Source organism: Caballeronia mineralivorans PML1(12), from assembly GCF_001028175.1.
Classification (GTDB): Bacteria; Pseudomonadota; Gammaproteobacteria; order Burkholderiales; family Burkholderiaceae; genus Caballeronia; species Caballeronia mineralivorans.
This window is the reverse complement of sequence record NZ_AEJF01000016.1, coordinates 1-53,190: the sequence shown is the minus strand read 5'-3', so window position 1 is coordinate 53,190 and position 53,190 is coordinate 1. Positions and strand designations below refer to the sequence as shown.

Annotated in this window: 52 protein-coding genes and 2 pseudogenes; 32 read left to right on the top strand and 22 right to left on the bottom strand. The window is 58.0% G+C overall.

Annotated features, from left to right (window positions below; genetic code table 11):
* Positions 1 to 875: 3-hydroxybutyrate oligomer hydrolase family protein (locus EOS_RS02750; protein WP_047845072.1), on the top strand; the 875-nt coding region annotated here is incomplete at its 5' end.
* Positions 876 to 933: 58 nt separating this feature from the next.
* Here EOS_RS02750 and EOS_RS02745 read toward each other — a convergent pair.
* The 7 genes from EOS_RS02745 to EOS_RS49120 form a co-directional block, all read right to left on the bottom strand.
* Complete coding sequence (locus EOS_RS02745; protein WP_047845071.1) at positions 934 to 1,746, bottom strand: DUF2242 domain-containing protein; 813 nt, start codon at positions 1,744 to 1,746, stop codon at positions 934 to 936.
* Positions 1,747 to 2,192: 446 nt separating this feature from the next.
* Positions 2,193 to 3,917 (bottom strand): phospholipase D-like domain-containing protein, encoded by a 1,725-nt coding sequence (locus EOS_RS02740; RefSeq protein ID WP_047845070.1) that lies wholly within the window; start codon positions 3,915 to 3,917, stop codon positions 2,193 to 2,195.
* Between the two features lie 44 nt (positions 3,918 to 3,961).
* Positions 3,962 to 5,755: an alpha-amylase family glycosyl hydrolase gene (locus EOS_RS02735; protein ID WP_047845069.1), complete on the bottom strand. Its 1,794-nt coding sequence runs from the start codon at positions 5,753 to 5,755 to the stop codon at positions 3,962 to 3,964.
* A 34-nt stretch (positions 5,756 to 5,789) separates the two neighbouring features.
* A complete protein-coding gene (locus EOS_RS02730) occupies positions 5,790 to 6,773 on the bottom strand; it encodes a hypothetical protein (RefSeq protein WP_152693067.1) in 984 nt (327 codons plus the stop codon).
* 646 nt (positions 6,774 to 7,419) lie between these two features.
* On the bottom strand, positions 7,420 to 7,923 hold the full coding sequence (locus EOS_RS02725) for an SRPBCC family protein (protein WP_047845067.1): 504 nt from the start codon (positions 7,921 to 7,923) through the stop codon (positions 7,420 to 7,422).
* Entirely contained in the window at positions 7,910 to 8,266 is a 357-nt protein-coding gene (locus tag EOS_RS02720) for an ArsR/SmtB family transcription factor (protein WP_047845066.1), read from the bottom strand. Before EOS_RS02720 ends, EOS_RS02725 begins: the two co-directional genes overlap by 14 nt.
* A gap of 229 nt (positions 8,267 to 8,495) precedes the next feature.
* Entirely contained in the window at positions 8,496 to 8,669 is a 174-nt protein-coding gene (locus EOS_RS49120) for a phosphotransferase-like protein (RefSeq protein WP_407639098.1), read from the bottom strand.
* Positions 8,670 to 8,720: 51 nt separating this feature from the next.
* Here EOS_RS49120 and EOS_RS02715 point away from each other — a divergent pair.
* Positions 8,721 to 8,972 (top strand): annotated as a pseudogene (locus EOS_RS02715) (glutathione binding-like protein); the annotation flags it as partial.
* 29 nt (positions 8,973 to 9,001) lie between these two features.
* On the opposite strand, the gene EOS_RS02710 reads toward EOS_RS02715, so the two are convergent.
* From EOS_RS02710 to EOS_RS02695, 4 genes are all read right to left on the bottom strand, one after another.
* Positions 9,002 to 9,325 (bottom strand): type II toxin-antitoxin system PemK/MazF family toxin, encoded by a 324-nt coding sequence (locus tag EOS_RS02710; protein ID WP_047845065.1) that lies wholly within the window; start codon positions 9,323 to 9,325, stop codon positions 9,002 to 9,004.
* Positions 9,322 to 9,537: an antitoxin MazE family protein gene (locus EOS_RS02705; protein ID WP_235442682.1), complete on the bottom strand. Its 216-nt coding sequence runs from the start codon at positions 9,535 to 9,537 to the stop codon at positions 9,322 to 9,324. Before EOS_RS02705 ends, EOS_RS02710 begins: the two co-directional genes overlap by 4 nt.
* Positions 9,538 to 9,620: 83 nt before the next feature.
* On the bottom strand, positions 9,621 to 10,082 hold the full coding sequence (locus EOS_RS02700) for a hypothetical protein (RefSeq protein WP_047845064.1): 462 nt from the start codon (positions 10,080 to 10,082) through the stop codon (positions 9,621 to 9,623).
* 87 nt (positions 10,083 to 10,169) lie between these two features.
* Complete coding sequence (locus tag EOS_RS02695) at positions 10,170 to 10,565, bottom strand: hypothetical protein (RefSeq protein ID WP_047845063.1); 396 nt, start codon at positions 10,563 to 10,565, stop codon at positions 10,170 to 10,172.
* Positions 10,566 to 10,752: 187 nt separating this feature from the next.
* On the opposite strand from EOS_RS02695, the gene EOS_RS02690 reads away from it, so the two are divergent.
* Positions 10,753 to 11,061 (top strand): helix-turn-helix domain-containing protein, encoded by a 309-nt coding sequence (locus EOS_RS02690; RefSeq protein WP_326972894.1) that lies wholly within the window; start codon positions 10,753 to 10,755, stop codon positions 11,059 to 11,061.
* Between the two features lie 153 nt (positions 11,062 to 11,214).
* Here the strand turns inward: EOS_RS02690 and EOS_RS46935 are convergent, their stop codons facing one another.
* Positions 11,215 to 11,364 (bottom strand): hypothetical protein, encoded by a 150-nt coding sequence (locus EOS_RS46935; protein WP_160312461.1) that lies wholly within the window; start codon positions 11,362 to 11,364, stop codon positions 11,215 to 11,217.
* 561 nt (positions 11,365 to 11,925) lie between these two features.
* Between EOS_RS46935 and EOS_RS02685 the strand changes: the two genes are divergently transcribed.
* A complete protein-coding gene (locus tag EOS_RS02685) occupies positions 11,926 to 13,935 on the top strand; it encodes an acyltransferase family protein (RefSeq protein WP_082163195.1) in 2,010 nt (669 codons plus the stop codon).
* A gap of 214 nt (positions 13,936 to 14,149) precedes the next feature.
* On the opposite strand, the gene EOS_RS02680 is transcribed toward EOS_RS02685, so the two are convergent.
* Positions 14,150 to 14,437 carry a DUF7669 domain-containing protein gene (locus EOS_RS02680; RefSeq protein WP_047845060.1) on the bottom strand — a complete coding sequence of 96 codons (288 nt, stop codon included), beginning with the start codon at positions 14,435 to 14,437 and terminating at the stop codon, positions 14,150 to 14,152.
* A 249-nt stretch (positions 14,438 to 14,686) separates the two neighbouring features.
* Here EOS_RS02680 and parS point away from each other — a divergent pair, with 249 nt between their 5' ends.
* The 4 genes from parS (at position 14,687) to groL (ending at position 18,251) form a co-directional block, all read left to right on the top strand.
* On the top strand, positions 14,687 to 15,217 hold the full coding sequence (parS, locus tag EOS_RS02675; protein WP_082163194.1) for a type II RES/Xre toxin-antitoxin system antitoxin: 531 nt from the start codon (positions 14,687 to 14,689) through the stop codon (positions 15,215 to 15,217).
* A complete protein-coding gene (locus tag EOS_RS02670; RefSeq protein ID WP_047845059.1) occupies positions 15,214 to 15,684 on the top strand; it encodes an RES family NAD+ phosphorylase in 471 nt (156 codons plus the stop codon). The genes parS and EOS_RS02670 overlap by 4 nt, the downstream gene beginning before the upstream one ends.
* Before the next feature lie 510 nt (positions 15,685 to 16,194).
* The gene (locus tag EOS_RS02665) at positions 16,195 to 16,485 is read left to right on the top strand and encodes a co-chaperone GroES (RefSeq protein ID WP_031362728.1); all 291 of its coding nucleotides are present in this window, start codon (positions 16,195 to 16,197) and stop codon (positions 16,483 to 16,485) included.
* A gap of 125 nt (positions 16,486 to 16,610) precedes the next feature.
* The gene (gene groL, locus EOS_RS02660; protein WP_047845058.1) at positions 16,611 to 18,251 is read left to right on the top strand and encodes a chaperonin GroEL; all 1,641 of its coding nucleotides are present in this window, start codon (positions 16,611 to 16,613) and stop codon (positions 18,249 to 18,251) included.
* 117 nt (positions 18,252 to 18,368) lie between these two features.
* Here groL and EOS_RS02655 read toward each other — a convergent pair whose 3' ends face one another.
* The 3 genes from EOS_RS02655 to thiD are packed head-to-tail and all read right to left on the bottom strand — an operon-like array spanning position 18,369 to position 20,503.
* A complete protein-coding gene (locus EOS_RS02655; protein ID WP_047845057.1) occupies positions 18,369 to 18,800 on the bottom strand; it encodes a hypothetical protein in 432 nt (143 codons plus the stop codon).
* Positions 18,793 to 19,608 carry a DUF72 domain-containing protein gene (locus EOS_RS02650; RefSeq protein WP_047845056.1) on the bottom strand — a complete coding sequence of 272 codons (816 nt, stop codon included), beginning with the start codon at positions 19,606 to 19,608 and terminating at the stop codon, positions 18,793 to 18,795. Before EOS_RS02650 ends, EOS_RS02655 begins: the two co-directional genes overlap by 8 nt.
* A 25-nt stretch (positions 19,609 to 19,633) precedes the next feature.
* Positions 19,634 to 20,503: a bifunctional hydroxymethylpyrimidine kinase/phosphomethylpyrimidine kinase gene (thiD, locus tag EOS_RS02645; protein ID WP_047845055.1), complete on the bottom strand. Its 870-nt coding sequence runs from the start codon at positions 20,501 to 20,503 to the stop codon at positions 19,634 to 19,636.
* A gap of 356 nt (positions 20,504 to 20,859) precedes the next feature.
* Here thiD and EOS_RS02640 point away from each other — a divergent pair, with 356 nt between their 5' ends.
* The gene (locus EOS_RS02640) at positions 20,860 to 21,030 is read left to right on the top strand and encodes a rubredoxin (RefSeq protein WP_025527884.1); all 171 of its coding nucleotides are present in this window, start codon (positions 20,860 to 20,862) and stop codon (positions 21,028 to 21,030) included.
* Between the two features lie 328 nt (positions 21,031 to 21,358).
* A complete protein-coding gene (locus tag EOS_RS02635; RefSeq protein ID WP_047845054.1) occupies positions 21,359 to 22,717 on the top strand; it encodes a hypothetical protein in 1,359 nt (452 codons plus the stop codon).
* A 4-nt stretch (positions 22,718 to 22,721) separates the two neighbouring features.
* Here EOS_RS02635 and EOS_RS44100 read toward each other — a convergent pair whose 3' ends face one another.
* Complete coding sequence (locus EOS_RS44100) at positions 22,722 to 22,919, bottom strand: deoxyribodipyrimidine photo-lyase (protein WP_075645275.1); 198 nt, start codon at positions 22,917 to 22,919, stop codon at positions 22,722 to 22,724.
* A 29-nt stretch (positions 22,920 to 22,948) separates the two neighbouring features.
* Between EOS_RS44100 and EOS_RS02630 the strand changes: the two genes are divergently transcribed.
* The 10 genes from EOS_RS02630 (at position 22,949) to rfbD (ending at position 31,402) form a co-directional block, all read left to right on the top strand.
* Positions 22,949 to 23,527 (top strand): YqgE/AlgH family protein, encoded by a 579-nt coding sequence (locus EOS_RS02630; RefSeq protein ID WP_047845053.1) that lies wholly within the window; start codon positions 22,949 to 22,951, stop codon positions 23,525 to 23,527.
* Positions 23,524 to 23,982: a Holliday junction resolvase RuvX gene (ruvX, locus tag EOS_RS02625; RefSeq protein WP_047845052.1), complete on the top strand. Its 459-nt coding sequence runs from the start codon at positions 23,524 to 23,526 to the stop codon at positions 23,980 to 23,982. Before EOS_RS02630 ends, ruvX begins: the two co-directional genes overlap by 4 nt.
* Positions 23,969 to 24,484, top strand: a complete 516-nt coding sequence (gene pyrR, locus EOS_RS02620; RefSeq protein ID WP_047845051.1) for a bifunctional pyr operon transcriptional regulator/uracil phosphoribosyltransferase PyrR — start codon at positions 23,969 to 23,971, stop codon at positions 24,482 to 24,484. Before ruvX ends, pyrR begins: the two co-directional genes overlap by 14 nt.
* Before the next feature lie 54 nt (positions 24,485 to 24,538).
* A complete protein-coding gene (locus EOS_RS02615; protein WP_047845050.1) occupies positions 24,539 to 25,570 on the top strand; it encodes an aspartate carbamoyltransferase catalytic subunit in 1,032 nt (343 codons plus the stop codon).
* Between the two features lie 16 nt (positions 25,571 to 25,586).
* Complete coding sequence (locus tag EOS_RS02610; RefSeq protein WP_047845049.1) at positions 25,587 to 26,864, top strand: dihydroorotase; 1,278 nt, start codon at positions 25,587 to 25,589, stop codon at positions 26,862 to 26,864.
* A gap of 12 nt (positions 26,865 to 26,876) precedes the next feature.
* On the top strand, positions 26,877 to 27,686 hold the full coding sequence (locus EOS_RS02605) for a lysophospholipid acyltransferase family protein (protein ID WP_047845048.1): 810 nt from the start codon (positions 26,877 to 26,879) through the stop codon (positions 27,684 to 27,686).
* A gap of 254 nt (positions 27,687 to 27,940) precedes the next feature.
* Complete coding sequence (gene rfbB, locus EOS_RS02600; RefSeq protein WP_047845047.1) at positions 27,941 to 29,020, top strand: dTDP-glucose 4,6-dehydratase; 1,080 nt, start codon at positions 27,941 to 27,943, stop codon at positions 29,018 to 29,020.
* An 18-nt stretch (positions 29,021 to 29,038) separates the two neighbouring features.
* Entirely contained in the window at positions 29,039 to 29,932 is an 894-nt protein-coding gene (gene rfbA / locus EOS_RS02595; RefSeq protein ID WP_047845046.1) for a glucose-1-phosphate thymidylyltransferase RfbA, read from the top strand.
* Positions 29,917 to 30,468 (top strand): dTDP-4-dehydrorhamnose 3,5-epimerase, encoded by a 552-nt coding sequence (gene rfbC / locus EOS_RS02590; protein ID WP_047845045.1) that lies wholly within the window; start codon positions 29,917 to 29,919, stop codon positions 30,466 to 30,468. The genes rfbA and rfbC overlap by 16 nt, the downstream gene beginning before the upstream one ends.
* A gap of 13 nt (positions 30,469 to 30,481) precedes the next feature.
* The gene (gene rfbD, locus EOS_RS02585; RefSeq protein ID WP_047845044.1) at positions 30,482 to 31,402 is read left to right on the top strand and encodes a dTDP-4-dehydrorhamnose reductase; all 921 of its coding nucleotides are present in this window, start codon (positions 30,482 to 30,484) and stop codon (positions 31,400 to 31,402) included.
* A 38-nt stretch (positions 31,403 to 31,440) separates the two neighbouring features.
* On the opposite strand, the gene EOS_RS02580 is transcribed toward rfbD, so the two are convergent.
* Positions 31,441 to 32,295 (bottom strand): symmetrical bis(5'-nucleosyl)-tetraphosphatase, encoded by an 855-nt coding sequence (locus EOS_RS02580; protein WP_047845043.1) that lies wholly within the window; start codon positions 32,293 to 32,295, stop codon positions 31,441 to 31,443.
* 748 nt (positions 32,296 to 33,043) lie between these two features.
* On the opposite strand from EOS_RS02580, the gene gmd reads away from it, so the two are divergent.
* From gmd to EOS_RS02540, 8 genes and pseudogenes are all read left to right on the top strand, one after another.
* Entirely contained in the window at positions 33,044 to 34,081 is a 1,038-nt protein-coding gene (gmd, locus tag EOS_RS02575; protein ID WP_047845042.1) for a GDP-mannose 4,6-dehydratase, read from the top strand.
* Between the two features lie 211 nt (positions 34,082 to 34,292).
* A complete protein-coding gene (locus EOS_RS43400; protein WP_053063734.1) occupies positions 34,293 to 35,714 on the top strand; it encodes a methyltransferase domain-containing protein in 1,422 nt (473 codons plus the stop codon).
* A 24-nt stretch (positions 35,715 to 35,738) separates the two neighbouring features.
* A complete protein-coding gene (locus EOS_RS02565; RefSeq protein WP_047845041.1) occupies positions 35,739 to 38,282 on the top strand; it encodes a glycosyltransferase family 4 protein in 2,544 nt (847 codons plus the stop codon).
* Between the two features lie 746 nt (positions 38,283 to 39,028).
* A complete protein-coding gene (locus tag EOS_RS02560) occupies positions 39,029 to 39,817 on the top strand; it encodes an ABC transporter permease (protein WP_053063733.1) in 789 nt (262 codons plus the stop codon).
* 1 nt (position 39,818) lies between these two features.
* Positions 39,819 to 40,535, top strand: a complete 717-nt coding sequence (locus EOS_RS02555) for an ABC transporter ATP-binding protein (RefSeq protein WP_047845040.1) — start codon at positions 39,819 to 39,821, stop codon at positions 40,533 to 40,535.
* 6 nt (positions 40,536 to 40,541) lie between these two features.
* Positions 40,542 to 41,741, top strand: coding sequence for a glycosyltransferase (locus EOS_RS02550; RefSeq protein WP_047845039.1), 1,200 nt, complete (start codon positions 40,542 to 40,544; stop codon positions 41,739 to 41,741).
* 94 nt (positions 41,742 to 41,835) lie between these two features.
* Positions 41,836 to 42,189, top strand: coding sequence for a hypothetical protein (locus EOS_RS02545; protein WP_152693066.1), 354 nt, complete (start codon positions 41,836 to 41,838; stop codon positions 42,187 to 42,189).
* A gap of 287 nt (positions 42,190 to 42,476) precedes the next feature.
* Positions 42,477 to 43,732, top strand: a pseudogene (locus EOS_RS02540) (IS5 family transposase); the annotation flags it as partial.
* A gap of 105 nt (positions 43,733 to 43,837) precedes the next feature.
* Here the strand turns inward: EOS_RS02540 and EOS_RS02535 are convergent.
* The 4 genes from EOS_RS02535 to EOS_RS46930 form a co-directional block, all read right to left on the bottom strand.
* The gene (locus tag EOS_RS02535; protein WP_152693065.1) at positions 43,838 to 45,517 is read right to left on the bottom strand and encodes a hypothetical protein; all 1,680 of its coding nucleotides are present in this window, start codon (positions 45,515 to 45,517) and stop codon (positions 43,838 to 43,840) included.
* A 146-nt stretch (positions 45,518 to 45,663) separates the two neighbouring features.
* Positions 45,664 to 46,770 carry a glycosyltransferase family 4 protein gene (locus EOS_RS02530; RefSeq protein ID WP_047845037.1) on the bottom strand — a complete coding sequence of 369 codons (1,107 nt, stop codon included), beginning with the start codon at positions 46,768 to 46,770 and terminating at the stop codon, positions 45,664 to 45,666.
* A gap of 93 nt (positions 46,771 to 46,863) precedes the next feature.
* On the bottom strand, positions 46,864 to 48,315 hold the full coding sequence (locus EOS_RS02525) for a mannose-1-phosphate guanylyltransferase/mannose-6-phosphate isomerase (RefSeq protein WP_047845036.1): 1,452 nt from the start codon (positions 48,313 to 48,315) through the stop codon (positions 46,864 to 46,866).
* Positions 48,316 to 48,667: 352 nt separating this feature from the next.
* Positions 48,668 to 48,835, bottom strand: a complete 168-nt coding sequence (locus tag EOS_RS46930) for a hypothetical protein (protein ID WP_160312460.1) — start codon at positions 48,833 to 48,835, stop codon at positions 48,668 to 48,670.
* Positions 48,836 to 48,837: 2 nt separating this feature from the next.
* On the opposite strand from EOS_RS46930, the gene EOS_RS02520 reads away from it, so the two are divergent.
* The 4 genes from EOS_RS02520 to EOS_RS02505 form a co-directional block, all read left to right on the top strand.
* Positions 48,838 to 50,022: a glycosyltransferase family 4 protein gene (locus EOS_RS02520; RefSeq protein ID WP_053063731.1), complete on the top strand. Its 1,185-nt coding sequence runs from the start codon at positions 48,838 to 48,840 to the stop codon at positions 50,020 to 50,022.
* Positions 50,019 to 50,957 carry a UDP-glucose 4-epimerase family protein gene (locus EOS_RS02515; RefSeq protein WP_047845035.1) on the top strand — a complete coding sequence of 313 codons (939 nt, stop codon included), beginning with the start codon at positions 50,019 to 50,021 and terminating at the stop codon, positions 50,955 to 50,957. Before EOS_RS02520 ends, EOS_RS02515 begins: the two co-directional genes overlap by 4 nt.
* A complete protein-coding gene (locus EOS_RS02510; protein WP_047845034.1) occupies positions 50,954 to 51,970 on the top strand; it encodes an MraY family glycosyltransferase in 1,017 nt (338 codons plus the stop codon). Before EOS_RS02515 ends, EOS_RS02510 begins: the two co-directional genes overlap by 4 nt.
* Positions 51,960 to 53,190 (top strand): polysaccharide biosynthesis protein (locus EOS_RS02505; protein ID WP_047845033.1); only part of this gene is annotated, 1,231 nt, incomplete at its 3' end. The genes EOS_RS02510 and EOS_RS02505, both read left to right, overlap by 11 nt.

The window sequence follows — 53,190 nt, the reverse complement described above, 5'->3', positions numbered from 1 at the left end:
GTGGCACGATTGCCGGAGTCGACGTGCCCAGCCAGGCCACCGATGCGCTCGCCAAGCTGCATCAGGCCGGTTATCAGACGGACTCTGACCTCTTGCAAGCGCCGATGTGGGATTCGCAGGCCGTGCCCGCGGTGGCCGTGACGTATGCAAACGCGTACACGCAGTCGAGCGTCGCCGATAACCTCTGTAGCTTCAGTTTCGGTACGACCAATGCCGTGACGGGTGCGGCTGGCGTAACGCCGCTGGCTTCGCCGATGCTGACCGTGTTCGGCAACGGCAATGGCGTGCCGCCCACGAACGGCATCAATCTTGTCTACAACGCCGGGACGTCGGGCGCGGCGGATCATCGCCTCGCTACCGCCGATGCCAGTTTCGCCGGTGCGTTTTGTCTGCGTGGTTTGTGGACGAACGGTGACGCGAGAATGGCGGCGAGTGTCGAGGCGATCCGCGTGAACGCGAATCTGCACGGGAAGCCGGCGATCATCGTGCAGGGGCGCTCGGACACGCTCGTGCCGATCAACCACGCGTCGCGCCCCTACGCCGCGATGAACAAGTTCGCCGAGGGCAATTCAAGCAATTTGTCGTTTTATGAAGTGACGAACGGCCAGCATTTCGATGCGTTCCTGGGCGTCGCGGGCTTCGATACGCGCTTCGTGCCGCTGCATTACTACAACCTGCAGGCGCTGAACCTGATGTGGGCGCATTTGAAGAATGGCGCGCCGTTGCCGCCGTCGCAGGTCGTGCACACGGTGCCGCGGGGCGGTACGGCGGGAGCGGCGCCGGCTTTGACGGTGGCCAATTTGCCGGCAATTTCCGCTTCGCCAGGGTCGAACGCGATCACGTTCGGGGGCGGTGGGGTGAATGTGCCGAACTGAGGGGTGATTCTGGGCGTCTAGAGGCTGGCCGTACCGGACGGCAGCCGTTTTCGAGCGCTTAAGGCGTGGTCGCCGATGCTGCTGCCGGCGCGGAAGCCGGCACTGCCGCAGTCACCGCGGCAGTCACCGCCGTGGCGCTGGCGGCTGAGACGGCACTCGCTGCTGTTGCGGCGCTGGCCGCGGAAGGCACTACGGCCCGGGCGGCTGAACTCGCAGCCGGCGTCTGCACCACGATCGGAATCGGCGTGAGCTCCGGCGAGTTCAGAATCAGCGATGGCGCCAGCGCCTGGCTGCTGACGTTCTCGCCGGGGATAGGCGAACTGCGCGGCACGGTGCGCAAATAATGTCCGACGAGGCTAAAAAAGCGGTCGTAGAACTTGCCTGCCGGCACGGTTTCGCTGGAAATTTTCACCATCGAGTCGCTGTTCGAGCGGATCGGCAGCGACAGCGAGCCGAGCACGCTTAATCCCACACTCGCCGATGTATCGCTTTTCTTCAGCGTGTACCCGTCCTGCACAGCGTTCACATACGCGATGCTCGTGTTGCTCGCGTTTTCGCCCGCCGTGCAGACCACATGAAACGACACCACCACGTGCGTATCCGGCGTTGGCTGGAAATTCTTCGTGGCATCGACGGTATCGGGCTGCGTCATGGTCGTCATGTAACCCTGGCTCAGCAACGCGCGGCGGGAGGCTTCGCAGGTTTCCTGGCTCGTGGCGTCGTAGTTGTGTGCGAACGGGCTCGTGCCGGTGGAGAACATTTCCGCCTGGTAGCTGGGCGTGGGCGCGGCCTTGCCGCCACACGCGGCGAGGATCAGCAGCGGCAGGGCGAGCGAGAGACGGGAAAGCGGGCGGACAAACGGGATATACATGACAGTCGGCAGGATGAAACAAAGGACATCGGCGGCCTAGATTGTAGTGTGCCGCGCGGGTGGACGTAAAAAACAAGAGATTATCGGGCGACCGGGAGGGAGCCTCGGGCAGCCGGTCTGGCCTCAAAACGGCTTCCCGATGGCTTCCCGGCGGCTTCCAAACTCCGCCGCCAGAGCCATCTAACGTTGAACCTGGGACGCCGACGCGGCCATTCGCGCGTCGGCCGCTCGCGTAAAGCCACTGTCAGTCAAGCCGTCTTGAAACGTCGCAAGAACCACCTATGTTCAAAATACTGTATATATACAGGTCGCGTAGGCGAGCATGGAACATTTGGTCCGTGTGCAAAGCGAGCAGGATCGCGCCACGTTGACATGGCTGCGCAAGCAGCCGGGCGACGTGGATGTCGACAATGACGAATCGATAATCCGCGAGAGGGGTTCTTGCCTTATTGGGAGAACAACTGCCGATCGCGAATTTTGTACTCCACCTCGTAGTCGTCCGCAAACCATGGCTTCACCCCGGGTGGTGGCGGTCTGGTGAGGACGAGTGGTGCGCCCTGGTCGTGTGCGTCATTGCTTTTCAGGCGGAAGTGATAATGGTCGAACAGGCTTAGCGCCTCCACCGCGTAGGAGGTCGTCGCTAGACGGTCGCGGATCAAGAGGAGGTTTTCACCGTTATTTCGATCCGCGACACCGGAAAAATTGAACGAGCCGACGTAGACGCGCGCGCTCGGCTTGTCGAAATCGATTACCACGAACTTGTGGTGCATCCGGGCGCCCGCGCCGGCCGTCGGCTCTTCAGAGAACGGTGGTGGGACATTTGCCGACAACGCTTCAGGATAGACGACGCCCGTATTGCCGTCGGGCACGGTCACATCGAGGCCGCCTACCTTTCTGTCCGAAATCCCGTAGACGAACCGTTCCTTGCTGTCGGTCACCGACGTGATCGCAGTCTTGATTGGGCCAGGGGTTTCGTAAAGGAACGCCAGCGAGTAGAGCAGAGATGAGGTTGTGCTGGCGATGTCGTTCGCGATCGGCTGCAGCACCGAGTTGGCGAGTGAGTGCGGCGAGAAAGTCACCTTCGCGTCGATGTTGGCGAGTTGCAGATCCTGCCACACGTCGTAGCCGGCGGCTTCGAACGTGCTCACGCTGTCCTCGCTCGTCCAATAGGCGTCGAACGCGTTCTGGAAGAAAGCGATCGCGGCCGCTCCCGTGACAGTGACAGTGTTGTTCGACTGCACAAAGAAGGCCCGCCAGCTGTAGTTGGTTGATCCGCAGATCGCCCTTTTTACGGTCGGGGCATCGACCACGATGAACTTGTTGTGCTGGAGCCCACCCAGCTTCTGACGCTTCACATTTGCCGCTCCAGCGGACGCGGCAATCCGTCGGGCGGCCTCGTTCTCAGCCGATCCCTCCTCGCCGTGAGTGCCGGAGTCGTCGATGATGATCTTCACCCGACCTTTAAGCTGCTCGATTCTTGACACCACCTCGGCCTCGTTCAGATCATAGGCGATCACGCACACCTTGGAGGCGCCGTCGGCGATCGCGGCATCAAGCAGAACAAGGATTGCCTTGCGCGCCTCGAAGCCCATCCAGTCGTAGGCCTCCTTCGCCTTTGGATTGGTCGACTCGAAATCGAGGCCATTGGCACCCGAAGTGGCCTTCGGTGGGATCAACGTCGCTATATCTGCCGCAGTCTTACCGTAGCGGTCGACGAAGGCTTGCGAGGAGATGAAGCCGCGCGTGAAGCCAATATCGAGCTGGCCTGGATATGTTTCGCTGGCGAGCACGATCGCCGCGGTTTGCGAGATTCCGTAGCTGAGCTCACCACTATCGCTCATGAATACCGGCGTGACGCGATAGGTGAACGAGCCCGCGAGGCTTGCGTTCTCAGGGAAATGTATCCAGCGGAATTTCTGGATCGGGCAGAGCTTCGTCGATAACAGCGTCTTGTCGGTAATCTTGCTCGCATCGGTAAAGGCCAAGCGGTTGCGGAGCGCGAAATAACGGTTCCCATTCGGCTCCATGAACTCGATCGCAAAGCCGACGAAATCATCGGGCGGCTGTCCGACGCGCCAGTTCATAGCCAGCAGGCACATGCTCTCGCCACGGTGCAATGTCAAAGTGATTGGCGTCTCCGCCACTTCACCGTAGACCTTAAAATCACTCATGTCTGTCTCCTTGTTTCCGGCCGTTTCCAGACAACTCGCACTTACTACCGGGAACCGAAAATCAATATCTCCATTGGACGAACGCTTACCCCAATGACCCGGGCCGGGCCATTCGACAGGCTTCCATCCACCTCGTGGATAACCGTCGCTCCGGTGGTCGTGGCGGTGACCTGCGCGGGGGCACCATCCTGGTTGCTAAAGAGCACGCGCAACGTCGCCCCTTGCGCATTCAAGCTGGAATCGATAATGACAAGCCCTTCAAAGCCCTGTTGCGTGTTTGCATTGACCACCACCACGACTTCTTCGTCATTCAGCACACGAGAGAATGAAAGGACACCGGGAGAAAACGGCGAGATGCTGAACTCCGAGCCATCACCGGAGATTGGACGAAAGTAGAAGCGGCCATATCGCAACGCTGCGTGGCCGTTTCTGACCTGGCCGGCCCGTTGGATACAGGCGAAGAACGGATTCGTGGTGTCGAAGGCCTGCGGTTTGCCCCATAGCGCCTCGCGCACGTGTTCGTTGCCACCCGCGCCGGACAGGCCTTGCTCGGTTCCGTAGTAGATGCAAGGGATTCCGGGAAGGGCAAGCAGGCAGGCAACGCCCATCGTCGTCTGGGCGTCGAAGCGATTCGGCTGAGCCGGGTCGACGAAGCGGAAGCGCGCGTCCTGATCGTGATTATCGAGGAAGGTCACGAAGAACCGCGTGGCGTCGCCGTGCGAGCTGACGACGTCTTGCTCGATCATCTTTCTGTAGTGGTACATGTCCACTACCTCGGTGGGCGCTGCACTGCCTTTCAGTACCCCCGGCAAATGATAGAAGAGCGGATAGTCCAGCGCCGCGTCCACACCGACCACGTCGCCCGCGCCGGCCGCCGACACGTTACGACCTATGTACTCGGAGATTTGCTGCTCGCTGCCCCAGATCTCGCCATACGTAAAGAAATTCTTCTTCCCGACGCTCAGCGCGAACTCGCGGATCGCGTTGCCGAATCGAAGCGCGAAATCGTGATCGAGATACTTGAGGGTGTCGATGCGAAATCCGTCGATATCGAATGCAGCGATCAGATACTGAAAGCAGCGGATCAGGACGTTGCCCAGATCGGCGTTCGCCGTGAGCATTTGCTTGAGGGCATAGAAGTCGCCGACGACATTCGAGCTGTCAGGCATGCATCCCTGTCGGCGAAAGAATGCGTTACGGCGCAATTCGTCGGGAAAGACGGCGGCATCGACGGGCGGATTCACGATGGCTTCTGCCACCGGCCAGTCGGTGCGGGCCTTACCTTGTTCGTCGCGCCATTCGATCGGATCGTAGGGCACGTTGCTGAATGGCGCCTGAGAGCCGCTCGAATAGGCGAAGACGTCGCCGGTATGGTTGAGCACGATATCGAAGATGACGTAGATGCCGGTTGCATGCGCGTCGTCCACGAAGTGGCGCAGTTCAGCGTCCGGGTTCGCCTTGTCCGACACGAACCGCGGGTCGATCTCGAGGAAATCCTGAATACCATAGCCGTGATAGGTGCCGGCGGCCGGGGCTCCGTCGAGGAACTGGCAATTCTTCAGTACCGGCGTCAGCCAGATCGCACCCACGCCCAGCGACTTCAGATAAGCGAGTTTCAACCGCACGCCTTCGATCGTTCCTCCCTGGAATCCACTGAACGGTTGGTCAAACGCGCTGGTCGGCGCAGCGTTGGGATTGTTGAAACGGTCGACCATCAGGAAATAAATCCAGCCATCGCGCCAGTCCGCCGGTGAAGACGTCAGGTCGTTGAGCGGAATTGCCTGGCGAGCCTTGTCGAGAACTGCACTGACTTCGGCGCCATTGATCGTTGTGGGCATGGCCTTCCCTCCGTGTTGCTCGATGCGAGCGGCGTCAGGACTGAAGTTTTCGGCTGAGCGACGCTACATGCATGGTGTAAGGCATCGCGGTGTTCGTGCTGTGCCAAGTGTCGACTAAATGCCCGGCCGCGTTGCCACCGGAGTTGATGATGCCGAGGAGATCGAACACACCAAGAAACTGCTCGTAGCTGCCGACTCCAGCGGATTCACTCACCGAGCATCCGAAGGTCACGACACTAAGTTTCGCAAGGATCGGCGCGGGCAGATCGAGAATGGCGTTGGCAATGACCAGAGCACCTTTGCTATGACCGAATACATGCATGGCGCGGTCAGAGGATTTGAGAATCGCATGAAGCACGTCAGATGAACCGCTTCCGCTTCTGAACACGGGGGCTCCCGTAGTGGCCTTTTTGTGGCCCGGCGTCGTGGCCAGCAACGCGCGGCCGATCGACGCGACTTGCGGTTGGGTGTTGGCCAGCACATCCTGCACGGGTTGTTTGATCCAGTAGCTGTACATCTCGAATCCGAACCAACCGCCCAGCGCCTGCTGAATTACGTCCGCCACGCCATATCCCGGCACAATGGCTGCAACCGGTTTTCCAAGCGCCGTAGACAGATTCCACGCGAACGCTGCGGAGCCCAGTGCGGAACTGCCTACGCCCGTGATGGAGATCGCTCCGATTTTCTTTGCAGCGTTGTCGTCCAGAAATTTGGCGACGCTCCTGAATGCTTTCACGTAAGGCCGCTCTGCGGCGTCGACCACCAGGATCGCCCCTTCGGGATTAGATAGCGCACTGAGATCAAGACGTTTGAGTAGCCGGGTCAAGCCCGACGGATCGAGGGGCGACTCGTCGACCTCGACATCCCATCCAAGCTTTGAAAGATCGGCGCGAAACGCATTCACATCGTAAAACAGGAAATCGAGCGTGGTGTTGGCGAGACGCAGGTATTGAACCATCGGCTCGACGTATCCCCGCGGAACCTCGAACAAGGCCGGTGAAAAGAACGTGGGCAACATGGCGATCCTCCAGGCGTGTCGCGAAGGGATCGACCGATTTAGCGCGCGCCGCTTTTCGCATGCAACGCCCTTCGATTCGAAACCGTGTGACATCCCACACAGATCGCCAAAATATCGAGTTGCCGAGGAGGCCCGCACCTGTTGGCGCGAGTTAAGCGCTTAGTTTTTTTCATCGGGGACGCTGCCGATCTGGCAATGGACGGATTGGTTAGGCGAGTTTTTGTCGTGACTGGGTGTGCGCAATGGATGAAATGATCGTCTCCCAACCTGGTGTGCGGCGAGACGGAACTGGCGCATGAGCACGAGCAATGGGGCTCGGGTTATCGATCTGCTGAAAAGTTGGAAGAATTTCGACAGCAATACCCCTACGGTTGACGTTCATCAAACGTTGAACTCCGCACGTCGCGGGTATCAGGCTTTGCGGCCGATCGATTCATTTAAGGTTCAACCCGCGGTCCACTTAATTTTGAACTATCCTGAGTTCGGTTCATTTAACTTTGAACTTTCCTGCCGGGCTGCAGGGGGTAGGCGGTGCCCGAATCGCAGTGTCAACGCAACTGTGAATGAACGTCTCTCATCGACCCGATCAAGGCCGAAGAATTGCGGCCCGAAAGAAGACTCCCATTCGCCGGCCGGAAGGCAACCCTCATGCTCGACGTAGGTATTGGGCAAGCTGATCGAAGGTGCCGCCGTAGCCCTGCTCAAGTGAGGGGCGCAAGTCCTCGAAGTATTTGCGTTCGGCCTCTACCTCGCCGAACGGCTCCGCGCGCAAGGTGACTATTGTTTGTCCGGCATGCTCGGCGAACGTCACTGAATTCTGGATTTCGAGCGGACAGATTTCGCTAAACGGTGCCCGCGCGATGCCGCACCGCTCGTTCGAAAAGGAGTTGAGCCACACCAAACGATCCAGCGCGGTAATGTCTCGATAATTGAAGCGTCCCCACATGGTAGGTGCGTTTTCAAAATTCATTGCGTAATGAAAAAACCCTCCCGTCCGGAACTCGAAGCGATGAATATCGATTGAACAACCTTGCGGTCCCCACCAGTGCTTAAGCTGATCGGCCACGCTCCACGCTTTCCATACGACAGCACGTGGTAGCTTGAACTGGCGCGTAATGACAAATGCGGCCTTGTCGTCATTTGAGAGCATTTTTCTTTCCTTTCTTTGGCAATGGTTGGGTTGACTGCAGAAACGTCTCGAGCCGATCGAAACTCTGTTCCCAGAGAGCGCGATACGCGTTGACCCATTGTGCGATGTCCTTCAGCCGAGATGTCTCCAAACGACACGGCCGCGTCTGCGCGGCCCGACCACGAGAAATGAGACCCGCCAACTCCAATACCTTCAGATGCTTGGAAATAGAAGGCTGCGTCATTTCAAACGGTTCGGCCAGTTCGGTAACGGTCGCTTCGCCGGACGCCAGCCGCGAGAGGATCGCACGACGCGTCGGGTCGGCGAGCGCGGCGAATGCTCGATTAAGTTCGTCAGAGCTCATCACATAGCCTAATTGTTATATAACCAATGATGAATATAATTCGGACGTGCCTGCGCGTCAATACGGTCGAGTGGCAGACACCGCTTCAAGAATGATATTTAGATGGACTGAAAGCTGTCGTTTGCCAACGGCAGCAAATGACCGAACCCAGGCAACCCGCAGGTTGTCGCGCCATTTGAAATGACCATTCCTGCGGCTGCCATGGCGCTGCAATCTGCCGTTCGACAAACTAGCGGATGAATCGGGCGCCTTCAACAGGACTGCAGGTCGATGTGTCGACGCTCATTGCATAAGGTCTCTTGTAGGCCGGGCGACCATATTGCGATCGCGCCATTCCCTCGGCGCCGTCAGGTCTTGCACGTTGGCGTTTCTCCAAAACTTCCAGCGGGCTCCAGACACCCACAACAGACGTCGGGCGTGGAGAAAGCGCGGCAATGCATTCATCGAGCGCAAGCGTATGCACTACTTCGATGCCATTCTAAAAAAACAGCCGTTCGTCACCGGTGAGGTCTTCTCGATGGCCGACATCACGGTCATAGGTGGTTTGATCTTTGCGGCGCTCGTGGAGCTGGCGGTGCCTGCGGAGTGCGAGGCTCTTCAAGCCTGGTACGCAAGGATGCAGGAGCGTCCCGGCGTAAAGAACGGGGTGACGATGTCAGAACTGCCGATCATTGATGTGTCTTGCTCGTGTGCTTCTCGGGTCTAGCGTCATTGCCGTAGTCTGAACAGTCCCGGTTAAGCTAAACCCAGAAACACGAGCATCGCGCGATTGAGGGAGACCATGATTTCGTCTTCGAGGTGGCCGATGATGCTGCCGATTTTCTCGCGGCGCACGGTGAACATCTTGTCGACGGCGATCTGCGACGGCGCGCGCAAGCCATTCTGTTCAGACGGGATTACTTTGATGCGGATCAACGGCGCGTTGACGATCTCACTTGACATCAGCAGCAAGGCCACACTTGGATGTTCGGTGAACAGGTCGGATTGCACGACAAGCGCCGGCCGAGCCTTGCCGAAGTCGCCCGGGGTAGCGACGGCGACGATGTCGCCCCGCTTCATCGCAGGTCGTCGATATCGGCGATCTGTTCGATGAAGTCGAGCAGATCCGCTTCAGCGTGACTTTCACGGATCACGCGTGACTGGCGCGCGCACTCCTCGGCAAAACCCGGACGACGCGTGTCAGGTACCCAGATCTGGATCGGCCGCAGACCGGCTGCGCGAAGGTTCTGGCGGTGGGCGCGAACGCGCTCAGACAATGTGGCTGCCATCATGCACTCCCGTTACATGTAACAAAGGATGCGGCGTTTCATGTCACACTTCAACCCTGTCGCTCGTTGCGCGGTTGAATGTGCCGTTACCACTTCGTCCGTTGGTCGTCGGTCTCGATTGACACGCACATAAGAGGGCTGCCGTGGGCGGCGGATCCGCTGGGCTCGAGCCGGACGAGAAAATCGAGATCCCGCTCCGCGAGCCGCGAGAACTGTTCCTGCACGGCCCCGAGTTTGATCAAACACTGGGCCTGCCAGTTCATCCCCACGACCAGCCAACTCGTCTGGCCGTTCCATTCGCTCAGAAGAATGGCTGCGGTGCTGGCATATTCCTCGGCGAACTTTTCGATTCGGCGCTCAATGATACGTACATCGTCACGCAGCATCGTTCCCGAGATGCGGAGTGAGACAGCGTGCGCCACCTCGTCATGCGTAAGGTGCACCGTTGCGATGCCGCCCAGATGCCGTGATACACGATTAAGTTGCTCAGCGTCCACGTCGTCTTGTACAGGCAGCGCGCCCGACAGGACGTAAGTCCTTGGTTCCATGATGAACCTCCACTGACTCTACTTCTCCAACCCCAAGGTCGCGTGCCATGGGCCTCACCACAACCTTGGCAGGCCGGATTCACTGCCTTACTGATCCGGTGTCCGGAACCTTTCCAGAAGCCAAGCCTGGCGTTGCAGAAATACCTCCAATTGCAGGTGCAGATCGCTTACTTCGGCCAGCAGTTCAACGTGGCAGGCGAGGCCGAACGGAACGAACGATGGTTCCCCGTATCGCAGGCGGCTGAAGATGGCACCGGCGCTTGCCCATTTCTGGGAAAATTGCTCCAGCGCATCTTCGACCGATTCCAGTTCGTCGTCCGAGAGTACGCCGCGAATACGAATCACAAGGGAATGGGTGATGGCATCGGTTGCGAAGTAGACGTCGGCAGGGTTCGCGAGACTTTCGGCGAACTGCTGGGCGTGACTGTGTCGGAATTCCTCTCGAACCGGCATGGCGCCGCGGATTTCGTAAGTGGCTGGCATGGGACCTCCCGCATCAAGGAACTGCTGTCTTTTGGGGTACAAGCAGCGCATCCTGCCGATGGCGCGATACCATCGTCAGCCATTAGATACGTTCACAGATTAGTTGTCGATAGGGAACATGTCAACAATAAGTTCACAAATGGATACCTTTTCGATTCGCCTGAAGCTGGAGCGGCGGCGTTTGGGGATGAACCAGACAGATTTCGCTACTGCTGGTGGCGTTCAAAAGCATGCTCAGGTCAATTACGAGAAGGGCACAAGGTACCCAGACGCTGGCTATCTTGCGGGGATCGCGGAGGTGGGCGTCGACGTCCAGTACGTGCTAACCGGCCGGACGTCTGAGCCGGCCACGCTCGGGCTCAGCAGCGACGAAGAACGACTCCTTGCGGGCTACCGTGAATTGAGGACTCGGGAGAAGAGGGGCGTCCTAGGTTTAGTGGGAGCAATCATTGGAACCTCGCCAGAGGGCACGGAGGACGTTGAGGAACCTAAATAACGGGACTCGTCTCGATGTCCTTGCGAACGGTTGGCCGAGGGTGAATGGTTGAGCGACCGTCGATTGGGTGCAAGGATTCGCCCAATCTCACGCGACGATTTCTTCACTTCCTCGAGCAGGTATCGATGTCTGAATGGTCCATTGCGGGCGCTGTCAGAACACAAATGTTTCTGCGTTGAAGACAGGGCACACCTGCCAGACGAAGCGGCCGGTGCTCAGGCTGACAGCGCCAAAGCACGCCACCGATTTGCGCGTGGGCGCGTGCATCAGCACCGGATCGCGAACCTCCGGGGCCACCCACATGCGACAGTGCGATCCATGCTGCTGGAAATGGCATTCGTCCAGGCTCCATAACTCAACGTCGTCGCGCTTTGCCAGGCGCCGCAGTTTTTTTTTACTGCCGCAACTGAGCCGACCGCGTCAGGCAGAGGCCGGCCAATTTCGCAGGTTGGCTGCATCTCCCTGATTTTGAGTACCTGTCAGCATGGTTTAGCGCCAGCAAAATACTAGCGAGATGAACTGACGTGGTGTCACGTCACATTGGCGCGCTTGATGTTGCAGAGAAACTTTCCGATGCGCCGTTAGATTGACGCAAGTGCCGCATCTCGACAGCGGCACTCCGAATTCCGGAGCGGGTATCATTCGGCCCAACATCGAGCAGACCGGCTCCCGGGCGCTCGGACGAGCCAAGCAGACATCGCTGTGACGGACGGCCATGTCGGTCCATTCATGACTCCAGCACCGAAATACGGCCCAACAACTCGGCCCTCCCGCCTATGATCGACACTGATTCTCTTCGCCGTACGCATCATGCTCAAAGTTATCGTGCGGATGTAGATGGACTTCGTGCTTTAGCCGTCGTCGCTGTCATGCTGTGCCACGCTGGTTTCGCTGCGTTTCGCTGCGTTTCGCGGCGGGTTCGTCGGAGTGGATGTCTTCTTCACAATATCGGGTTTTGTCGTCACCAATTCGATAGTTGACGACTTGAATCGGAACGCGTTCTCGTTCAAAGAGTTTTACGCCCGCCGCGGAAAGCGTTTGATTCCAGCGCTTTACGCGATGCTAGCGGCGACGTTTGTATTCAGCCTGCTGTTTTGCGTACCAGAAGACACGTTTCGGCTCGGAAAAAACATCCTTGCCGTCGCGACCATGACGTCCAATATCTTCTTGGCCAAGCAAACTGGATACTTTGCTCCCGAGGCAACCGACCAACCGCTTCTGCACACATGGTCGCTCTCGGTTGAAGAGCAGTTCTATGTCGTGTTGCCGTTGCTGCTGGCCAGTCTATATCGTAAGGCGAGAAAATGGACAGCCCCCGTTCTCGTCGCGCTGACGATCGCCTCCTTCGCATTCGCGGTGCTACAGGCGCGTCGTGGATCTAGTGGCGCGTATTACTTTGCTCAGTATCGCGGTTTCGAATTCCTGATCGGCGCTCTGCTGGCCCTATACGAGAAAAAGCGTGCCGCCGGGAAAGCAGTCGTCTTTGATGTCGTCTTCGCTACAGGCATAGCAATCATACTGGCCGGTATTTTAGGGGTTAGCGTGGCTTCGCAGTTCCCGGGCCTTGGTGCTATCGTGCCTTGCGTAGGAGCGCTGATCGTTATCTATAGCGGCCGGCGTGCTCAATACGTTCATGCTCTCCTGTCGAATCGCGTCGCCGTTTTCCTTGGCAGGATCTCGTATCCGATCTACCTGTGGCACTGGCCGCTATTTTTTGCCTTCAGGCGATTTGGCGCGCACAGCGTGGTGGCCCTTGCGGCGGCAATGGCCGCCACGCTGGGACTTGCAGCCGTCACATATTGGGTAATCGAGCGTCGAGCGCAACGCGTCTCAATGGGTGCCGACAAGACCCTGCTGGCATACCTTGCGGTCCCTCTGCTAGCGGCCGGCATTGTCGCGGGCGTTGGCAAGCTGACAGATGGTTTCTTGTTCGCTTATCCTGCGAGGATTCAAGCAGATGTTCGCTGGTCAGGCACCGCACTTTTTGATATGCCGCGAGCCAAGGATTGCTGGTCGAAGGTGGCGGTGACCGCTGCAACCGACTGCATGCTCGGCAACCCGCGGGCCTCCGATAAAGCCGTCCTTTGGGGGGACTCGCACGCGTATCATTTGATTTACTTTTTCGACAAACTAGGAAGGGCAAAGCACATCGCGGTCCACGATCTGGCGCTGACGCTCTGTCCGCCGATCGAAAATGAACCATTGCATGCGGGCGATCCAACCTACGAGGACATTCATGCGCAATGCGTTGCTCACGACCGGGAGGTCATGAAATATGTGATGTCGAACGATGACATCAAAACCGTGTTCATGGCGGCCGCGTGGCAAAATTACCAAAACTACGCCACCGGTGAAAACGTGCAACCGAGTGGTCACGGATTCATGCCGAGGCAGTTGGAACGGGAGTTGGGAAACACAATCGGCAAGCTCGTTGTGGCAGGAAAACGTGTGGTTCTGGTAAATGACGTGCCAATGATCCCGAACGAGTTGATCAACTGCGCGTTCTACAACGACTTGTTTTTCCCGGTTCAAAAGCGTGTGTGTCAATTCGATGCCAGCATCGCGCAAGATCAGCATGCACCGATCAAAGCAATGCTTGGGCGTTTGAAGGAACAATATCCGCAGGTCGCTGTCATGCATACGTTCGATGTTCCGTGCAGTGACGGAGTATGCAAGCTCGACTTTGACGGTCTGCCTATCTATCGCTACAACGACTATCACCATCTAAGCCTTGCCGGTAGCTCGTTATATTTCGGAAAGTATGTCGAGAAACATCCGGGCGAGGTAAAAGAGATATTCGGCGATGACGATGGCGATGAAAGGATGCAAGCGGGTAATGGGGACGTCGCAGTTGCCAAAGTAGGCACCCAATAGCATCTCGGTCCCACTGAGCAAACATCGCTTTCGGGACCTCTGCGAATGGCTGCTTTATGGACAATCGAGTTGCCAGTGGGTCGATTGGCGACAGTCGCGGACGGGCTGAGTCCTCGCAAGAAGGGCGGCCTCCGGATTTTTTACCAACTGTGTCAGTAGTTTTTCACTTACCCGGCACCGATTTCACTTTGTGTGGCACCCGACAGGAGTGAAGCTAACGCTCGAAGTGCGCCAGCGTCCGCATCTCGGCGTGGGCCGATGACAGGGGAGCTCGACGCACGGGCATATTTTTGCGTACGCGCTGCGGCGGCTTAGGGTGGACACGCGAAGGCGCGTTGACCGAGCAAATAATGAGCTGGCAGTTGATCGTTTCCGATTTCAAATCGGGGTACTGCGCCCAAAGGAACTGCTTGACCTCTGGATAGGTCACCTCACGGCCGAGCGGCGCGATCGCGTCACGGATGAGTTGCCATATCGGCGGTCGATTAGTGGCGGCGTTCACGGGTCCTCGCGATTGGGTTGGTATGAACGCCAAGCAGCACCGTTTGGTTAGACGACTTGATACCACAAAGCGGTCGTGGCGGACATGGGTGCGCGGTGCGAGTTCAAACTCAAGTGAACAACGTTAAAAATTGAGTGGATCTCGACAAGCCTCCCTGTTTTACCAAACGGTAATGCGTTGGTTCCCCTTTGGTAGTCGTATATGCTTGACCCAAGTGGGTAAATCTTGTTACTCATTCGGGAGAATGTCATGGCGACGACAGAAGCAATCGCGGGACGGCAGCGTGCTCGCCGGGCAAAGGCAAGCGCCTCAGCCGCGAAATCAGCGGCGGCCGCACGGCTTGCACACATCGGCACCAGCGGACTAGGCGCGCAGGACGACGATTTCACGTTCTTTCTTGGTCTCGACCAGATCGAACAGTCTCGACTGATTCGCGACGGCATGGAGGCAGTGATCGTCAGCCGGATCGCCGCCGAATTGCTCGACATCCCGGTGCAAACGCTGCTTGCCGGTCTGCGCCTTCCTAGCAGCACGATCAACCGCAAGATCTCGCAGGGCGAGCGTCTCAGCGCGAGCGAGTCGGACCGTGCTGCACGCACGATACTGGCTTATGCGCAGGCCAAGGACGTGCTAGAAGACGAAAAGCTGGCCGCCGAATGGCTGCTGCGGCCCAGCGTCCAGTTGCGAGGCGAACGGCCCCTGGACATGCTGGATACGCAGACGGGGTTCGACCGTGTGCGTGACATTTTGGTGCGGCTCGAACATGGCGTTACCGTATGAAGGTGTTTCGTCTTGCAAAAGAGAAGCCCGGCAAGTACCGGGCCGATGACCTGAGCGGCAATGGTGCGGCTCTTGCCGGCGGGCGCTGGAATCCGCGGGGCGTGGCGGGGGTGTACACGTGCTGCCACGCATCGACAGCGGTCCTCGAGGCGCGCGTTCATGCGTCGGGTCTACTACCGGTGGCCAACTTCTACCTGGTCACGCTGGAAGTGCCGGACAAGGCTGTGTCGAGCGCTTACGTGCCGGATCTGCCGGATGACTGGAACGTGTTGGATCACGACCCGGCCTCAACAGTTGACCTTGCGAGGCAATGGCTGGAAGAGGGAAAACGGCTCGTGATGCGGGTCCCATCAGTGGTTTGCCCGAATGATGACAACCTGATCCTGAATCCAGCGCATCCGGGTATGAAGCATGTAGTGGTGGCGCACAAGCAGCACTTCGAGTTGGATCGGCGGCTTTTCAAATGAACCAGCGGCGATCGCGATCGCGTGGTCGCCGCACGAACAGGACCAAGACAGGCGGAGTGGTTGAGTATGAATCCCGTTGGAGCGAAGAAGTCCGGCACACCCTTCTTGGTCGCCAGTCTGACGGGTGTTTACCCTAGCTAGTATGGTGATCGCGCATTCAATTGTAGCCCGCTGATTCCCTGAATGGCCGTCCGCGCCTGAACTGGTGACGCCTAGTGGGTGCGCACGAGAAGGGTTTAAGTATATGTTTCAAAAGAAAATTATCTGATGGGGTCGAGTCTTTGCTGCAACGCAAGGTTCAGACTTAAGTGAACAAAGTTCAAAGTTAAGTGAATCTCGACACCTATTTCTTTTCCCCTGCCGATATCCCTTCTTGAAATTACCGATGGGTGTGCCATATACTTGGCACTCGTCGCACGAGAGTGCTAACAGTTTTCCGCCCGGTGGCCTTTTGGCTTGCCGGACGGGTTTCCCCGCGTATTTATAGTCTCAGTTAAGAGAGGAGTGTGTATGAACCTTCGTCCTTTGCACGATCGCGTCATCGTCAAACGTCTGGATCAGGAAACCAAGACTGCCTCGGGTCTCATCATCCCCGACGCTGCAGCTGAAAAGCCGGATCAAGGCGAAATCCTGGCCGTCGGCCCGGGCAAGCGCGATGACAAGGGTACGCAAAACGCCCTCGACGTCAAAGTGGGCGACCGCGTGCTGTTCGGTAAATACGCTGGTCAGACCGTCAAGGTCGACGGCAATGAACTGCTCGTGATGCGCGAAGAAGACATCATGGCCGTCCTGGTCAAGTAAATCACCTTCAAGTCCACTCGGCTTTCCTCGCCGGCGCGATCGAACCGTTGATTGATACGTCACAGCGAATCTCGCCCGGCCTGATGGACAAGTCAGAAAACTGAAACGAATCAAGGAGTTTGGATATGGCAGCTAAAGAAGTCGTATTTGGCGATATCGCCCGTGCAAAGATGGTCGAAGGCGTGAACATCCTGGCCAACGCGGTCAAGGTCACGCTGGGCCCGAAGGGTCGTAACGTGGTTCTGGAACGCAGCTTCGGCGGCCCGACGGTCACGAAGGACGGTGTTTCGGTCGCCAAAGAAATCGAACTGAAAGACAAGCTCCAGAACATGGGCGCGCAAATGGTGAAGGAAGTTGCTTCCCGCACCAGCGACAACGCCGGCGACGGCACGACGACGGCTACGGTTCTGGCCCAGTCGATCGTCCGCGAAGGCATGAAGTACGTTGCATCGGGCATGAACCCGATGGACCTGAAGCGCGGTATCGACAAGGCAGTCACGGCTGCTATCGAAGAACTGCGCAAGATCAGCAAGCCTTGCACCACGAACAAGGAAATCGCTCAGGTTGGCGCGATTTCGGCTAACAGCGATTCGTCGATTGGCGACCGTATTGCTGAAGCAATGGACAAGGTCGGCAAGGAAGGCGTGATCACGGTTGAAGACGGCAAGTCGCTGGAAGACGAGCTGGACGTGGTTGAAGGTATGCAATTCGACCGCGGCTACCTGTCGCCGTATTTCATCAACACGCCGGAAAAGCAAACCGCGATCCTCGAAAACCCGTTCGTGCTGCTGCATGACAAGAAGGTTTCGAACATCCGTGACCTGCTCCCGATCCTGGAACAAGTCGCCAAGGCTGGCCGTCCGCTGCTGATCATCGCTGAAGATGTGGAAGGCGAAGCTCTGGCAACGCTGGTTGTGAACAACATCCGCGGCATCCTGAAGACTGTTGCTGTCAAGGCTCCGGGCTTCGGCGATCGTCGTAAGGCCATGCTGGAAGACATCGCGATCCTGACTGGTGGTCAAGTTATCGCGGAAGAAACCGGCCTGACGCTGGAAAAGGCTACGCTGGCTGAGCTGGGTTCGGCTAAGCGCATTGAAGTGGCAAAGGAAAACACCACGATCATCGACGGCGCTGGCGAAGCTTCGGCAATCGAAAACCGTGTGAAGCAAGTTCGCACGCAAATCGACGAAGCAACGTCGGACTACGACCGTGAAAAGCTGCAGGAACGTGTCGCCAAGCTGGCTGGCGGCGTGGCAGTGATCAAGGTTGGCGCTGCGACCGAAATGGAAATGAAGGAAAAGAAGGCACGTGTTGAAGACGCACTGCACGCAACGCGCGCAGCTGTGGAAGAAGGCATCGTGGCGGGTGGCGGCGTTGCGCTGATCCGCGCTCGTCTGGCACTGAAGGACCTGAAGGGCGCCAACGCTGATCAGGACGCCGGCATCAAGATCGTGCTGCGCGCGATGGAAGAGCCGCTTCGCCAGATCGTCACGAACGGCGGCGAAGAAGCCAGCGTCGTGGTGGCAGCAGTTGCAGCCGGTACGGGCAACTTCGGCTACAACGCGCAAACCGGCGAGTACGGCGACCTGGTGGAAGCCGGTGTTGTGGACCCGACCAAGGTGACGCGTACGGCACTGCAAAACGCGGCATCGGTGGCAGGTCTGCTGCTGACGACCGACTGCGCTGTGTCGGAACTGCCGAAGGACGATGCTCCGATGGGCGGCGGTATGCCCGGCGGCATGGGCGGTATGGGCATGGATATGTAATTTCGGGCCCTGGCCTGAATTACATCGGCGCGCGGGGCTTCTCCGGAAGCTCGGCGTTTGCCAAAAGAAAAACCCGCATTGGCGACAATGCGGGTTTTTTTGTGGGTTGTCGAAACGCTATTTATTTTGTTCGCGCATTTGTTCGGCGGCCGCTTTGTAGTCGTAGGTCGGGTAGAACTCGGTGCGATAGCCGCCCCAAGCGGTATTTTCGATCGCACGATTCACTTCGCGCAGTTTATCGGCGGGCACTCGCAGCGTGACCACCTGCCCGATGCCCATCATCACGTACCACGAGACGACCTGAACGCCCGGCGGCGGAAACGCCTTGTAAAAGCCCTGCTCCTTCAGTTGTTCGTTGATCTTCGGTAGCGTCTTCGACTCATCGTGCTTCAAAAAGATGGTCAGCAAAAACGTGCCGTCGCCCACGGGCGTTGGGTTAGCGTTCGTGCCCGCAGTAGGCGCCGTCTGGGCGAATGCCGCAGCAGAACTGACAGCCAGCAACGCGCCCGCGATAACCCGCGCACCTAACCATTTCCTGCACTCAAGCATCGGCTTTCTCCGTCACGGCAGCGCGCTTCGGGCGCACGCTCAATGCCCTGCGGCTTTTCACGCGCAGTGCGTTGAACTGCGCGTGGCCGGCGGCGGTGTTGTCGAAGATGCACCATACGTCGTGCGCTTTTTTCGCCCGGTCATGCAGCGTAAGCGCGAGGGCATCGAGATAGGGGTATTCATACGATGAATGATACATTTCCGGCGAGCCATGCAGCCGGAAATACGCCAGCGACGTATCCGCCCGATGCGCGATGAAACAATCATCGGGTTGCGGATCGGCATCAACGTAGGCAATTTTGTTCGACTTCAGCAACGCAGCCGCGCCCTTCGTAAACCAGCTTTCGTGACGGGCTTCCAGCGCGACGGGAATGCTCGTGCGCTCGCGCATCGATGTCAAAAACTCTTCAACCGTGTCCGAATCGAACACGAGGCTCGGCGGCAGTTGCACGAGCCAGCAACCGAGCGTGCTGCCCAGATGAGTCGCGGATTCGAGGAAGGTGTCGAGCAGCGGTTCGCAGCCCGCGAGGCGCGCGTCGTGCGTAATGGCTTTCGGGATTTTCACTGAAAAGCGAAACGTGCTGGGCACGCTATCGCGCCAGCGCGCATACGTCTCTGCCCGATGCGGCCGATAAAAACTGGAGTTGATTTCGACGCAGGTGAGCACCTGCGAATAACGGGCGAGGTGAGTGCCTTCGCCGGGGAAGTGTTCCGCGACCGCGTCTGTCAGACCCCAGCCAGCGCAACCGACACGGACAGTGCCGGGGCTGTGCGTGAGTGAGTGGAGCGATGTTTTGCGCAGCGGCATGTGTCAGTCTCGCTCCAGAAAAGTCTCAATGGCGGGCTTCGCCCGGTGTAACCGGTGGTGCATCGACCACCACGGGCGGGGTTTCGTCGTCATCGTTTGAACGCGCCCAGAAAAAACGATCCGGCAAATATGCGCCCATGCCAGGCCTGAAGGCGGCTCGCGTCGCCTGGAATACATACTCTTGCGCCTCGCGCGCGGCTTCCGCCGGTTCCTGCCCATTCGCGAGCAATGCAGCGATGGCCGAGCCGAGCGTGTCGGTAATGCCCATCATGCGGTGCTCGGTACGGTCCCACGTGTCCTGCCTGATCTGGCCTTCCTCGCCATAAAGCGTATTCACATGCCGGTGCGTACCCGTTTCCGTCGCCAGGATGTACTCGCAACCCTGCGACAGCAGATGGGAGATCGCGGCGTCGAGCGTGGGCGCTTCGGCATCGCCGTCCGGCTGCGCGAGCTGCAGGAGCGTAGCGTGGTCGGCCACGAGCATGGTGGTTTGCGGCACCAGCAAATCTGCCATCGATTCACGCAATTCGTCCGCTGCCAGCACGTGTTCGTCGTCGAGCGTGAAGTCGGGCGCGAGGATCAGTGGAATATCGTCGTAGTCGGCGACGACTTCTGCAATCGCGCTGACCACTTCCGCGCGCGTCGCCGCGCCGATCTTGAAGGCCGCTACCGGCATGTCTTCCAGCAACATGCGGGCCTGAGTGCCGACGGTGTCGGGGTCGAGCCCGGTGACTTCGTCGCAGGTCGCCGAGTCGCGCACGGTGTAGCCCGTCAGGACGGTCAGCCCGTGGCAGCCCATGCTGGCAAGCGTCAGCAGGTCAGCCTGCAGGCCGGAGCCGCCGGTGGGGTCGGACAGGCCAAAGGTTAGAACAATAGGAGGGGTGTCGCTGGGCATCGGATTATTCGTTTGTTCAATCTATCGGCTATTTATCGGCTACTTATCGGTTGTTCAGGCAGCCGGACAATGAGTCGGCGCAAACGGCACGATTATGCGGCCTAAAGTCACGCCGGCACATGAGATGGCCTTTTTTTCGCACCGGAGTCGGGTGGAACCCGTGCGACGAGGACCGATACTTGGACCGATACTTGCTCAGAGGGCGTCGCGCACCGTGTAACGGTTTTCGGGCGGGAGAGCGGGAAAGCAGCCCGAATCCCGGCCGATCGGCCAGCGGTGCTGCTTTGCTAGGCATCGCGTCGCCAAACCGGTACCATCATGCACTCATTTAACCGATTGCCCGACGCGACATAAGTATGGAATACAGAAGCTGGATGTGCCTGATTTGTGGCTGGATTTACGACGAGGAAGCGGGATTGCCCGAGGAAGGCATTGCGCCGGGCACTCGCTGGGAAGACGTCCCAATCAACTGGACGTGTCCCGAATGCGGCGCACGCAAGGAAGACTTCGAAATGGTCCAGATCTGAGCACAGGCTTGGACGTCGTGCAGGAAAAACCGCGCCGCATGGATGGGATGCCTTCATGCGGCGCGTCTTCGTTTACCGCGTGGACAAATGGCGAGCGGTTTGCGTGACGCGTTTTGTCGCGGCGCGCATGATGACTAGTTAGACCAGTGAGCAGGAACGCTCGGCCAGAATCGACCCAACTCGACTCGTCCAGCGTGTGTCCGGGATGTATCGCCAGATGAGCGCCAGATGAGGGTTGCGGTGGCATGCATCGGCGAAATGCGCCCGGGTTCGATCAAGATCTATCCGATGCATTGCGGGGCGCCGCGCATCGGCTCGTGAGCGTTCCATGACAACTCAATCCGGCTTGACCAACACGTTCCAGGCATTGCCCAATCCGCGCGGGGGCGCCGTGCGGATTGCCGAGATGGCGCTGACCGACGCCTTGCATGCGTTCATGCGCGAAGGAGACACGCTCGGCGTCCTGCGCCGTGGGATTGGCGCGTTGCATTCGGCGGGCTGGCTGCCGGCTCAGCGCTTCGGCGAGACGTTGGTGCTGGTGTCGCCGCTGGCCGGATTGAGCGAAAAAACCCGCAACCAGTTCGCGGAGGCGTTGCGCGATTTCAGCGCGGCCGTGGAGCGTCGCAATCTGCGCGAACTCGCCTGTTCGACGCTGCTGTTCGATCATTATCGTGGGCTGCACGCGCTGATGGCCGCGCATACTCGCGCCGCGCCCGTGTCCTTCGACGACCTCGCGCTCGCCGGCCGCGCGATTCCGCCGGCTACGCTGCGTTCCATTTCCCCCGAACGGCTTGCGCGCGTCCGGGCGCACTACGAACGTGCGTTGCTGATGCTGTTGCGTTCGAAGGCGGGCGAGGGAAAGGGGGAGGCGGAAATTGTCTCGATCCTCGACGCCTGTCTCGCGGACCTGGCCGGTCCCGATCCCTACGATTTCTGGCGTCTTGCGGGCGCGGTGGTCGAGGCATTGCGTTTGCGGCCCGATCCCGACACCGCCGCCGACGCGCGTCGTCTTTACGCCCGCTTCAATCTGGTTCTCGCTGACCAGGCGCACGGTTTGTCGCATGCGCCCAAGTCGCTGGTGCGCGCAGCGCTCGCGCTGTTGTGGCGCGATTACGCGTTATACGGTGCGTCGGCGGAGGATTCCGTCCAGGTCGATGTGTTGCGCGATTATGGTTTGACGGTCGACTGGCACGTCGCGGCGTCGCAGGCGTCCGAAATTGCGTGGGAGCGCAATGCCGAGCAGGCGCGCGATGCTTCAACGCGGGATCTGGGCGTGTTGCGTGTGAACGCCGTTGCGTACGAAGATTTTCTGACGAGCGCGGAGCCCGCGATCGGTGCATTGATCGAGCATGGGATGTCGGCGCGGGAGGCTGGCCGCATCGACGTGCCGGCTGCGCTCAAAGCGGCCGACGCGGCTTACAGGCTGGGCGCGGCGGCGTGTGCGTTGGGGTTGGGTCATGTGGCGTTGCTCGCCGATACGCTGGGCCTCGCGTGGCGGCGAATTGCGTATGAGGCGAAGATAACGCCAGATGGCTCGCCGCTCGACGCCGCCATTCCCGAGCGCGCGGCTCAGGCGCTTGGCGCGATGCTGCATCAGGCTGCGGCGGGAATTGCGCCGTCAGAGGGCGGGGCGTCGGTGGCGGCGTTGACCGCGATGATCGAGCGGGGCATGGCTGTGGCGCGATAGGGTTTTATCGAGTTCGATCAGGCTGGCATGAATAAACGGCTTGCGACGATCGTTTTGAAGGTAGAGGCGAGAGAATTTCGCTGTCGAAAACGAAGGCGCACAGCACTCGGCGACAGCGTGTTACTGCGTGATAGAGTGCAGCATGGTCTGCTACGCGCAGGTCTCGTCGAAACCAGACTAGCCCCAGATCAAAGTCGGCCATCAAGCAGCGCCTTTGCTAAAATTCGAATTATGTCCAAGACTTCCGATCGCATCAATTTGACGAACCAGTTCCTGATCGCCATGCCCAGCATGGCCGATCCTACGTTCTCGGGGACTGTAGTCTACCTTTGCGATCACAGCGAGCGCGGTGCGCTCGGCCTGGTGATCAACCGGCCGACCGACATCGACCTCCAATCGCTTTTCAATCGTATCGACCTGAAACTCGAGATCGAGCCGCTCGTGCACCTGCCTGTCTATTTCGGCGGCCCGGTGCAGACGGAGCGCGGCTTTGTGCTGCACGATCCGGCCGACGGCGACGTCTACACATCGTCCATGAGCGTGCCAGGCGGCCTTGCCATGACCACGTCGAAGGACGTGCTCGAAGCGGTTGCCAGCGGCAAGGGGCCCGCCCGTTTCCTGCTCACGCTTGGCCACGCCGGATGGGGCGCGGGGCAACTGGAAGAAGAAATCGCCAAGAACGGCTGGCTGACTGTGGAAGCCGATCCGCGCATCGTTTTCGACGTCCCCGCCGAAGACAAGCTGCAAGCGGCGTTGTCGCTGCTCGGCGTGTCGCTCTCCATGCTGTCGGGCGAAGCGGGCCACGCATGACGGGTGAGGCCCGGACCGAAGCCACGCTGCTCGCCTTCGACTACGGCGAGAAACGCATTGGCGTCGCGGTCGGCAACACGTTGACCCGGCACGCCCGGGCGTTGACCGTGCTTGAAAACCGCAGCCGTGAATATCGCTTCGAAATGGTGGGTCAGTTGATCGCCGAATGGAACCCGACCACCGTGATAGTCGGCCTGCCGATGCATCCCGACGGCACGCCGCACGAAATGACGCAATTGGCCACACGTTTCGGCAATCAATTAAACGGTCGTTTCAGCGTGCCGGTGAGCTGGGTGGACGAGCGGTATTCATCAGTGGAAGCGAAGGCCGAATTGAAGCGCAACGGCGTGAAGATGAACGCAAAGGGCCGGTACGACGATATCGACGCCGAAGCTGCCCGGGTCATCCTCCAACAGTATCTAGACGGACTTGACGACAATCATGAGTTCCATTGACGCCGAGGCGCTGTATCGCGAGTTGCTCGGTCAGATTCGCGCGGCTTATGGCGAGTCGCTGACGCAAGCAGGCGGTCCGGTGCTCGCGGGCATATACAGCGGCGGCGTGTGGCTGGCCGAACGGCTCGCGAAAGACCTGAACGTGGCCGGGTTCGGCGTGGTGAACGTGTCGCTGCATCGCGACGATTACGCCAAAAAGGGCCTGCACAGCCAGGCCAGCCCGACCTCGCTGCCGTTCGATGTGGACAATCGGAAAATCCTGCTGATCGACGACGTGCTCTCCACGGGCCGAACCGTGCGCGCAGCCGTCAATGAGCTTTATGATTACGGCCGCCCGGCATCGGTGGAATTAGCGGTGCTCGCCGATCGCGGCGGCCGCGAGCTACCGGTGGCGGCGCGTTTCACCGGCGGCGTAGTCGATGTACCCGCGAACGCCACGCTCGTGCTCACGCAGCGCGACGACGGCACGCTGGCGTTCACGACTGAAGCTCGCACGGACTAAGAACCGCTTCGCTGCATCTCTCTCTACAAGAAACAACGCACCACCAGGATTGACATGAACACGGCCACTCAGGGTTCTGCCGAAAGCAGCGTGCCGGACAGAAAACCGGCGTCTTCGCGCTACGGTTTTCTCAAAGGTAATCCGCAGCTCACGAAGAACGGCGAACTGAAGCATCTGCTTACCATAGAAGGCCTACCGCGCGCGATCGTCACGCATATTCTCGATACCGCCGAACAGTTCGTCAGCGTGACGGATCGCGAGATCAAGAAAGTGCCGCTGCTGCGCGGCAAGTCTGTCTTCAACCTGTTCTTCGAGAACTCCACGCGCACCCGGACCACGTTCGAGATTGCCGCGAAGCGACTCTCGGCGGACGTGATCAACCTGAACATCAATGCGTCGTCGACCAGCAAGGGCGAATCGCTGCTCGACACCATCAACAACCTCTCCGCGATGCACGCCGACATGTTCGTCGTGCGTCATGCGTCGAGCGGTGCACCGTATCTGATTGCCGAGCACTGCGCGCCGCACGTGCATGTGATCAATGCCGGCGACGGGCGTCATGCGCACCCGACGCAGGGCTTGCTCGACATGTACACCATCCGCCATTACAAGCGCGATTTCACGAATCTGCGCGTGGCGATTGTGGGTGACATCCTGCATTCGCGCGTAGCCCGTTCGGATATCCACGCGCTGACCACGCTCGGCGTGCCCGAAGTGCGTGCGATTGGGCCGCGTACCTTGCTGCCGGGCAATCTCAACGAGATGGGCGTGCACGTGTATCACAACCTCGACGAAGGTCTGAAGGGCGTCGATGTGATTATCATGCTGCGGCTGCAGAACGAACGGATGAGCGGTGCGTTGCTGCCGTCGGCGCAAGAGTATTTCAAGTCCTGGGGACTGACGCCCGAACGTCTTGCGCTGGCTGCGCCGGACGCTATCGTGATGCACCCGGGACCGATGAATCGCGGTGTGGAAATCGATTCGCAAGTGGCCGACGGCCCGCAATCGGTGATCCTCAACCAGGTCACATTCGGAATTGCCGTGCGCATGGCGGTAATGGGCATCGTTGCCGGAAATAGTGATTAAACCCGCGACTAATTACATGAAGATTCATATCCAGGGCGGCACGCTCATCGACCCGGCTGCGGGCACCGAAACACTCGCTGATGTGTTCATTGCGGCGGGGAAGATCGTGGGTATTGGCGATGCCCCCGCCGATTTTCACGCGGCTCGCGTGATCGATGCGAAGGGTCTCGCCGTCGCGCCCGGTTTCGTCGATTTAAGCGCGCGGCTGCGCGAACCGGGTTTCGAACACAAGGCCACGCTCGAGTCGGAAATGGCAGCGGCCGCGGCCGGCGGCGTGACAAGCCTTGTCTGTCCGCCCGATACCGATCCCGTTCTCGATGAACCGGGTCTCGTCGAAATGCTCAAGTTCCGTGCGCAGAAGCTGCATCAGGCGCACGTGTATCCGCTCGGCGCGCTGACCATGGGGCTCAAGGGCCACGCGATCACCGAAATGGTCGAGTTGACGGAGTCGGGGTGCATCGGCTTCTCGCAAGCGGATACGCCGATTGTCGATACGCGTACGCTCTTGCGCGCGCTGCAATATGCGACCACGTACGGTTATGCCGTCTGGCTGCGTCCGCAAGACAGTTATATGGCGAGCGGCGGCGTGGCGGCGAGCGGGGCGGTCGCGTCGCGGCTGGGGTTGTCGGGCGTGCCGGTGTCAGCGGAAACCATCGCGTTGCACACCATTTTCGAGTTGGTTCGGGTGTCGGGTGCGCGGGTGCATTTGTCGCATTTGTCGTCGGCGGCCGGCGTTGCGCTGGTCCGGCAGGCGAAGGCCGAAGGCTTGCCCGTTACCTGCGATGTGACCATCAACCACGTGCATCTGACTGACGTGGATATCGGTTACTTCAACTCGCAATTCCGCCTCGATCCGCCGCTGCGCTCGCAGCGCGACCGCGATGCGATTCGCGCGGGGCTGGCGGATGGCACCATCGATGCAATCTGCTCCGATCACACTCCGCTCGACGACGACGAAAAGCTGCTGCCTTTCGCCGAAGCCACGCCGGGCGCGACGGGGCTTGAACTGCTGCTGTCGCTGACGGTGAAGTGGGCGCGGGAGGCGGGGGTGCCGTTATCGAAGGCGCTTACGCGCATCACGACCGCGCCGGCCGCCGTGCTCAAGGTGAGCGCCGGTCGTATTGCGGCAGGCGAGACGGCCGATATCTGCCTCTTCAATCCCGCCGACGAATGGCTCGTCGAACCCGCGAAGCTCAAGAGCCAGGGGCACAATTCGCCGTTCCTCGGCTACGAACTTCCGGCGCGCGTACTCATGACGATCGTGTCGGGACATATTGCGTATGAAGCGCGTTGACGGATCCTGACCATGCTCGCCTTCCGTAAGGCCCGGATTTTTGCGCATCTGCTGCACGGTATGTGGACCGTCGCAACACGTTTCCCCAATGCGACGCCGCAGGTGCGCATGGAGCTGAACCGCGCGTGGTCGGTCGAAATGTTGCGCCGATGCGGGATGAAGCTCGTCGTGCACAACGATCAGGCGCGGCTCGATAACGGCGCGCTGGTGGTCGGCAATCACGTGTCCTGGATCGATATCTACGTGGTCAACGCATGGCGGCCGACGCCTTTCGTCTCGAAGGCGGAGGTCCGGAGTTGGCCGGTCGTCGGCTGGCTCGCGCAGCAACTCGACACCATATTTCTCCAACGCGAAAAACGTAGCGACGCCAAACGCATCATGCATGAGCTGGCGCAGCGGCTGGTGCGTGGCGAATTGATGTGCGTGTTCCCGGAAGGGACAACGTCGCTTGGCCGCGACTTGCTGCCGTTCCACTCCAATTTGTTTCAGGCGGCTGTGTCGGCGGCTTGTCCGGTGCAGCCGATCTGTCTGATGTACGAAGACGCGAACGGGCGGCAGTCGGAGGCCCCGGCTTATATCGATGACCTGACGCTCCCCTTCACGCTGAACGCCATGCTTCGCGATACGCCACTGACGGCGCATCTTTACGTCTGCGATGCGATTGCACCGAGTGCCGACCGGCGCGTGCTGGCGAGGCAAGCGCAGGCGGCGGTGGAGGCGGCATTGCGGCGGATGCAGGAGGGGCTGAGCGTATCGAGTGCGGCCGTTCTTGAAGATGTGGGTGCGGTTGGTGAGTTCGAAGCGGTGACGCCGCGGCACTGAGCGGTTTCAGTCGACGATTGCGCGGCAGTTTGGGCGACCCGCGCGGGCGTTGATACCGGACCGAACACAACGCACGCCACGCGCAACCTCGAAGCCGCTGCACATAAAACCCATCTCGCCGCTAACGTACGACGCGAGACCTATACTTGATCGACCCGCCCAGACGCGCGGTCATTGAGCGGCCATGAGCAGAACGAGAACGCACGACATCAGGCGTGTGTCATGCGTGGACCCTAACGGCTTAGAGAGCTTTTATGATTCTGGTAACGGGCGGTGCTGGATTTATCGGCGCTAATTTCGTGCTTGATTGGCTGAGCGCGTCCAGTGAAGCCGTGCTCAACGTAGACAAGCTGACCTACGCCGGCAATCTGGGGACGCTCAAGTCATTGCGAAGCAACCCTAAGCACATTTTCGCGCGTGCGGACGTCTGCGATCGCACAGTCATGGACGCGCTGCTCAGCCAACATCAACCCCGCGCGATCCTGCATTTCGCCGCCGAAAGTCACGTCGACCGGTCCATTCACGGACCCGCTGAGTTTGTGCAGACCAATGTGGTCGGCACGTTCACGTTGCTCGAGGCGGCGCTTGCCTATTGGAAAGCCTTGCCCGTCGCCGATCAAGCGGCGTTTCGGTTTTTGCATGTATCGACGGATGAAGTATTCGGCTCGCTTTCGCCCGACGATGCCCCGTTCTCCGAAACCACGCCCTATGCACCGAACAGTCCTTATTCCGCGACTAAAGCAGCGTCCGATCATCTGGTGCGCGCTTATCTGCATACCTATGGACTTCCTGTCGTGACGACGAATTGTTCGAACAATTATGGGCCGTACCAGTTTCCCGAGAAGCTGATTCCGCTCGTCATAGGGAATGCGTTGAGTGGCAAACCCTTGCCCGTTTACGGCGATGGCCGGAACATCCGTGACTGGTTATACGTCGGTGACCATTGCGCGGCGATTCGCGAAGTGCTGGCGCATGGCAGGCTGGGCGAAACGTATAACGTTGGTGGCTGGAACGAGAAGACCAATCTCGATGTGGTGCACGCCGTGTGCGACTTGCTCGACCGGTTGAAGGCGAAGCCGGCCGGTTCGTACCGCGACCAGATCACCTATGTGGCGGATCGCCCGGGCCATGACCGCCGCTACGCCATCGATGCCCGCAAGCTCGAGCGTGAACTCGGCTGGAAGCCGGCGGAAACGTTCGAAACCGGCATCGAGAAAACGGTCCAGTGGTATCTCGACAATCAGGAGTGGGTCGACGAAGTGGCTTCGGGTGAATATCGAAAGTGGGTCGAGGCCAACTATGCGCTGCGCGCGTCGACTCTATCAACTCAATAAGCCGAACAAGGACTGACGATGGCGCGCAAAGGCATCATTCTCGCCGGTGGCTCGGGGACGCGGCTCTACCCGATCACCCACGTTGTCTCGAAGCAGTTGCTGCACGTGTACGACAAACCGATGATCTACTACCCGCTCTCCACGCTGATGACCGCGGGGATTCGCGATGTATTGATCATATCCACGCCGCAGGACGCGCCGCGTTTCGAATCGATGTTCGGCGACGGCAGCCAGTGGGGCATGAACGTCCAGTACGCCGTGCAGCCGTCGCCGGACGGGCTGGCGCAGGCGTTCATCATTGGCGAGCAGTTTATTGGCGACGATCCGTGCGCGCTGATTCTTGGCGACAACATTTTCTATGGCCATGACCTCGGCAAGCAACTCGAGCATGCCAGTGCAAAAACCGACGGCGCGACGGTTTTTGCATATCACGTGCAGGATCCCGAGCGTTACGGCGTGGTCGAGTTCGATGCGAATTTCCGCGCGCTGTCGATAGAAGAAAAGCCGGCGGTGCCGCGCTCGCACTACGCGATCACCGGCCTCTATTTCTACGATAACAACGTCTGCGAGATAGCCGCTGACATCGAACCATCGTTGCGTGGCGAGCTCGAAATCACCGACGTGAATTCGTTTTATCTCGCGCAGGGCAAACTCGACGTGGAGATCATGGGCCGAGGATTTGCATGGCTCGATACCGGCACGCCCGATTCGTTGATGGACGCCGCGAAGTTCATCGCCACATTACAGAAACGCCAAGGCCTGATGGTTGCGTGTCCTGAGGAAATTGCCTACCGGCGCGCATGGATCGATGGCGAGCAATTGCAGAAGCTCGCACACCCGCTCGCGAAAACTGCCTACGGACAATATTTGCTCAACCTGCTGACGAGCCAAGTCGTATGGCCATCCAAGTAACCGCTACGGCGTTGCCGGAGGTTGTAGTCATCGAGCCGGAAGTTTTCGGCGATGCCCGCGGCTTTTTCTACGAAAGCTTCAACAGCCGCGACTTCAGCGAGCACGTGAAGGCGGGCGTTGAATTCGTGCAGGACAATCATTCGCACTCGGTTCGCGGTGTACTGCGTGGGCTGCATTATCAGATCGAGCATGCCCAGGGCAAGCTCGTTCGTGTGACGGAGGGAGAGGTGTTCGATGTCGCCGTCGATATCCGCAAGAGCTCTCCCCGATTCGGCCAGTGGAGCGGCGTGAAACTATCGACGCAGAACCGTCGGCAGGTGTGGGTGCCGCCGGGGTTCGCGCATGGTTTTGTCGTGTTGTCGGAGTCGGCGCAGTGCCTGTATAAGACGACCGATTACTGGTACCCGGAGCATCAGCGAAGCATCATCTGGAACGATCCCGCAATCGGGATTCAATGGCCGATCGACTTCGAGCCTCTGCTTTCCGCGAAGGACGCTGCGGGTGTGCGCCTGGCCGATGCCGAGCATTTTGCATGAGAACCCATCGATCATGACCGGACCCGAGCGGAAGCTTATTTTGCTCACGGGCGCCAACGGCCAGGTCGGCTTCGAACTGGCGCGTTGTCTGCAGGGTTTGGGGCGCGTGGTGGCGCTGGATCGCGGCGGTCTTGATCTTGCTGACTCCGATCAGATCCGGCGAGTCGTGCGTGAACTGGCGCCCGCGCTGATCGTTAATGCGGCGGCTTATACGGCAGTGGATTCAGCCGAAAGCGATGCGGCTGCCGCGATGCGTCTCAATGCACACGCGCCGGCTTTGCTGGCGCAGGAAGCGAAGCGGCTCGGCGCGTTGCTGGTTCATTACTCCACGGATTACGTCTTCGATGGCACAAAGGACGGTCCGTACGACGAAGGCGATGTGGCGAATCCGTTGAACGCCTATGGCAAAAGCAAGCTTGCCGGGGAGCAGGCGATTGCGGCGACGGGTTGTGCGCACCTGATTTTCCGGACGAGTTGGGTGTATGGCGCGCGAGGCAAGAACTTCCTTCGAACGATGCTGCGACTCGGCGCCGAGCGTGACGAGTTGAGCGTGGTGGCCGACCAGATTGGCGCGCCGACGTGGTCGAGGACCGTCGCGACGTTGACGGCCGATGCGTTGTCGCAGCTTCTCATCCACGATCAGGACGAGTGGATGCGAAGCTCGGGCATTTACCACCTGAGCGCTTCTGGCGCGACCTCGTGGTGCGGCTTCGCGCAAGCCATCTTCGACAACTCGACGCTGGAGAAGAAGCCAGTGGTCAAAGCGATCCCCACGGCTGCCTATCCAGGCTATCCAGGCTATCCAGAATATCCAACCCCTGCGGCGCGGCCGAGGAATTCCCGGCTATCGAATCAAAAGCTGTTCACCACGTTTGGCCTGACAGCGCCAGACTGGCGCGAGGCGCTGCGGCTCTGCATGACGGATTTGCTTTAACTCCACGCTGCAGAGCCTTCAGTCGATATCAGTCGATATCAGTCGACAACCGCGCGGCAATTCGGGCAATCCACTTGCGTCACCGTGCGTTCGACCGGATCGCTTGCGAGGCGTACCGCTGTCAACTCTTCGCCCCAGACACAACCTGAATCGAGGCCGATGACGTTATCGCGGATGATGAGACCCAGCGCTGCCCAGTGGCCGAACACGACCGTGATGTCCGATGTCCCGCGCTCCGGCACGTCGAACCACGGCATGAAACCCGGGGGCGCCGAATCCACGCCGCCGCTGGACGAGAAGTCCATGTCACCTTCGGCTGAACAAAAGCGCAGGCGGGTCAACGCATTGCACACCACGCGCAGCCGGTCACTGCCCTTGAGTTTGGGTTTCCAGCGGTTTGGCTCGTTACCGTAGAGGCTCGCGAGCGTTTCTTTCCAGTTCGGCGCACGCAGCGCGCGGTGGAATTCATCAGCGAGTTCTAGTGTCGTTGCCACGTCCCATTGCGGCAGGACGCCCGCGTGAACCATCAGCATGCCGTGATCGAAATGCGCGATCGGGCGATGCCGGACCCAGTCGAGGAGATCGGCGGCGTCGGGAGCGGCCAGGATTTCGTCGATGGTGTCGCCTTTCTTCGACTTCCGGATACCCGCCGATACGGACAGCAGGTGCAGGTCATGATTACCGAGGACAGCGACGGCGCGATCGCCGAGCGCGATCAGGTCGCGCAGCGTGGCGAGCGATTCGGGGCCGCGATTGATGACGTCTCCGGCGAACCAGAGCGGTGTGGTGTCGCTCGGCGCGGCTTTGCTCAAGAGGCGCTGGTACGCTTCGCGGCAACCCTGGATATCGCCGAATGCGAGGGGAACGGGGTGTTGCGGGAATAAAGATGCCATGTGGGAACGATGCGAAGAATGAATCTATTGCCGGCACGGGCACGGCGCGTGAACGGACCTTATGGCACCGAGCTTTAAGTAGCGAGTGTCTGCCGGGACCGCTCTGGAGATGCTGGAGATGCTCTGCCGGGCTTCGGCGGGTTTTGCGTGGGCTTGGTACTCGCCGCGCAAACCGGTCAAATCAACATGGCATGATAACCGAGGTGGTCCGAGGCTTGCTGGGTATTGGAGACGAAGGACCAGCCGTGTAATTTCTGCCTCGGGCAATGCCCGACGGGTCCGAGCAGCCTCCACGGGGTACAACCGCCGTTGACGGCCTAGCCGTGGCAAATCCATTAGCGCATTTGAGCCTGCTGCGACGCTCCCGGGCTCGCTATAAGTGTTGTGAAAACGGTCATTGCGCGCGCTTTAATGATTTTTTGATCGTTTTTTCACTGCTTACAATCAATCGGGTCGACCTTGACGGATTTATCTGAATAATTTTTCGATCAGCATTCCGGCGGTCGATCCGATCCGGATCGATCAATCCGGGTTCGGTGTCTGCAATTTTTTCCGGACTGTATTTGAGTCAGCGGGTGACTCGCGGGCCGCGACGGCCTGCGAGTATGCGGCATGTTTTGTGTCCCGGCCGCAGAAGCAGATGTCTCGTCGGACAAAGCGTTTTGCGCGTCGGATATAATCAGCACTATTTTTGAGCCATACCCGCCATTGCGTCGAATTTACTTGATGGTGGGTTTTTCGAAGGGAGATGGAATTGACGAGCGCAGTTGTGACTGGCATCACGGGGCAAGACGGGGCATATCTCACTCAATTGCTGCTGGAAAAGGGCTATGACGTTCACGGCACCTATCGGCGCACGAGTTCGGTCAACTTTTGGCGGATGGAGGAGCTGGGCGTCCTGAATCATCCTAAGCTGCATCTCGTCGAACACGATCTGACCGATCTGGGCGCGTCTATCCGCCTGTTCGAAAAGGCGCAGCCGCGCGAGGTTTATAACCTTGCCGCGCAAAGCTTCGTGGGCGTGTCGTTCGACCAGCCGGCTACAACCGCCGAAATCACCGGCGTGGGCGCGCTGAATCAACTGGAAGCCATCCGCATTGTCGATAAATCGATTCGCTTCTATCAAGCGTCGACGTCGGAAATGTTCGGCAAAGTGCAGGCCATTCCACAAAAGGAAGACACGCCGTTTTATCCACGTAGCCCATACGGCGTCGCCAAGCTGTACGCGCACTGGATCACCATCAACTATCGTGAGTCATACGATATATTCGGTTCGAGTGGCATCCTGTTCAATCACGAATCGCCGTTGCGTGGCCGTGAGTTCGTCACGCGCAAGATCACGGATTCCGTCGCCAAGATTTCGCTCGGCAAGCTCGATGTGCTGGAGCTCGGCAATATCGATGCGAAGCGCGACTGGGGTTTTGCGAAGGAATACGTGGAAGGGATGTATCGGATGCTTCAAGCCGATGAACCCGATACCTTCGTGCTGGCCACCAACCGCACGGAAACGGTTCGCGATTTCGTCACTATGGCCTTCAAGGCGGTCGGTATTGAACTGAGCTGGCGCGGTGAGGCGGAAAAGGAAGAGGGTGTCGATTCGAACGGCAAGGTGCTGGTGCGGGTCAATCCGAAGTTCTATCGTCCGGCGGAAGTGGAATTGCTGATCGGCGATCCGACCAAGGCTAAGGAAAAGCTCGGCTGGGAACCGAAGACCACGCTCGAGCAGCTCTGCAAGATGATGGTCGAGGAAGACCGGCGCCGTAACAAGGAGGGCTTCTCGTTCTGAATGGGATGGTCGCACGTGCAGGGCTTGGCCCTCAACGTCGCCCTATCGCACCGCATGCAGTCGCAATGCGGCGCGAGCATTTTCGGCGTTCACACTTTACGTCGCGCTTCGCAATCTTTTTTGGCGGCACGGGTTACAGCACGCGCCGTGCGCGACCTATCCGGCACGCTGGCCGACAGCATTCGTGTACACGAGGACGCAGTGCAACAGTATGGCTACCGACGATTTTTATCGCGCGCTCGAAGGCAGGTTTCGCGGTAGCCGTGAGGCTACCAAGGAGCGTCAGCGCATCTATCTGCCGGTTGTTCAAATGCTCGCTGCGACGCAGTCAAAGAAGATGCTGGACGTCGGCTTTGGCGGAGCCGAGTGGCTCGAGTTGCTGAAAGAGCAGGGCATCGCGGCTGAAGGGCTTCAACTGAACGACGCGTTCCTTGAAGAAGCGTGGCAAGCCGGCTTCGCCGTCAAAAAGGACGATCTCTTCGATTATCTGGCTCAGCAGCCGGACCGGTCGTATTCGATGATCAGCGCATTCCATGTGGTCGAACACCTTGGGATCGAGAACCTGCTCGCCTTTCTTCAGGAAGCGTATAGGGTCACGGACGCCGACGGTGCGATCCTCCTCGAAACGTCCAATCCCGCGAACCTGATGGTCCGCGTCTGCAATTTTTACATCGATCCGACGCACGAGCGCTCGTTGTCCTCGACGCTGCTCGGTTTCGCCGCCGAATTTTGCGGCTTCGAGCGCGTTGTAATGGTGCCGGCGAATCGTGATTTCTTGCACATCGAACTTCAACTGCTGCCGGGAAGTTCGCCGAGCGCGGCGGTCGTCAATACAGCCCCGTCGGTGCTCGATAAAAACCGCAAGCAAGCCCCCGATTACGCAATATTTGCATTCAAAAAAATGGATAATAAAGCAGTCGAGGTCGCCGAGGCGCTGGTCACTCAATCAGTGCTGCCAGTGTCGACGGCAGAATCAATTGACGTGAATTCACTGTGGGCGCGAGTTGTGGACGTCGAGACGGACCGGGCCGTCTGGCGCGGGAAAGCGGAAGCCGCAGAGGCTGAAGCACGGCATGCGAAGGATCTGGTCGATCGCGCAGAGAGCCGGATCGCTGACTTCGAGGCCCGCGTGCGCGATCTTCAGTCGCGTTCGATTCTGGAGAAGTCGACGATGCGGGCGAAGGAGCAGGAACGCCTACGCGATCTCGAAGCGCAATTTAAGCAGGCACAAAGCCGTGCCGCGGAAGCGGAAGACATTGTGGCACGCGTCCAACAGCGTATCGATGCCATTTTCAGGAGCACCAGCTGGCCCGTGTCCTCGCGTGTTCGGGTTGTTGGATACGCCGTGGGGGGTGTTAAAGGCCTGGTCGGACGCACCGCTCGCGCCACCGTGCTCCGTGCTGCGGCCTATGTCCGGAATCGGCCTAAACTCAAGCAGCGCCTGGCGACCACGCTGTCGCGCTTTCCGCGCGTGCGCGCCCGATTCATTCGTCTCGCTGGCTTGGATGCCATTCAGGGCGTGGTCACGGGTGCATCGATTCCCGTTGTCGAGACCGTCGACCGGCTGACCGCGCGCGGCAAAAAAATACACGCAGACCTTCTTTCGGCCCGAAGCGGCCGCACAAGCGTCTAACTATAAGGTTCTCTCGGTATTCCCATGCGTATTGTTTTGGATCTTCAGGGATGTCAATCGGTCAGCCGCTTGCGCGGAATCGGGCGCTATAGCTTCGCGCTGGCAAAGGCCATCATTCGGAACGCTGGAGAGCATGAAATCTGGATCGTGTTGAACGACTTGTTTCCCGAAACGATCGATTTGATTCGCGCGGCGTTCGAAGAGGTCATTCCCGTTGAGCGAATCGCAACTTTCTCGCTGCCGAGCTTTTCGCTTTATCAGGGAGCGCGCGACTGGCGAACGCGTGCAGCGGAAATTATCCGCGAGTATGCGATTGCGGAACTGGAGCCGGATCTAGTCCATATAAGTAGTCTGTTCGAGGGCTATGTTGATGTATCGGTATCGAGCGTTAAGGCTTACGACAAAGTCACGCTTACGGCAGTCACGCTCTATGATCTTATTCCTTTCCTCAATCCGGAAAAGTATCTAACGGATCTTGGCTTCAAAAAGCATTATTTCGGCAAGATTGAAGCACTCAAACGTGTAGATGTAGTCCTAACCATTTCTGCTTATTGTGGTGAAGAGGCAGTGCGCGAACTTGGCATTCCCACCGAGCGCATCACGAACATATCATCGGCAGTTGCGGAATCTTTTGCCTGTTCGACGATTTCGGAAGAAGACATCCTTAGTCTATGGGCCAGATTCGGCATTTCACGCCCGTTTGTTATGACGACGGGCACCGTAGAGCCGCGCAAGAACCTTGAAGGTCTGATAGTTGCGTATTCGAAGTTACCGTCCGAACTGCGAAAGAAATATCAGCTTTTACTTGTTTGCCAGGCGACTGAGGCAAATCGGATCAAACTTTTCGATCTTGCGGTAAAGCACGGGCTTGCGAGCGATGATCTCGTCCTAGCCGGATATGTGTCAGACAAGGATTTGATCGGACTTTATACGGCGTGTCATCTTTTCGTCTTTCCGTCCCTGCATGAGGGCTTTGGTCTTCCGGCACTCGAAGCCATGGCTTGTGGATCGGCAGTTATCGCGTCGGGAGCAACCAGTATTCCCGAGGTCATCGGGCGTGATGATGCACTTTTCAATCCGCTCGATCTACAACAGATGGCCGACATGATTGAACGTGCTCTGAGCGACGGCGACTATCGGCAATCGCTCAAGGACCATGCGGCTGTGCAGGTACGCAAGTTCTCTTGGGACGCAACCGGAAAGCGCGCGCTTCAGGCATTCGAAAAGGAGTACGAGGCACGCTTTGTGGAGTCCGCCAGACTTAAAAGGACTGCAGAAGCACGTTATCAAAGCTTGATAGAAACATTGACCGCGCTCGAATTGCCCGTCACCGAGGCAGACTTCGCAACGGGAGCCGATGCTATTGCAGCGAATCAACGAGCTGGGCGGCGCAAGCAAATCCTTGTCGATGTATCGGTATTGTGCGAAAACGGTGCTAGGTCAGGAATACAACGCGTCACTCGTGCAATTGTCCGGCAATTGCTTAGTGCTCCGCCGGCGAACTGGGAAGTACGACCGGTGCGATTGGACCGAAGCGTGATGCTTTATTGTTACGCGAACCACTTTTTGCACACACTCGGTATGGGCGATCGCAGTATCGACGGCGACGACGAGTGGGTCGATAGCCAGCAAGGCGATATTTTTCTCGGTCTTGATCTGGTTGCCGACTGTGTTCCCCACGCGGAAGGCTGGTTCGCAGCTCAGCGGCGTCGCGGTGTGAATATCTATTTCGTCGTTTACGATCTCTTGCCGGTTCGGTATCCGAATTGGTTTCCCGAGGTGATAGCGACCGATTTTCCACCATGGCTCACGACAATTGGAACTATTGCTGATGGTTTGATCTGCATATCGCGCACTGTGGCGGACGATTTGATGACTTGGCTTGACACGTCCTCAGTTGAACGTGCTCGCGAATTAAAGATAAGTTATTTTCGTCTCGGCGCGGATATCGAAAGTAGCCAGCCGTCAACGGGCATGCCTGACAACGCAAACATCATACTGGCAGCCATGCGTGAACGCCCGACGTTTCTGATCGTCGGTACGGTCGAGCCATGCAGAGGGCATGCACAAGCGTTCGGAGCATTCGAGCAATTGTGGGCAAGAGGCGTCGACGTTAATTTGGTGATTGTCGGAAAGGCTGGATGGGGCGTCGGGGAGCTTCCTGATCGGCTGAGAGAACATCCGGAGGACGGGCAGCGCTTTTTCTGGCTTCAAGGTATCAGTGATGAGTTCCTCGAGAAGGTCTATGAGGCGTCCAAATGCCTTCTCGCACCTTCCCATGGTAAGGGATTTGGACTGCCATTAATTGAAGCGGCTCAAAAGGGCTTGCCAATTCTCGCGCGTGACCTATCGGTGTTTAGGGAAGTCGCGGGCCAGAGCGCGTATTATTTCTCGGGGGATGCTGATGGAGATTTGGCCGCTGCCGTGGAGGTGTGGCTTTCGCTGCAGAAGAAGGGATCTGTTCCCGCATCTACTAGGTTGGAATGGATTACGTGGAAGCAGAGCGCCGAGCAAATTTCTAAAGTTATGCTGCAAGATGCTTGGTACAGACGGTGGCAATCCAAATGATTGACAGACCGTACCGAATCGTCGAACAGGCTCGTAAGTAAGCGATAGAACACTGAGTTCCTTCCTGCAAAGAGGTACGCGGCTTATGGGCGAACGGCTGTTCAAACAAGCGTTGGAACGGGAAAACCAAGCACGGCAAATCGCTCTGCCGCTTACCCAGGATCACACGTTGATCCGCGAGGCGACCGAAACGGCGGGCTGAGTTTGAGCGACCGCAAGCGGGGGAGTTTGAAGTGACCATCCGGGGGAACTGTGGTAAAAACGTGCCAGCCACGCAGGGAAAATCAGTGCCCGTCGAATGGCGCGCAGATGAGACACACCGGCAATCCGTATTTCAGCAGCCTGCTAGAGCAAGCTGTCCACCGCGTTTGGCGGAGTCCGGTGACAGATGCAGCATCAGTCACCGTGTCACGTGGTCCAAGTACGAGGATGTAGACTGTCGTGGTTTGACCGGACTGTGATAACGAAGGAAAGATTCACGAAAGCCGTAGCATTGCCATTTAGGAAGGGCGCCGCGCCCCAGTTTTTAGGAAGGACCCTGTGTAAGCAAATATGAGACGTTGGGAGTGGTTATGAAGTGCAGTGAGACGAGCGTAATCTACGCTCAGGTGAAGATATTGGCCGCAAGTTGCGCTTGAGAAGCGCGGAAATGCCGGCCCAATTGGGCTTGAACCTTAAAAGGCGAAGTTGTTCGTTTTGATGTTTACTGAGCTAGGCGCAAGATTGAAATGAAATGGAACGGATTAATGGGTCATATCTCGAATCTGCGGTTTGAAACGCAAGCTTTCACACGTCACCGCTATTTGTGGCAGCACTATGCTTATCAGGACATAAAACAACGATATCGGCGATCCATTATTGGGCCATTCTGGATCACTATCAGCACCGCAATCTTTATTACTGCCCTTTCGCAAGTGTATTCAAGGCTATTCAACGTCAGTTTGGCTGGATATTTTCCTTATTTAGCAGCTGGTATGATCATATGGACGTTTATTACGACGGCCCTAAGCGAAGCTGCGAATTCATTTATAAGTGTTGAAAATGTTATAAAGCAGGTGAAAATTCCATTTGCGTCGCATATTATGCGATCACTGTATCGAAATTTTATAATATTTTTACACAGTTGGATTGTGCTATTCCCTGTTCTTTATTTGTTTGGTAGTTTAAACGTTTCTGGCATAATTTATTCATTTTTTGGAATGGTGATTTTGTTGCTGGTTTTATTTCCATTGAGCATGATTCTCGCCATTAGTTGTTTGAGATATCGAGATTTGCTGCCAATGGTAAATGCGTTTTTGCAATTGCTTTTTTTTGTCACACCAGTAATGTGGCGGGTGGAGCAGGTGAAAAGTCTGGAAGCATATATGGTGTGGAATCCGTTCTTCTATATGATCAGTATGGTTCGCGATCCACTGTTGTCAGACACCCTTCCGATCAATAGTTTCATTGTAACCGGGTTAATAGGTCTCGTAGCGTGGGTGACCGCGCTGTTGGTATTGTTGCGTACTTATAAGCGAATTGCATACTGGCTATAACATGGCGTATATAAAAAGCAGAGGGCTATCGATCGAGTTTCCCCTAAATGATGTTTCTAATCGTTCTCTTAAGCGAGAGGCCTTTAGCTTGGTGACGGGAGGGAAAGTTGGATCTAGTCCTCGTCATAAAGTGACCATAAAGGCATTAGATAATATTTCGTTTGATCTGAAGCCTGGGGATCGACTTGGTTTGCTTGGGCATAATGGATCCGGGAAGAGTACGCTTCTGAAAGCGCTGGCAGGCGTTTACGCGCCTACGAGCGGTAGTTTGGAGAGTCGGGGGCAGATTACGTCGCTTCTGGACATTACCCTGGGCATGGATATGGATGCAACAGGCTTCGAGAACATCATTTTGCGCGGGCTGATGCTTGGCCACACACCGCAAAAAATGAAGGAATTGACGCCGGAGATCGCAGAGTTTTCGGAGTTAGGTGAGTATCTTCGCCTCCCTGCTAGAATTTACTCTTCTGGTATGCTGGTCCGATTGGGTTTTGCCATCTCCACTGCAGTGCCGTCAGACATTGTGTTGATGGATGAATGGTTGGCGGTTGGCGACGCAGATTTTCAGAAAAAGGCTAATGACAAGTTGAAAGAAATGACGGAGCGAGCTGCAATTCTAGTCATCGCATCTCATATGCCTTCAATTATTGAAAATATATGCAATCGGACAATTTGCCTCGAGAAAGGTATAATTGTAAGCGACTCTTTTTTTGAATGAAACTGTATGAAAATAGCTATCGTTTCAACCTATAAGATTGATTGCGGCATAGCCCGATTTGCTCAGATACTTGAGCGGGATCTTTCCGAATATGCAGAAGTCACGGTCTTCCCGCTAAATCGGTACGAGCTGAAAGAAGAGTTCGGCGGAACTCGTGAGTCTGCTAACAAAGCTGTCGCACGTATTGTGGAAAGCCTTCAGGGGTTTGATGCCGTTTCGATTCAACATGAATATAGTCTGTTTGCGAGTAATTTTCCGGATTCGATCGCGAGGTTGAAGAAAATTGCAGCGGCTAATCCCAATACTTGCATTACATTTCATACAGTTTTAAATCGGGCTGGTAGGCCACAAAAAAATAGCCTGACATTAGGTACGCTTGTGAGACCTCGATCGACGTTTAGAAGCTTTATCAGTACTCGTAGAAAAAACTCTGTACTTAAATTAGAAATAGAATTATTTGACTTTGTAAAAAAAGCAAATATCAAGACAGTCGTCCACACGGCGACAACTCAAGTTCTCCTTGAGCGCTTGTTCTCGTTGAGTCAAGTAAGTAGTCATCCCTTATGTTACACGAGAGTAGAGGACAGAGAGCGCTATTCCAACGACGTATCGAGATCTGCTTTACGTCTGAAATACAATATCCGAGACCCAGTTGTTACCGTTGGGGTATTTGGGTATTTCGGAGCGTATAAGGGTTTTGATTACGCAATTGAGTGTTTGGCTAGGCTACCTAAGCAATATCATCTATTGATTTTCGCGGGGCTGCATCCTGCAAGCATCAAGGAGAGCGATACTTCAGAAATCGACAAACTCAGATCGCTTGCTAAGAAATTAAAAGTGCAGGACAGGGTTTCATTTATGGGCGCGGTCGATGACGACGATCTATATCGCGCCATAGCAGGCGTTGACTATTGTTGGCTGCCTTATCGAGAAGTCGGGCAAGAAGCTTCCGCGATCTGCAGTGAGGTAGCGGAGCTTGCTCGGCGTATGATAATATCTCGCACTTTTGCATTTTCGGATTATATAAAATTTGGTAAGCGTCAGCACTACGAACTTTTTGAGATTAGTAATATCGAAGAATTGAAGTTGAAAACAGTGCTTTACGACACGCTTCACAACACCGAATCTGAGAGTGAGCTTATACAGTTCGCAGAGGAGCAAGCTCGCTTCTACATGAATGTGCTGAAAACGACTGTTTCAGTTTAAAAATGAAAGAAATCGCGATTATCGCCGGCATCACGGGTTAGGATGGCGCATATCTCGCCGAGGTTTTGCTTGGCAAAGGCTATACGAGTTTGGTGTGAAGGTTAGTCTCGCGACTACGGAGAAGCAAGGGTTGATCATCGATGCGCGGGCGTTCCCCGGCAACCCTTACGTTGGCGACACGCTGGCCGAGCAATTCGAACTGAGTTCCATCCTGTTGCAGAAACTGTGCGGTGCACCGCAGCCGAAGACCGTGTTGGTCCATCTCGGGTTTCGCAGTGTCGACGTCGAAGTGTCATCAGTACAGCTGATTCATCGCGGGAAACACAAGACACTGACTAACACGCAGCGACGCCAGGCGATCGAACCAATCATCGGCCATGCGGAGCATGACCACTTCACGCAGCGTTGCTTGGTCTTGAGATCAATCGACTGCGATCGGAATGCTTGAATTGAGAATCGAGATTCGAGATCAGCAAGATCTAAACCTCATGCGGAGTGCGAAGAAACTTGACCACCAGTTTGGCCGGTGTGATCGTCAGAAAACTCGTATTCTTCGTCGCTCGATCTTCTTGACTTCGCAAGATCCAGAGCTGTTCCTGTCTACCTTACCTAGTCGGCCCTGAACAATCGCCAAAGCCTTTACTGTCGGGGATTTAAGGGCGAAACCGCATTGCTGGAATTGCACGGTACAGGCATATTAATGCTTGAAACCCTGCAAATTCTGACGAGGTCCGGATGGGTCCGAAACCACGTGTGAGCGAGCGAGATTTTTCCGTCAGCCGCTGCTTGAACAGATCAATTTGAAGCATCCGCTGGTGCGTTTGGCCAGTCTGATTGATTCGGTGCGGCTGGGCACAGCGATGAGCGAGACCTTTGTGTCCCGTGCAGGACGCCCGGCGACATCACCCCGCCTGATCGTAGGGCTGCTTTACCTGCAACACGCGTTCGACCTGTCTGACGAGGAAGTCGAGTGGCAATAGGTCGAGAACCCCTACTGGCAGGTATTCACCGGCGAGACGTTTTTGCAAACCGAGCCGCCGATCGATCCGTCGAGCCTGACCCGCTGGCGCAAGCGCCTCGGTGAAGCGGGTGTCGAAGAACTGTTGGCGGTGACGATCGAAGCAGCCAAACATGCGGGCGTGATCAAGGCATCGAGCGTGAAGCGCGTGATCGTCGACACGACGGTAATGCCCAAAGCAATTACCCATCCAACCGATTCACGCTTACTCGAGCGATGTCGTGAACATCTAGTCAAAGCCGCCGCGCGCCACGGCCTCAAGCTCAGACAGAACTACAATCGCGAGGCGCCGCGCCTGGCGCTACAGATTGGCCGCTACGCACACGCCAAGCAGTACAAGCGCATGAGGAAAGCGTTGCGCACGCTACGCTCGCGTGTGGGCCGCGTAATGCGCGATGTCGAGCGGCAGGTCGGCCGAGCGTCGGACTCAGGTCGCGCTGTGCTGCAGGCATTGATTGCCAGTACGAAGCGGATTCTGTCGCAGGAGCCCAAGGACAAGAACAAGCTCTATGCGCTGCATGCACCGGAAGTGGAATGTCTGGCTAAAGTCAAGGCTCGCACGCCGTATGAATTTGGTGTGAAGGTGTCGATCACAACGACTCACAAGGAAGGGCTGGTAGTCGGCGCTCGCTCGATGCCCGGCAATCCGTACGATGGCCATACACTAGCCGAGGCCTTGGAGCAGGCGGCCATCTTGAGCGATGTGAAGCCCGAAGTGGCGATTGTGGATCGGGGCTACAAGGGCGTGGCGATCGACGGCGTGAAGATCTACCACCCTGGCTTGAGGCGTGGCATCACGCGTGGACTACGGGCGATGATCCGACGGCGCAGCGCGATCGAGCCAGCTATCGGTCACATGAAGGCGGATGGCAAACTCGGTCGTAACTGGCTCAAGGGCGCACTGGGCGACGCGACGCACGCAGTGCTGTGCGGCGCCGGCCACAACCTGCGGATGATCCTCAGGAAGCTGCGGTTTTTTACGCCTTTATGCTGGCTCTGTTGTTCAACCCGCTCGCTTGCAAGCCCCTTTCGTGACTCAACCAGCAGCGAGCAAAATCAATTGTGCAGGGCCGACTACCTAGAAAGGATGCAGATTCCACTTTTCGGATCGAGTTGCGTCAAGTGAGCACACTTGCTGCAATTTGTGTCGCTCGACGTATGTTTTGACGCGAAGAACGTAATCCGCTTTCTCTGAATCCGCAAAGTTCCAGTCCGCGGGATTGAACGTCGAGAAGCCATTTATCGTGGGTACCTGAAAGTACGCAGCTAATAGCATGGCATCGACATTATGTGGATACAGAGCGAGCGTACGCGCGTCACCCACAAGCGGTTTTGCGCGTGCGGTGATGACAAAAAAGGATTGACACGACGCAGGCACGGGCGGGATCGCCGCAAGCGTCGCTCTCTGCTGCGCAGCGTCTAAGCTCAGGGGTTGCGGCCGATAAACGCTCTCGGCTATCAACGCGAGAGCAAGCAGGGACACCAGTACTTGAGGTACGCGCGCCCGCAAACGATCCAGATAACTCATCACGATTAATATGATCGGGATGCTCAGAAAGATCTGATATCGAGAAATAACGCGCAGCCCCTTTGCCCCGGGAGTGATAAAGAACAATATTCTCCACGGTGAGAACGATCCAAACTTGACCACGGCGATCCACGTAAAAAAAACGGTTAAAGACACGCAAAACATAAATTTATTGGTTTCGAATCGCTCCGTTTTCTCGGCTTTGTAATAAGCGCCGGAGATAACCACCAAGATAATCAGGATGACCGGAAATCCCGTGACGTGTTCGCCGTCAGCGGGTATGTCAGGTGAAACAAACTCGTGAAGTACATTGAAGAAACGGCTCCATGCAATATTGCGATTACCGACATTGAACAGATCAATCGGTGATAGTGCGTAAGCGACCGCCGCTCCTACCTCATGCATCCCAGTTTCGCGTGCCTTGGGCAGATAGACGATAAAAAACGGGGTCAACAGGATGATCGCCATAGCGCCGCAAATCAAAATCGGTTTCCACGCCCGGCTTAACGTGCTGAAAAATGCCTTCGTCACTTCGGAACGTCGTGCATATATGAAGCTTATTGCGCCGAGCACCGTGCAAAAGAATGCGAAAAACCACGCTGTGTAATACGCTGTCAGCATCCACGTACCAAAAACCGCGGCAAACAAAAAACCGTGCAGCGTCAATTTTAGGAAGTCGACGAGAACGAGTGCGTTACGACAATTGACCATCGTTATTACGGCAATTGGAGCGAACGCTATCGATAGCAGTTGCCCGTGCGCCATTTGATTGTTCGAATTGCCTGCGATGGTGAACAGGATTGCACCAACGAGACTGGCCGCGAACGACAGACGAAAGCGACGCAGCATGAGAAACATGCCTACATATCCGAGTGCTTTGACAACGATATGAGTCAGCGACGTTGAAACGAACGGGTCAACGTTTATGCTTCTAAAAGCCGAGTAAATGACGCCGAAGATAAAATAACCATCGTTATATCCAAGGGTTCCTTTATAGGGGAAGAAGTAGCCTGTCTCGGTCCATCGCTGTATTCCAAAAAATACGTGATGCCAATGCTCCAGGATTGCTGTTTCAATTTCGGTGTCGAAATAGTCGCCATATAGAAAGCGAAAACCGCTATCGACTTCCGGCTGAAAAAACAGGTAGAGAGAGAAAGCCAACCCAAGAAGAAAAAGCAAAGTACGCGCAGATCGCGAATGACTGAGCTGATGAGTAGGAATGCTGTTCATTCTGCCTTCTTTTATAGGAGCCTAGTGTGATCGAGTCGTTTTTTAAGAGCGATCGCCCTCTGGCGAAACCGGGACGTCCTTCATGCTCAACTAACTCCTCGACGATCCCGACAGGCAAGCAAGGAGTCGGCTCTACATCGCAGTGTTCAGCGCGCCACCAGCCGCCGGTACAAGCCCACATATGCGTCAGCCATCTTGTCCGCGGTAAACATGGCCTCGAACCGCGCACGCGCCGCGACGCCAAATCGCGCCGCCGCCTCTTGATTGGCCCAGAGCTTGCCCATCGCTACCCTCAACGCCGCCGAGTCGCTACCCGGCACCACATACCCGGTCACGTCATCCAGATTCACGTACGACGTGCCTGTACCGATCTCTGTCGATAACATCGGCTTCCCGAACATCGCCCCTTCGAGCAGCGAGATCCCGAACGCTTCAGACCGCAAATGCGAAGGGAACGTCAGCGCATAGCACAGCGAGAGGAGGGCGACCTTATCGTCATCACCCACGGGCCCGACGAACTCCACATTCGTCAACCCGAGCCGTTCCGCTTGCGCCCGCAGGTTCCGCTCTGCTGGACCCGCACCCACAATGACCGCCTTGAATTCGGTGCCCTGCATGGCATCGAGCAGAACATGTAGGCCTTTGTAGTAGCGCAGATTACCGACAAATAAGAAGAACTTCGGCCCGATGCGCGCGCTCCAGTACTGCCGTTTCTCTTCAGTCGGCACCCGATACGTTTTCTCATCGAGCCCGATGGGAATGACCGTTACCTTTTCGCGATATCGCCGCAACACATCGCTCGTAGCAAGATAGTTCGGCGACGTCGCTACGATCGCATCCACGCTTGCCAGAAACCGGTCGCGCAGCGGCTTGTAAAACTGCAGCAAGACCTTTTGCCGTACGATATCTGAGTGATATGTCACGACAGTGGGCTTCTTCACGCGCGTGGCGAAGTGCACGACATCGGCAAACGGCCAAGGAAAATGATAGTGAATCAGGTCGGCATTTTCGGCCAGTTCGCGAAAGCGCCCGAACGCGGCCATCGAAAACGCTGACGATGCGATCTCCACATCTAGCTTCGCCCGATGATGCACGTGGTCGCCAAAATCAACAGACGTCGTGTCCTTGCTCACCGTCAGCACTTCGCTCGTGATGCCGTGCTTTGCCGCACCCGAACAGATCTGTCCGATGAGCTCTTCGGCCCCGCCCATCGAATCGGGCTTGTACGTCTTGTAGAAGTGTAAAACGCGCATAGATCCTGGGGACGAAGTCGGCCGTTAACCGGCCGATGATGACAAAACGGGCGCAAGCGCCCGTTTTAAAGCGATGCGAAAGAACGGAGTCAGTTAAACGGGCGCGCGTCCATAAACGTCTTCGAAGCGGACGATATCGTCTTCACCCAGATACTCGCCGCACTGCACTTCAATCAGCACGAGATTCATCACGCCAGGATTCTTCAAGCGATGCTTGTGTCCGGCCGGAATGTACGTGGATTCATTCGGCTGCAGCGAAATCACCTGCTCGCCGTTGACGATCTCCGCGCAGCCGCTCACCACGATCCAGTGTTCGCTGCGGTGATGGTGCATTTGCAACGAAAGCTGTGCGTTCGGCTTTACCACAATGCGCTTCATCTTGAAGCGGTCGCCTTCCTCGAGCACGGTATAAGTGCCCCACGGACGATGCGCCGTCCGGTGGAGCCTGTACGCGTCATGATTCACGCGCTTCAACTTCGCCACGATCTGCTTGACGTCCTGAGCGCGGTCCCGCGATGCGATCAAGAGCGCATCGGCGGTATCGACCACGATCAGATCCTTCACACCGACGGCACCGATCATCCGGCCGTCCTCGCTGCGCACGAAGCAGTTATCGACGTCATAGAGTTCTGCTTCGCCCTGAATCCGGTTGCCGCGCGCGTCGGGCGCCGTCAGTTCACTGATCGATACCCACGAACCGATGTCGCTCCAGCCCATCTCGCAAGGCACCACATTGACGTTGTCCGAGCGCTCCATCACCGCATAGTCGATGGAGATATCTTCCGCGCGCGCGAACTGCGCGGCATCGAGCTCGATCGTGTAGCCGTCATTCGAGTCGCTGCGCTTCGCCGCATTGACCGCGCCCAGCGCCGGCGCCATCACGGACGGTGCGTGCTTCTCGAGCTCCGCCAATATGGTCTCGGCCGTGAAGCAGAACATGCCTGCATTCCACAAATGACGACCGCCCGCCACAAGTTCCTGCGCCACGTTCAACGCGGGCTTTTCTAGGAAACGAACCACCTTGTGAACGGCATCGGCGCCAGGTAACGGCGCACTGTCGAATTCGATGTAGCCATAACCCGTTTCCGGCTTCGTTGGGCGAATCCCGAACGTAACGATACGGCCTTCCTGCGCCGCAGCCGCTGCGTGCTGCACGGCTGCGCCGAAAGCGACCTCGTCTTCAATAAGCTGATCCGCCGGCATCACCAGCATGATGGCGTCCGCCCCATGCTGCTGGCGCACGACGTCGGCCGCGACACCAATCGCAGCTGCAGTGTTGCGCGCGGACGGTTCGAGGATGAAACCGAGCTGCGAGACGCCCGCGTGGGCGTCGACGCATTCGTCCTTGGTCAGGAAGTAGGTTTCGCGATTCGTTACGATCACGACTTCATCGGCGCTCGCGACCTTCGATGCCCGCAGATAAGTTTTCTGCAGCAGACTTTGACCGTCGGCCAGCTTCAGCAGTGGCTTGGGGAAGGCTTCACGGGACACGGGCCAAAGGCGGCTACCCGCTCCCCCACAGATGATGACGGGAATGATCTTCATTGAATGGCTCGGAAAGGGTCGGATAAATGCTGGAAAGCCGCGATTTTAGCGGATTTCAGGACGTCAGTGACCGAATTGGGTACATCTCGTTACCCTTGTTGCCGCAATCGCACTGCCACCGCCTCGTCCCCGAGCGGCAGCTTTGGTAATGTGATGCGCTGGACTGTGCGGGCTTGCCGGATAACGGATTGGCGCTTCGTCCAGGCAATATTACGGGCCAGCGAAGTGCTTCTTACGCTGCCGGAATCGGTCGGAGCGTTAAAACAATATGTTAAATTATAATTACAAAATTGATCGCAATCGCGACTCCGTTGGGCTAGCGGCAACGTCCCAGCCGATACGCCTCGAACGATTATGCAGATAAAAGGAAAAATGACGTAGGCGCGACCGTCAGGTCGGGCAAAACTTCCGCCCAAGTGTCATGCCGGACCTGCTCTTCAAGAATCTTGTTTTGCTCAAGCTCCTTATCGGTAGCGGAAATGCCGCTATCGTTGACTTCTTTTTGCCCCAAGACGCTCACGCATGAAATTGCTTTTCGATCTCAATTCACTAAGGCCACCGAGAAGCGGTGTCGGGTACTACACGCAACATTTGCTGGAAGGGCTGAGCGAGGATCGCGAGGTCGAAGGGCTGGCCGGCTGGGTCGGCTCGCAAAGCTTTGAGGGCGATCGCCTGCGTGCGTTGATCGAGCAGCGCGTGGCGTTGCGCAAAGGCGTTCAATTTACCGATGGCCTCGCGGCCAAGGCGCTGCAACGCGCGCGCAGCATGCCGGGGTTGTATCGCGGGCGGACGATTGTGCGCGCGATCAAGTCGCGTGAATTGCGCACGGACTACGCCAAGCGCGGCTTCATCTATCACGAGACCAACTTCGTGGCATCGCGGTATCGCGGGCCGACCGTGGTGACGATTCACGACTTGTCGCATCGGCGACATCCGGAATTTCATCCGCGCGTTGCCGTTGAATATCTAGACCGCGAGCTTCCCAAGACCTTGCGCCAGGCGCAGATGGTGATCGCGGACAGCCACTACACGAAGAACGATATCGTCGACATCTATGGTGTTCCGGAATCGAAGGTCGTGACCATCCATCTCGGCGTCGAGCCTTCTTTCCGGCCGTACTCGGAAGAAGAGTCTGCCTCCGCTCTCGCCCAGTTGGGACTGACCCAAGGCGGTTTCGTACTGTCGGTGTGTACCCTGCAACCGCGCAAGAACCTGCAGCGTCTTGTCGAAGCCTTCGCGCTGTTGCCCGCCGGCATGCGCCAAGAGTTCCCGCTCGTGCTGATCGGCGCCGATGGATGGAAGAACTCCGACCTGTTGCGCGTGATCGAACCGCTCGCCGCAGCGGGACAGGTGTTCACGCCCGGCTATGTGTCTCGCGATGACTTGCTGAAGATCTATGCGTCGGCGGCGTTGTTCGTTTATCCATCGTTGTTCGAGGGCTTTGGCTTGCCCGTCGTCGAGGCCATGGCGAGTGGCGTGCCGGTGCTGACATCGAATCTCACTTCAGTGCCTGAAGTGTCCATGGGCGCTGCGTGGGAAGTCGATCCGTATTCCATCGATGACATCGCCGGTGGCATGCAACGCCTGCTTGGCGATGCCATCTTGCGCGCAGACCTCGTCGCCCGCGGCCTGCGACGGGCCGCCGAGCTCACGTGGGGCGCGACCGTCGCACAGACGTGCGCGGTGTATCGGGAGTTGTCGGCATGAGGATCGCGGTCACGGGAGCGAACGGTTTTGTCGGCCGCGCGACCTGTGCGGCGCTCGCCGATGCCGGCCACGATGTCACCGCGCTGGTCCGGCGTCCATCGAACGGCATTGTGGGTGCGTATGAACACGTAATCGCCGATGACAACTTCGCCAGTCTTGCCGTTGATGCTGATGCCTTCGTCCTCCTCGCCGCGCGCGTGCACGTCATGCGCGACACGTCGGCCGATCCGCTCGCGGAATATCGCCGGATCAACGTGGAAGGGTCGCTTAACGTGGTGCGTGCTGCGGTGCGCGCAGGCGCCAAGCGGATCGTTTTCGTCAGCAGCGTCAAGGCGCTGGGCGAGGGCGAGCCGGGCCGGCCGTGGCGCGAAGACGATCCGCCCACGCCGTCCGATCCTTACGGCATCACGAAGCTCGAAGCGGAGAAAGCGCTGGCCGTTTTGGGTGATCAGAACAACATCGAAGTGGTGATTCTTCGCCCGCCGCTCGTCTACGGTCCAGGCGTGAAAGCGAATTTCGAGCAACTGGTGCGCGCGGTCGAGCGGCGCGTGCCGCTGCCGCTGGGCGCAATCGACGCCCGTCGCAGCATGGTCTACGTGGGCAATCTCGCCGATGCCATCCGTTTCGTCGCGACACGCGCCGAGCCGACCAACGGTGTGTTCCACGTCACCGATGGCGACGATCTCAGCGTCGCGCAGATGATCCGGGCGCTGGCTCAAGCCTTCGATAAACCCGCGCGCCTCCTGCCCGTACCGGCTTCATGGCTGCGCGCGGCGGGTGCATTAACTGGGCGCTCGGCCCAGGTCGATCGCCTGACGAGCCCGTTGCGCATGGACAGCACGCGGCTGCGCACGGGCCTTGGCTGGAGGCCGCCCACGACGGCGGCGGAAGGTATCGCCCTGACGGTGCGGGCATTCCAGGAGGCGCGCCGATGACATCGTTGGCGCAAATACCGATAGCTTTGTTCTTCGCCGCGGGCGTCGCGTGCGTGGTGTGCGCGGGCATTTTGCTGCTGCTGTTGCGCACGGGCTGGGCCTGGGATATCGCAGTCGATATCCCGAATCACCGGTCGTTGCACGTACGTCCGGTGCCGCGCGTGGGCGGCTGGGGTGTACTACCGGCAATGCTGCTCGCCGTTGCACTGTGCGCACCATCGTTTGGCTGGATCGCGCTCGGGGCCTTGCTGTTGGGTGTTGTATCCCAGATCGACGACCGACGAGAGCTGCCCGCCCGCGTGCGCTTCGCTGCGCATCTGATCGTGGTGGCCGGGGCTATTGCATGGAGCTCGGTGAGTATCAGCTGGTGGCTCGCGCTGCTTGCCGTGGTCGCGCTGGTCTGGGTCGTCAATCTTTACAATTTCATGGACGGCTCGGACGGTCTTGCGGGCGGCATGACGGTGTTCGGTTTCGGTTTCTATGCGGTTGCTGCGGTGGCGTTGCAGCCTTCGCTGGCAGTGGCCGCGGCGGCGGTGGCCGGCGCAGCGGTGGGTTTCTTGATTTTTAACCATCATCCGGCCAAGATATTCCTCGGCGATGCAGGTTCGATCCCGCTCGGTTTCCTGGCCGGTGCGCTGGGTTTCTGGGGCTGGCAGCACGGCGTCTGGCCGATCTGGTTCCCGGGGCTTGTCTTCGCGCCTTTCGTCGCCGACGCCACCGTGACCCTCGCACGCCGTCTTGCACGCGGCGAAAAAGTCTGGCTGGCGCATCGTGAGCATTACTATCAGCGTCTGGTGAGACTGACTGAGAGCCACGTCCGTGTGGCCTTGGCGTATTACTTGCTCATGTTGGGCAGCGGTTGCGTGGCGCTCTTCGCACTTCGCATGCCGCCCGCGGTCCAGTGGATCCTGTTCGGGGCGTGGTACGTTGTTCTGGCCTTGGTTGGCTGGCAGATCGACCGCCGTTGGCGGCAATTCACCCTCACTCAAGGTAACGATAACGATGCGAATTAAGCCTTCGTGGCTCTCGACTACGGCATTCGGCGTCGACCTCGTGGCGGTGGCCGTGGCGTGGCTCGCTGCGTACGCGCTTCGTTTCAATGGATCGGTCCCCGACGATTTCTGGCGCGGCGGTATCAATGCGCTCGTGTGGGTCGTGGTGATCTACGCGCTGATGTTCCGCGTCTTCGGGTTGTATCGCGGCATGTGGGTGTTCGCGAGCTTGCCCGATCTGATGCGGATCTCCAAGGCAGTTGTCAGTGGAGCGCTGATCGTGATGATTGGTGCAGCGATGTTGCAGCCGTCGCCCATCATTCCCCGTTCCGTGCTGATTGTGTCGCCGCTGCTGCTGTTCATGGCGACGGGCGGATCGCGTGCTCTCTACCGCGCGATTAAGGAGTTCTATCTGTACGGCGGGTTGATCGGCAAGGGCAAGCCGGTGATTGTGCTGGGCGCGGGTACGGCGGGGGCGAACCTCGTTCGCGAGTTGGCGCGCTCAAGCGAATGGCGTCTGGTAGGTCTGCTCGACGACGACCCCGCCAAACGCGGCCGCGAGATCCTCGGCCACAAGGTGCTTGGATCGATCAGCGAACTGCCGCTGTGGGCAGAACAACTCAAGGCCGATACGGCGATTATCGCAATCCCGGGGGCGTCGGTGGATTCGCAGCGGCGCGTAGCGACCCTGTGCGTGCGCGCCGGTGTCAAGGCGATGGTGTTGCCTGCGCTCACCGTCCTCACGCAGGGCCAGGCATTTCTCTCCCGCGTTCGCCAGATCGACCTGGAAGACTTGCTCGGCCGCGAGCCGGTGAAGATCGACATGCCGCACGTGGAGGCGTTGCTGCACGGGCGTGTGGTGATGGTGACGGGTGCGGGCGGCTCGATCGGCTCGGAGCTGTGTCGCCAGATCCTGCGCTTCTCGCCAGCACAACTGGTGGCCTACGACCTGAGCGAATACGCGATGTATCTGCTCATCGAAGAGCTGCATGAGCGCTTTCCGGATCTGTCGGTGATCCCGGTGATCGGCGATGCCAAGGATTCGCTGCTGCTCGATCAGACCATGTCGCGCTTCGCACCGCACATCGTGTTTCATGCGGCCGCGTACAAGCACGTACCGCTGATGGAAGAACAGAACGCGTGGGCGGCGGTGCGCAACAACGTGCTGGGCACCTTGCGCGTGGCGCGTGCAGCGATCCGGCATCAGGTGAGTCACTTCGTGCTGATCTCCACCGATAAGG

Bases quoted from the DNA above. Each gene is read 5' to 3' on its own strand.
- EOS_RS02740 (WP_047845070.1), bottom strand. From the start codon at position 3,917: ATGAGTGATTTTAAGGTCTACGGTGAAGTGGCGGAGACGCCAATCACT.
- EOS_RS02670 (WP_047845059.1), top strand. From the start codon at position 15,214: ATGAAGGTGTTTCGTCTTGCAAAAGAGAAGCCCGGCAAGTACCGGGCC.
- rfbD (WP_047845044.1), top strand. From the start codon at position 30,482: ATGACCGGACCCGAGCGGAAGCTTATTTTGCTCACGGGCGCCAACGGC.
- EOS_RS43400 (WP_053063734.1), top strand. From the start codon at position 34,293: ATGGCTACCGACGATTTTTATCGCGCGCTCGAAGGCAGGTTTCGCGGT.
- EOS_RS02710 (WP_047845065.1), bottom strand. From the start codon at position 9,325: ATGAAGCGGGGCGACATCGTCGCCGTCGCTACCCCGGGCGACTTCGGC.
- EOS_RS02695 (WP_047845063.1), bottom strand. From the start codon at position 10,565: ATGCCAGCCACTTACGAAATCCGCGGCGCCATGCCGGTTCGAGAGGAA.
- EOS_RS02725 (WP_047845067.1), bottom strand. From the start codon at position 7,923: ATGCTCTCAAATGACGACAAGGCCGCATTTGTCATTACGCGCCAGTTC.
- EOS_RS02730 (WP_152693067.1), bottom strand. From the start codon at position 6,773: ATGTTGCCCACGTTCTTTTCACCGGCCTTGTTCGAGGTTCCGCGGGGA.
- EOS_RS02655 (WP_047845057.1), bottom strand. From the start codon at position 18,800: ATGCTTGAGTGCAGGAAATGGTTAGGTGCGCGGGTTATCGCGGGCGCG.
- pyrR (WP_047845051.1), top strand. From the start codon at position 23,969: ATGAGTTCCATTGACGCCGAGGCGCTGTATCGCGAGTTGCTCGGTCAG.
- EOS_RS02550 (WP_047845039.1), top strand. From the start codon at position 40,542: ATGAAAATAGCTATCGTTTCAACCTATAAGATTGATTGCGGCATAGCC.
- rfbB (WP_047845047.1), top strand. From the start codon at position 27,941: ATGATTCTGGTAACGGGCGGTGCTGGATTTATCGGCGCTAATTTCGTG.
- EOS_RS44100 (WP_075645275.1), bottom strand. From the start codon at position 22,919: ATGGCCGACTTTGATCTGGGGCTAGTCTGGTTTCGACGAGACCTGCGC.
- EOS_RS02635 (WP_047845054.1), top strand. From the start codon at position 21,359: ATGACAACTCAATCCGGCTTGACCAACACGTTCCAGGCATTGCCCAAT.
- EOS_RS02560 (WP_053063733.1), top strand. From the start codon at position 39,029: ATGGGTCATATCTCGAATCTGCGGTTTGAAACGCAAGCTTTCACACGT.
- EOS_RS02555 (WP_047845040.1), top strand. From the start codon at position 39,819: ATGGCGTATATAAAAAGCAGAGGGCTATCGATCGAGTTTCCCCTAAAT.
- EOS_RS02700 (WP_047845064.1), bottom strand. From the start codon at position 10,082: ATGGAACCAAGGACTTACGTCCTGTCGGGCGCGCTGCCTGTACAAGAC.
- parS (WP_082163194.1), top strand. From the start codon at position 14,687: ATGGCGACGACAGAAGCAATCGCGGGACGGCAGCGTGCTCGCCGGGCA.
- EOS_RS02745 (WP_047845071.1), bottom strand. From the start codon at position 1,746: ATGTATATCCCGTTTGTCCGCCCGCTTTCCCGTCTCTCGCTCGCCCTG.
- EOS_RS02510 (WP_047845034.1), top strand. From the start codon at position 50,954: ATGACATCGTTGGCGCAAATACCGATAGCTTTGTTCTTCGCCGCGGGC.
- EOS_RS02530 (WP_047845037.1), bottom strand. From the start codon at position 46,770: ATGCGCGTTTTACACTTCTACAAGACGTACAAGCCCGATTCGATGGGC.
- EOS_RS02650 (WP_047845056.1), bottom strand. From the start codon at position 19,608: ATGCCGCTGCGCAAAACATCGCTCCACTCACTCACGCACAGCCCCGGC.
- EOS_RS02630 (WP_047845053.1), top strand. From the start codon at position 22,949: ATGTCCAAGACTTCCGATCGCATCAATTTGACGAACCAGTTCCTGATC.
- rfbA (WP_047845046.1), top strand. From the start codon at position 29,039: ATGGCGCGCAAAGGCATCATTCTCGCCGGTGGCTCGGGGACGCGGCTC.
- groL (WP_047845058.1), top strand. From the start codon at position 16,611: ATGGCAGCTAAAGAAGTCGTATTTGGCGATATCGCCCGTGCAAAGATG.
- EOS_RS02720 (WP_047845066.1), bottom strand. From the start codon at position 8,266: ATGAGCTCTGACGAACTTAATCGAGCATTCGCCGCGCTCGCCGACCCG.
- EOS_RS02615 (WP_047845050.1), top strand. From the start codon at position 24,539: ATGAACACGGCCACTCAGGGTTCTGCCGAAAGCAGCGTGCCGGACAGA.
- EOS_RS02565 (WP_047845041.1), top strand. From the start codon at position 35,739: ATGCGTATTGTTTTGGATCTTCAGGGATGTCAATCGGTCAGCCGCTTG.
- thiD (WP_047845055.1), bottom strand. From the start codon at position 20,503: ATGCCCAGCGACACCCCTCCTATTGTTCTAACCTTTGGCCTGTCCGAC.
- EOS_RS02610 (WP_047845049.1), top strand. From the start codon at position 25,587: ATGAAGATTCATATCCAGGGCGGCACGCTCATCGACCCGGCTGCGGGC.
- EOS_RS02665 (WP_031362728.1), top strand. From the start codon at position 16,195: ATGAACCTTCGTCCTTTGCACGATCGCGTCATCGTCAAACGTCTGGAT.
- ruvX (WP_047845052.1), top strand. From the start codon at position 23,524: ATGACGGGTGAGGCCCGGACCGAAGCCACGCTGCTCGCCTTCGACTAC.
- EOS_RS02605 (WP_047845048.1), top strand. From the start codon at position 26,877: ATGCTCGCCTTCCGTAAGGCCCGGATTTTTGCGCATCTGCTGCACGGT.
- EOS_RS02520 (WP_053063731.1), top strand. From the start codon at position 48,838: ATGAAATTGCTTTTCGATCTCAATTCACTAAGGCCACCGAGAAGCGGT.
- EOS_RS02640 (WP_025527884.1), top strand. From the start codon at position 20,860: ATGGAATACAGAAGCTGGATGTGCCTGATTTGTGGCTGGATTTACGAC.
- EOS_RS02735 (WP_047845069.1), bottom strand. From the start codon at position 5,755: ATGCCCACAACGATCAATGGCGCCGAAGTCAGTGCAGTTCTCGACAAG.
- rfbC (WP_047845045.1), top strand. From the start codon at position 29,917: ATGGCCATCCAAGTAACCGCTACGGCGTTGCCGGAGGTTGTAGTCATC.
- EOS_RS02690 (WP_326972894.1), top strand. From the start codon at position 10,753: ATGAACCAGACAGATTTCGCTACTGCTGGTGGCGTTCAAAAGCATGCT.
- EOS_RS46935 (WP_160312461.1), bottom strand. From the start codon at position 11,364: ATGTGGGTGGCCCCGGAGGTTCGCGATCCGGTGCTGATGCACGCGCCC.
- EOS_RS02705 (WP_235442682.1), bottom strand. From the start codon at position 9,537: ATGATGGCAGCCACATTGTCTGAGCGCGTTCGCGCCCACCGCCAGAAC.
- EOS_RS02515 (WP_047845035.1), top strand. From the start codon at position 50,019: ATGAGGATCGCGGTCACGGGAGCGAACGGTTTTGTCGGCCGCGCGACC.
- EOS_RS02535 (WP_152693065.1), bottom strand. From the start codon at position 45,517: ATGAACAGCATTCCTACTCATCAGCTCAGTCATTCGCGATCTGCGCGT.
- EOS_RS02580 (WP_047845043.1), bottom strand. From the start codon at position 32,295: ATGGCATCTTTATTCCCGCAACACCCCGTTCCCCTCGCATTCGGCGAT.
- EOS_RS02525 (WP_047845036.1), bottom strand. From the start codon at position 48,315: ATGAAGATCATTCCCGTCATCATCTGTGGGGGAGCGGGTAGCCGCCTT.
- gmd (WP_047845042.1), top strand. From the start codon at position 33,044: ATGGAATTGACGAGCGCAGTTGTGACTGGCATCACGGGGCAAGACGGG.